The organism is Paraburkholderia sp. D15 (genome assembly GCF_029910215.1).
In the GTDB taxonomy this organism is placed as follows: domain Bacteria; phylum Pseudomonadota; class Gammaproteobacteria; order Burkholderiales; family Burkholderiaceae; genus Paraburkholderia.
On the sequence record NZ_CP110396.1, the window covers coordinates 2,404,639 to 2,461,589 of the forward strand.

Genomic DNA, 56,951 nt, shown 5'->3' on the forward strand with positions numbered 1-56,951 from the left:
TGTGCTCCTTTTTGAAGAGTGCATGTTTGGCGCCGCGTCGATCATTTCTTCTGGAAACCGAATCATCGCGACGGCTTTGACTTCTTTGCGTCCAGTCTGGCGTGTCGCCTTATTGCCCTTCGGCCACGCGCGTCACGTCGCCGTTATGGCCTTCCTGCAACGCGATACGCGCGGCTTGGGTCTGACCGATCAGGCCTTTGTTCGGATACGTGGTGCGATTCAGCGAAGGCAACGAACCGTCGCGATACGCGGCGACCAGTTCAGCCTGCACTTCGGCGCGCGTCTTGCCCGTGGTGGGCGTCGTGGCCGTAGCCTGGGCTTGGTATGTGCCCGCGTGGCCGATGCCGCCACCGCCTTGCGCGAACGCCGGGGCGCCGAGAGCGCCGGCAAGCAGCGAAAGAGCCAGACCTGCTAACAGATTGCGTTTCATGATTCACTCCTGTCGATTCGTTGGCAGCGCACCGGGCGCCGCGACAGGGTGAAATGTAGACGTCGGGAGAGTGCGGATAAATCGCGCTTTCACGAAATGAATTGTCGCGATTCCGGAACAATCGTCGTGAAGCCCGTGTGAACAGCAGGAGAGGAGGGAGATCAAGAAGAGACAACCGCGGCATTAGCGCCGCGGTTGGAATTCACTGTTTCAAAACCTGTACTTCAACAGAACTTCGACAAATAACCCCTAAATTAAGCGGGTTTTCTCGCGTCGGCGGTTGTCGTCGTTTCCGAGCTCATGCAACCCATTCGGTGATGACGGGCGTGTCGAGTTCAGGTGCGGACTCGCGTTCTTCGAACGTGCGCTTCGTGCACGTTGCGTCGAGACGGCCGCGTCCGCTGAGCAACGGACAACGGTCGAACACCTCCGCGATCCAGTCTACGAAAACGCGGACTTTAGGCGACAGATGACGACTGTGCGGATAGACTGCGGAAATCGGCATCGGCAGTGGTTTAAGTTCCGGCAACACCTCCACCAACTGTCCCGAGCGCAGATGCGGCAACACCATGAAGAGCGCTGGCTGAATCAGACCGAAGCCTTCGAGTCCGCAAGTCACGTACGCGTCGGCGTCGTTCACCGAAACAATGCTCTTCATTTTCACTTCGACTTCTTTGCCATCCACCATGAAGGCCCAATCGAGCGTGCGACCCGTGCGGCTCGAAAAGTAATTGACCGCTTTGTGATTGTCCAGGTCTTCGAGCGAAGACGGCATGCCAAACCGCTCGATGTATTCCGGCGCCGCGCAGGTGACCCCTTCGAACAGGCCGATTCGTCGCGCCACCAGCGAGGAATCCTGTAGCGCGCCTACCCGCACCACGCAATCCACGCCTTCCTGCAGCAGGTCGACCGGACGATCCGTCAGACCCAGTTGCAGGTCGATATCCGGATAGCGCGTGTGGAATTCACACAGCGAAGGAATCACCAGCAGACGCCCGATCGAGCCGGGCATGTCGATGCGCAGTTTGCCGTGCGGCTTTTTATTGCCGCTCTGGAAACTCGCCTCGGTTTCCTCGACATCCGCGAGGATGCGCACGCAACGTTCGTAATACGCCGCGCCGTCCGGCGTGAGCGACAGACGCCGCGTGGTCCGGTGCATCAAGCGCGTGCCGAGGAACGCCTCGAGATTCTGGATGATGGTAGTGACCGATGCGCGCGGCAGGTCGAGCGTTTCCGCTGCGCGGGTAAAGCTGTTGGTGTCGACGACACGCGTGAACACTTGCATGGCCTGAAGCCGGTCCATTGCAAACCTCCGGAAGGGGCGGGCGCACTGAGCGGAAACCGAATCCGCAGACAATCGCAGTGGATTGTTCAAGGGCGCCGAATTGTGTTGCCGGATTATAGGCATTTATTTACGAGTCTGCCGAACCCACAATTCGCACCATTGAAGTTCTATGCGCATTGCGCGGCTCGACATGGATGCATTTAAACCGCCGTACTCCTTCGTGCCCACCGGTAGCGGTGTGGCAGAGGCCGACAGCACGGCACTCGAGGTCACTGACGTACAGATCGAAGGGTACGCCCAGGACATTACGTTGCGTTTGTACCGGCAAGGCCGGAAAACCGCACTGCCGGTACTGCTTTATTTCCACGGCGGCGGCTTCACGAAGGGCTCGATCGAATGCGCGGACTACGCCGCGCGCTATTTCGCCGAACACTTACCTGCGCTGGTGGTGTCGGTCGGTTACTCGCTGGCGCCGCAGTTTCCTTTTCCGGCGGCGCCGGAGGACGCGCATCGCGCGGCGCTGTGGGTGCAGACACGGGCCCGCGCATTCGGCGGCAACAGCAGGAAGGTCGGCGTGGCCGGCCACGATGCGGGCGGCCAATTGGCCAACTGCCTCGCGTTTATCGCACGCGATCGCGGCGACGTGCAGATTGCCGCGCAAGCGTTGTTCGGGCCGATGCTCGATCCGAGCCTCACGCGGCTCGGCGATGAAAAGCGGCTCGGCTCGGATATCACGGCAAAAGAATGCGCGGCGTGCTACCGCGCGTATCTGCCGCAAGCGTCGCAACGCATGCATCCGTATGCCGCGCCGCTCGAATCGTCGCGGCTCGCGGGCCTGCCGGCCACGCTGATCGCGACGGCGCAAAACGACGTGCTGCACGTGGAGGCGGAGAAATACGCCAGCAGCCTGATCGACGCGGGTGTGCTGACCCAGGTGGTCCGCTATCCGAGCGTGTCGCATGCGGCACTGGCCGATCATCCGCCCGCGTTGCAGGAGGCGGTGCGATTTTTTCAGTGGCGCTTCGACGCACGCGCTCACCGATGAACAGAAATAACCAGACAGTCAATCAACGATACCGGGAGCTACTTATGACCATCCTTCCTCTTTCCCGTCGCCGTGTGGCGATCGCAGCGCTTGCCGTTCTCGTCGTGGCCGGGCTGGGCACGTTCGGCGCGATCCGCGTCGATGCGAGCTCGCCGGCCGCACCGACCATCGTGCCGGAAGTCGACGTCGCCACCGTGGTGCAGAAGACGATCACCGACTGGCAGAGCTATTCGGGCCGTCTCGAAGCCGTCGAAAAAGTCGATGTGCGTTCGCAGGTGCCGGGCACCATCGTGTCCGTCAATTTCAAGGACGGCGCGCTCGTGAAGAAAGGCGACACGCTGTTCGTGATCGATCCGCGTCCGTACGCAGCGGAAGTGGATCGCGCCGAAGCGCAACTCGCGGCCGCGCAGGCGCGCACGGGTTACACGCAAAGCGATTGGGAGCGTGCGCAACGCCTGATCGTCGACAACGCGATCGCCAAGCGCGACTACGACGACCGCCAGAACGCCGCGCGCGAAGCGAGCGCCAACCTGAAGGCCGCGCAGGCCGCGCTCGAAACCGCACGCATCAACCTCGGCTATACGAAGATCGTCGCGCCGGTATCGGGTCGCGTGTCGCGCGCGGAAATCACGGTGGGCAACGTGGTGGCCGCGGGCGCGAGCGCGACGCCGCTGACCACGCTGGTGTCGGTGTCGCCGATCTACGCATCGTTCGACGCGGACGAACAAACGTACCTGCAGTACCTGAGCCGCGCGAAAGACGGCAGCAAGGTGCCGGTGGAACTCGGCCTCGCCGACGAAACCGGCTATTCGCGCAGCGGCACGATCGAGTCGGTGGACAACCGTCTGGATACGTCGTCCGGCACGATCCGTGTGCGCGCGCGCTTCGATAACCAGGACGGGTCGCTGATTCCCGGCTTGTACGCACGCGTGAAGGTCGGCGGTAGCGCGCCGCATCCGGCGCTGCTGATCGACGACGCCGCCGTCGGCACCGACCAGGACAAGAAGTTCGTGCTGGTGGTCGATCAGAACAACAAGGTCGCGTATCGCGAGATTTCGGTGGGCAGCATGCAGGGCAATCTGCGCGTGGTGAAGGGCGGCTTGCAGGCGACCGACCGTATCGTCGTGAATGGCGTGCAGCGTGTGCGTCCGGGCGATCAGATCCGCGCCCACATGGTGCCGATGGATGCCGATGTGGATCCGAACAGCGCGCCGCTTGCGCAATCGCCCGCGCAAGCGACGAAGCCAGCACAGACGCAGTCGCAGACGCAGGCACAAGCGCAGCCGCGCACCAAGTCGGACAAGAATTCGTGAGTTGAGTGCGCCGCGAGCCGAACCCGGCGGCGCATCCTCCAACGTTAAGAGCTTTCCATGAACATATCCAAATTCTTTATCGATCGGCCGATCTTTGCCGGCGTGTTGTCGGTACTGATTCTGCTGGCGGGCATCATTTCGCTCTTCAAGCTGCCGATCTCGGAGTACCCGGAAGTCGTGCCGCCGTCCGTGGTGGTGCACGCGCAGTATCCGGGCGCGAATCCGAAGGTGATCGCCGAGGCGGTCGCCTCGCCGCTCGAAGAGCAGATCAATGGCGTCGAGAACATGCTGTACATGCAGTCGCAAGCGAACAGCGACGGCAATCTCACGCTGACGGTGACCTTCAAGCTCGGCACCAATCCGGACCTCGCGACGCAACTGGTGCAGAACCGCGTGAACCAGGCGCTGCCGCGTTTGCCGGAAGACGTGCAGCGGCTCGGCGTGACGACCATCAAGAGCTCGCCGACGCTGACCATGGTGGTCCACCTGATCTCGCCGAACAATCGTTACGACATGACGTATCTGCGCAACTACGCGCTGCTGAACGTCAAGGATCGTCTCGCGCGGATTCAGGGCGTGGGTGAAGTGCAACTGTGGGGCTCGGGCGACTACGCGATGCGCGTGTGGCTCGATCCGCAGAAAGTCGCGCAGCGCGGTTTGACGGCGACCGAAGTGGTCAACGCGATTCGCGAGCAGAACATCCAGGTGGCGGCCGGTGTGATCGGCGCATCGCCTTCGGTGCCGGGCACGCAGTTGCAGCTGTCGGTGAATGCGCGCGGCCGCTTGCGCACTGAAGGCGAATTCGGCGACATCATCGTCAAGACCACGCCGGACGGTGGCGTGACCTATCTGCGCGACGTCGCGCGGATCGAACTCGCGGCTTCGGAATACGGGCTGCGTTCGTTGCTCGACAACAAGCCGGCGGTCGCGCTCGCGATCAACCAGGCACCGGGCGCGAACTCGCTGGCGATTTCCGATCAGGTGCGCTCGGCGATGAAGGAACTCTCCGAAGACATGCCGGCGGGCGTCGAATACAAGATCGTCTATGACCCGACGCAGTTCGTGCGTTCGAGTATCGAGGCGGTCGTGCATACGCTGCTCGAAGCGATCGCGCTGGTGGTGATCGTGGTGATCGTGTTCCTGCAGACGTGGCGCGCGTCGATCATTCCGTTGATCGCGGTGCCGGTGTCGATCGTGGGGACGTTTTCGCTGCTGCTCGCGTTCGGCTTCTCGATCAATGCGCTGTCGCTGTTCGGCATGGTGCTCGCGATCGGGATCGTGGTGGACGATGCGATCGTGGTGGTGGAGAACGTCGAGCGGAACATCGAGAACGGGCTGAGTGCGCGCGATGCGACGTACAAGGCGATGCAGGAGGTGAGCGGGCCGATCATCGCGATCGCGCTGACGCTGGTCGCCGTGTTCGTGCCGCTCGCGTTCATGACGGGCCTGACGGGTCAGTTCTACAAGCAGTTCGCGATGACCATCGCGATCTCGACGGTGATCTCGGCGTTCAACTCGCTGACGCTGTCGCCGGCCTTGTCCGCGATGCTGTTGCGCAGCCATGGTGCGAAGGAAGACTTCCTGACGCGCGTGATGAATCGTCTGCTCGGCGGTTTCTTCAAGCGCTTCAACAAGGTGTTCCATCGCGGCTCGACCGAATATGGCCGCGGCGTGACCGGCGTGCTGCGTCGTAAGGGCGCGATGCTGGTGGTGTACGCGATCCTGCTGGGCGCGACCGTGCTGATCTCGCGCGTGGTGCCGGGCGGCTTCGTGCCGGCGCAGGACAAGGAGTATCTGATTGCATTCGCGCAGTTGCCGAATGGCGCGTCGCTCGACCGCACGGAAAAAGTGATTCGCGACATGAGCGCGATCGCGTTGAAGCAGCCGGGCGTGGAAAGCGCGGTGGCGTTCCCGGGTCTGTCGGTGAACGGCTTCACGAATAGTTCGAGCGCGGGCATCGTGTTCGTCACGCTCAAGCCGTTCAAGGAGCGCGGCAGCAAGACGCTCTCGGCCGGTGCGATTGCCGGTGCGTTGAACCAGCAATACGGGGCCATCAAGGACTCGTTCGTCGCGGTGTTCCCGCCGCCGCCGGTGCTCGGTCTCGGCACGCTTGGCGGCTTCAAGATGCAGCTGGAGGATCACGGCGCGCTCGGTTACGCGGAATTGAACAAGGCGGCGGAAGCGTTCGTGAAGAAAGCGGCGCAAACGCCGGAACTCGGCCCGACCTTCTCGAGCTATCAGATCAACGTGCCGCAGTTGAACGTGGACCTGGATCGCGTGAAGGCCAAGCAGCTCGGCGTGCCGGTGACCGACGTGTTCAACACGATGCAGATCTATCTGGGCTCGTTGTACGTGAACGACTTCAACCGCTTCGGCCGCGTGTATCAGGTGCGGGTGCAAGCCGATGCGCCGTTCCGTCAACGCGCCGACGACATCCTGCAACTGAAGACGCGTAACGCGGCGGGCGACATGGTGCCGTTGTCGTCGCTGGTGACGGTGACGCCGACCTATGGTCCGGAAATGGTGGTGCGCTACAACGGCTACACCGCCGCCGACATCAACGGCGGCCCGGCGCCGGGCTACTCGTCGGGTCAGGCGCAGGCCGCGGCCGAACGCGTGGCGGCCGAAGTGTTGCCGCATGGCGTGAAGCTGGAATGGACCGACCTGACGTACCAGCAGATTCTGGCCGGCAATGCAGGCATGTGGGTGTTCCCGATCAGCGTGCTGCTCGTGTTCCTCGTGCTCGCCGCGCTGTACGAAAGTTTGACGCTGCCGCTCGCGGTGATCCTGATCGTGCCGATGAGCGTGCTGTCCGCGCTGACCGGCGTATGGCTCACGGGTGGCGACAACAACATCTTCACGCAGATCGGTTTGATGGTGCTGGTGGGTCTGTCCGCGAAAAACGCGATTCTGATCGTCGAGTTCGCTCGCGAACTGGAGCATGACGGGCACTCGCCGCTGTCGGCGGCAATCGAGGCGAGCCGCCTGCGTCTGCGGCCGATTCTGATGACGTCGATCGCTTTCATCATGGGTGTGGTGCCGCTGGTGCTGTCGAGCGGAGCCGGTTCGGAGATGCGTCACGCGATGGGTATCGCGGTGTTCTTCGGCATGCTCGGCGTGACGCTGTTCGGTCTGATGCTGACCCCTGTGTTCTATGTGGTGCTGCGTACGTTGGCGGGCGGGACGATTCACGTCGCGCAGAAGGACGCGCCGCACTATGGGGCGCCGGCAACGGAAGCCTGAGGAGAAAACAATAATGCAACGCTATGAATCTTTGAGCGGTTGGGGCCGCGCGGCTGCCAGCGCCTTGCTGGTCGCGCTGCTCGCCGCCTGCTCGGTGGAACCGACGTACAAGCGGCCGGACGTGGATACGCCGACGGCCTTCAAGGAAACGCCGGCGGCGTCTTCCGCCGCGGCGGGAGCCGGCGCAACGTCGCCGCGGGAAAACGGTACGTGGAAGACGGCGCAGCCTGCCGACGACGCGCATCGTGGGCAATGGTGGACGATTTTCGGCGACCCGCAACTGAACGCGCTCGAAGAGCAGGCGGCTGCCGCCAATCAGGATCTGAAGGCAGCGGCGGCGCGTGTGCAGCAGTCTCGGGCGTTGACGCAGGCGGCGAAGTCGGACTGGTTCCCGAAACTCGACGCGGGCTTCGGTCCGACGCGCGAGCGTGCATCGGCGGCATCGCAGTTTCTGCCGGACAGCGCGGGCGGTACGACGGGCACGATCTGGCGCGCGCAGACCAGCGCGTCGTACGAAACGGATCTGTTCGGACGGGTCGGTTCGAACGTGAACGCGTCGCGTGCGGACGAACAGCAAAGCGAAGCGCTGTTCCGTTCGGTGCAGTTGTCGTTGCAGGCCGACGTCGCGCAGAACTATTTCCAGTTACGTGAGCTCGATTCGGAACAGGATCTGTACCGTCGTACCGTGACGTTGCGGGAAGACACGTTGAAGCTGGTCGAGCGGCGTTTCAAGGAAGGCGATATCGGCGAGCTGGACGTTTCGCGTTCCCGCAACGAGCTCGCGAGCGCGCGTGCCGATGCGGTGGGCGTCGCGCGTCAGCGCGCCACGGCCGAGCACAGTCTCGCGATTCTGCTGGGCAAGCCGCCGGCGGATTTCTCGTTCGCGGAAGCGCCGCTCGCGCCGGTGACGGTGCGTGTGCCGCCGGGTTTGCCGTCGGCGCTGCTGGAACGGCGGCCGGATATTTCGGCGGCGGAGCGGGCCATGGCGGCGGCGAATGCGCGCGTGGGTCTGGCGAAGTCGGCGTTTTTCCCGAAGCTGGATATCACCGGCGCGTTCGGCTTCGAGTCGGCGACACTCGGCGATCTGTTCCTGTGGTCGAGCCGCGCGTTCGTTCTCGGGCCGCTCGCGGGTGGCGCCTTGACGCTGCCGTTATTCGACGGCGGACGACGCAAGGCGAACCTCGCGCAAGCTCGCTCGAAGTACGACGAGGATGTCGCGCAGTATCGCCAGCAGGTGCTGGTGGCGTTCCGCGAAGTCGAGGACAACCTGTCCGATCTGCGTCTGCTCGACGATCAGATGCGTGAGCAGAACGACGCGGTGCAAGCGTCGCAACGGGCGGCGAAGCTGTCGCGCACGCAGTACACGGAGGGCGCGGTCAGCTATCTGGATGTGATCGACGGTGAACGGCAGGTGCTGAGCTCGCAGCTGCAGGCGAGCCATCTGCAGGGTACGCAGGCGGTGGCCACGGTGAATCTGATCCGCGCGCTGGGTGGCGGTTGGGGCGATGCGGCTGCGCCGGATGCGACGGTGGGGGCAGTGGCGCCGGCGTCTGCGTCGGGAGCGGTGGGGGTGACGAGTGCCGCGCCTGTGGCTACGCAGCAGGTTGCGAAGCAGTAGGTGTGTTCGACGTGATGGGTAGTTGAAGAGGGGCCGTGGTGACGCGGCCCCTTTTTCGTTGGCGTTTTCGTTGGCGTGGATACCTTGCTAACCGCTAGAAATATTCGTTTCGAATAATTCGTTTGTTTCGTTTATTGCGTTTACGTGGACGGCTGCCTATACTGACGACTCATCTGGAGCCAACCATGACCACCGCCGCCCCCGACCGAATCGTGCTGTCGGACGACGACACTACCGTGCTTTCCGCCGTAAGCCGCCTGATGAGCGCTGCGCTGGACCATTCGCGCGCAAACAGTGTCGCGCTGGTGGAGGAAGGCGCGGACGGTGACATCGCCCGTATCGAAGTGCCGCCGGCCACGCTGCGCGTGTTGTCGCGGGTGCTCGCCATGATGGCGAGTCAGCAGGTGTTTCTGCTGTATCCCGCCGACACCGAGTTGACGACCAGGCAGGCCGCCGATCTGCTCGGCGTATCGCGTCCGTTCCTGATCGCGCGCCTCGAGGCTGGCGATCTGCCGTTTCGCAAGATCGGGCGTCATCGCCGCATGCGCATGGACGACGTGGTGCGCTACAAGGAAAGCATGCGCGCGACGAGAACGAGCGCGCTGAACGATATGGTGGCCGACAGCGAAGCGATCGAGGGATACGATCTTTAATGCTGTCTTTCGGTCATTTCACTGTCGTGCTGGACGCGTGTGCACTTTTTCCCATGGTGGTGCGCGACGCGCTGCTGACTCTTGTGCGAATCACGAGTTCTACTCGCCGCGATGGTCGGCGCGCATTCATGACGAGTGGACCCGCAACCTCACCGCGCGCTTTGCTGACAAAAGCGCGGCGAACGACGCGATCCCGAAGATCATCTCCATCCGGCGCGCCATGGACCGGGCTTTTCCCGACGCGCTTGTCGAGGAGATCCCGCCGGAGAGCCATGAAGTGATGCCCGTCGACGAAAAAGATCGCCATGTCGTGATGACGGCAGTGGCGGCCCGCGCGGATGCAATCGTCACGTTCAATATGAAGGACTTCGCGGCGGAACACCTGGCGTCCAGTCTGTCGATCGACGTCAGGCATCCGGATGTCTTTATTGTCGATCTCATCGACCTGAACGAGAAACGCGCGCTTGCCGCGTTCAAGGAATTGCGGGAACGCAAGCGCCGGCCGCCATGGTCGGTGAACGAAATGCTGGATCACTTGATTCGTGCCGGTCTGGTTCAAACCGCCGCGTGGTTATCCAGTGCGGATGTGATGCCGCTGCTGTAGTTCGTTGCACCTTGCCTATCGTCTTCATCGGCACCCCCGCCAAATCATTTTTCCCGCTTTCCTTACAAAAATCCGTTCGTAGACCGCGCGTTTTCCGCCCTCTATGATGATTCGCACCTCATCTGAAGAGAGGCGATGACCTGTCCGACCTTCCGCTGTCCGCGCTGATCGATTCGCGCGTTCCGTCGCCGCCGCGCGACGGCTAAACCGTACGTCACCCATTTCCGTAGCCCGATACTGTCCGGCATGACCGAGCGTCGCTCAGTCCATGCCGTGGGATCGGCTCGTCCTGAATCAACCTCACGCCACATACTCAGCGAGCTCATCATGCGCATTTCCTTTTCGAACGTACGGCGCCTGTTCAACGCGTCGCCTTCCGCGCTGATCGGCGCACTTGCTGTCGGTGCCGCGCTGGCGTTGTCGGGCGCGTCCGCGCAGGCCGCCGACAACGCGACGCTGAAAATCGGCACCGCTACCAGCCCGCAGATCGAAGCGCTCAAAGTGGCCGCGCGCGAAGCGAAAGAGCAGGGACTCGACGTGAAGATCATCGAGTTCACCGACTGGAACACGCCGAATGCCGCGCTCGCCAATAAGGACATCGACGTCAATTATTTCCAGCACATTCCGTTTCTGGAGAACGCCAAAAAGCAGGGCGGCTATAACTTCGTGGCGATTGCACCGGGCACGATCATGAAGATCGGTTTGTACTCGAAGAAGATCAAAAGCTTCGGCGAATTGAAGAACGGCGCGACGGTCGCGATTGCGAACGATCCGGTCAACGGCGGACGCGGCCTGTTGCTGCTGCAACGCGCCGGTCTCATCAAGCTGACGCCGGGCGTCGACTACCGTGCGACGACGCTCGACATCATCGACAACCCGAAGCATCTGAAGATCGTTCAGCTCGAAGCATCGCAGTTGGCCCGCTCGCTCGACGACGTGGACCTCGCGCAAGGCTATCCGAGCTTCATCAAGCTCGCGGGCACGACGGACCCGAATAGCGCGTTGCTGTTCGACGGTCTGGAAAACAAGAACTACGCGATTCAATGGGTCGTGCGTCCGGAAAGCGTGAACGATCCGCGGATTCGCAAGTTCATCTCGATCTATCAACATTCGCCGGCCGTGCGTGCCGCGCTCGATAAAGCGTTCGGCAACCTCTACGCGGTGGCGTGGTAATTGGCCGCAGACGCGCGAACCTGATTGGAGCAACGCAATGGCTAATCTTTTCGACGTTCCGCAATTCATCGAGCGCGCGCCTGCCGTCGACCGGCATCGCGATGCGGCGGCGAGCACGGATCGCACCGTCGTCATCTTCGACGATGTAGGCAAGCAGTTCGTCGACGCGCGCGGCGTGCCGACCACGGCGTTGGCGAACGTCACGCTGAAGGTGGCGCGTGGCGAAGTGTTCGGCATTATCGGTCGCAGCGGCGCGGGTAAATCGACGCTGTTGCGTCTCGTCAATGGTCTGGAAAAAGCGAGTGCCGGCGCGGTGCGAGTGAACGGCGTGAGCGTCGGCGAACTCGACGAGCGCGAACTCGTGGCATTGCGGCGGCGCATCGGCATGGTGTTTCAGCACTTCAATCTGCTCTCCGCGAAAACCGTGCGCGAGAACATTGCGTTGCCGCTGAAAATCGCGGGCGTGCCGAAGGCGGCGATCAACGACAAGGTCGATGCGTTACTCGAACTGGTGGGCTTGTCCGCGAAGCGTGACGCGTATCCGGCAAGCTTGTCGGGTGGCCAGAAACAACGCGTCGGCATTGCCCGCGCGCTGGTGACCGATCCCGACATTCTGCTGTGCGACGAGGCCACCTCCGCGCTCGATCCGGAAACGACGCAGGCCATTCTCGCGTTGCTGCGCGATATCAATCGGCGGCTCGGTTTAACCATCGTGCTGATCACGCACGAAATGCAGGTGATCCGCGAGGTCTGCGATACGGTTGCGGTGATCGAGCGCGGCGCGGTGGTGGAAACCGGCCCGGTGTGGCGCGTGTTCGGCGATCCGCGGCACGATGCGACGCATGCGCTGTTGCGCACGCTGGTTCACGATCTGCCCGCGGACCTGGCGGAGCGGGTCAAGCCTGTGCGGGAGCTGGAATTGCAACTGCAACTGGAACCGGGACGTAACGACGCGCGCATTCTGCTCGACGTCCGCTTTACCGGCGAGGACACGCACGAGCCGGATATCGGTGCGTTGACGACGGCGCTGAGCATCGAAGGTGGCGGTGTGAGTTTCGTGCACGGCGGCATCGACCGTATTCAAGGACATGCGCAAGGACGGTTAGTGGTTTCGTCGCAGATACGGGCGAATGCGCGGACGACCGTGCCCGAACAGATTGCGACACTGCTCGAACGCGCGCGCCGCCATGCCAACCACGTCGAGGTACTGGGCTATGTCTGAACTGTGGCTCTCCGAACTGGCCGATGCCATTCGCGACACGATCGTGATGGTCGGCGTGTCCGCATTCGTCGCGGCGCTGGTCGGCATTCCGCTGGCCCTGGTGCTGGTCACCACGACGCGCGGCGGCATCTTCGAGAAGCGCGCGGTGAACGGCGCGCTCGGCGCACTCGTCAACGCGTTCCGTTCGACGCCGTTCATCATTCTGCTGGTCGCGCTGCTGCCGTTGACGCGTCTGCTGATCGGCACCACGATCGGCGTGTCGGCGGCTATCGTGCCGCTGAGCATTGCCGCGATTCCGTTCTTTGCGCGTGTCGCCGAAGTCAGTTTGCGGGAAGTGGACCGCGGCCTGATCGAAGCCGCGCAGGCGATGGGGGCGCAGCGCCGGCATATCATCTGGCATGTGCTGCTGCCCGAGGCACTGCCTGGCATACTCGGCGGCTTTACGATCACGGTGGTGGCGATGATCGGTTCGTCGGCGATGGCGGGCGCGGTCGGCGCCGGTGGCCTCGGCGATCTCGCGATCCGCTACGGCTACCAACGCTTCGACACGACGGTGATGGTCACGGTGATCGTCCTGCTGATCGCCATCGTGACGGCCGTGCAGTTTGTCGGCGACCGCTTCGTCAGGCGGTTCGCGCAGCGCACCTGATTGCGGGCGATCTGACTTTCCTGACTACGGACTTTGCATGAACGAACCTCGCCATGCGGCAACGCATTCCGTGCGTGATGTTTCCAGTGCGGCCGATGTATCGGCCGCTTTCGCTGCTTCAAGCACTTCCGGCGTAACGGATCTCTCCAGTCTGCTCGACGCGCTGCGCGCGAGCGCGCCGCAGCGCGACCGCGACGGCGGCCATGCCGGGCAGGAGAAGCAATGGATCGCCGACGCCGGCCTGCTCACGCTCGCGGTGCCGCGCGAATTCGGCGGTCCTGGTGCACGCTGGCCCGACATCTACGACACGATCCGGCGGATCGCGCGCGTCGATAGCGCGCTCGCGCATTTGCTGGGCTTCACCTGCCTGCAGATCGTGAGCGTCGACGTTTGGGGCAATCCTGAACAACGTGCCCGCTATTTGAGCGGCACGGTCGAGGGTCGCTGGTGGTGGGGCAATGCGGTCAATCCGCTCGATACGCGTCTGGTTGCAAGCGCAACCAGTGACGGCGGCTATGTGCTGGACGGACAGAAAGGTTTCTGTTCGGGCACACGCGGCTCGCACATGATGACGATTTCCGCGCACGATCCCGCCGCCGGCAAACCTGTGTTCGCCGTGGTGCCGACTGCACGCGAAGGCATCGTCGTGCGGGACGACTGGGACCCGATCGGTCAACGGCAGACGGACAGCGGCAGCGTTTCATTCACGCGTGTCAGGGTCGAGCCGCACGAAGTGTTGCAACGAGCCGACACACCGTATGCGAGTCTGCGCACGCTGATTTCGCAGCAGGTGCTGACCAATCTGTTCGTCGGCATCGCGCAGGGTGCGCTCGAGGAAGCGCGCGCCTACGCGACGCAGCACGGCCGGCCATGGGTCAACTCCGGCGTCGACCGGGCTACCGACGATCCTTATCTGATCCAGCGTTTCGGCGAGATGCGCGTGCAGACAGTCAGCGCCGAAGCGCTGGCCACGCGCGCCGCGTATGCACTCGAGGATGCGTGGCGCCAGGGTCCGTCGCTCGCGGCCGAAGCGCGTGCTCATGTCGCGCTGGCGACCTCGGAAGCGAAAATCGTCGCGCACCGCGCAGCGCTCGATGTCAGCGAAAAACTCTTCGACGCGTGTGGTGCGCGCGCGACACACGCACCGCTCGCACTCGACCGTTTCTGGCGCAATGCGCGCGTCCATACCTTGCACGACCCGCTGGACTACCGGATTCGCGATGTCGGCCGCTACGCGTTGAGCGGCACGCTGCCGGACGTTTCTTTGTACACTTGAGACGGCTCGCGGCGCCCCGGCATGAGGGCGCCGCGTTTTTTCGTTCTCGAGAGATTCCCGTCTTGCCGTTCAAACTACCCACTACCGCAACGGCGCCGTTCTGCCCATCCGAAGTACAGGGCTCGGTCGCCGTCACGCAAGGCGCGTCGTTCTGGAAAAAAATCCTGCAGTTCGCGGGGCCAGGTCTGCTGATTTCGATCGGCTACATGGACCCAGGCAACTGGGCGACCGACATCGAAGCCGGATCGCGCTACGGCTACAGCCTGTTGTTCGTGGTGTTGCTGTCGAGCCTCGCGGCCATGGCGTTGCAATGTTTGAGCATGCGTCTGGGCATCGCGACCGGGCGCGACCTCGCGCAGTTGTCCAGCGCGCGCTATTCGCCGGCCGCCGCGCGCTTTCAATGGGTGCTCGCCGAACTGTCGATCGTGGCGTGCGATCTCGCCGAAGTGCTCGGCGGCGCGCTCGCCTTCCATCTGCTCTTCAAATGTTCGCTGACCACCGGCGTGCTGTTGACCGCATTCGACACGCTGATCGTGCTCGGTCTGAAAGGCAAGAATTTCCGCGATCTCGAAGCGATCATGCTCGGCCTCATCGCGACGATCGGCGTGGGCTACATCATTGAACTGGCGCTGGTCGGGCCGCACTGGCCGTCGGTCGCGCAAGGGCTGGTGCCGTCCTGGCAGGCGCTCAGTTCGCGCGAGCCGCTGTATCTCGCGATCGGCATTCTCGGCGCGACGGTCATGCCGCATAACCTGTATCTGCATTCGTCGATCGTGCAGACGCGAGCGGTGAAGCGCGATCCGGCCAGCATCCGCTCGGCGATCGGCATGTCGCGGCTCGATACCATCGTGTCGCTGGCCATTGCGCTGCTGATCAACATGGCGATCCTGATTCTGGCCGCCGCCGCGTTTCACGCGACCGGCCACAAGCAGGTCACCGAAATCGAAGACGCTTACAAATTGCTCGCGCCGATCGTCGGCACCGGTTTCGCGGCGGTGCTGTTCGCGATCACGCTGCTGGCATCCGGACAGAGTTCGACCTTCACGGGCACGGTGGCGGGGCAGGTCATCATGGAAGGCTTTCTGAAACTGAAAATTCCATGCTGGCAGCGCCGCTTCATCACGCGCGCGCTGGCCTTGATTCCGGCGCTGATCGGCGTGCAGATGATGGGTAACGGCGCGGTCGGCAAATTGCTGGTGGCGAGCCAGGTCGTGCTGAGCCTGCAGTTGCCGTTTGCGCTCTATCCGCTGATCCGCATGACCAGCGACCGGGCGTTGATGGGCGAATTCGCCAACACGCTGCTGACGCGACTCGTCGCGTGGACGCTGTTCGTCGTGATCAGCGCGGCGAATTTGTGGCTGGTGGTGCAGACGGTGGGGCTTGTCGACTGACTCGGCGTCCGGTGTTGGGTGCGGAAACGCGCCACGTGCGGGATGCCGCAACGCTTGTGTTGGCGACGTAAAAAAAAGTCCGCTCGATGGCGGACTTTTTATAAGCTTCGGTTCGAGTCGGGCCGGACCAGCCCTTCCCGGGTACTTCCGGACTCAGGCGGCTTGCGCGACCTGCGCTGCTTCGAGCGCTTCCTGGCGGGCGGCTGCGGCCTTCTTCGTCTTGCCGGCGCGCGATGGCGGCTGGCATGCGCCGCACACGACGTTGTGTTGCAGGTCGTGCTTATGGGCGACGAACTTGCCGGTGCAGCGGCAGCATTTGGTCAGTTGCAGAATGTCGGCGTCGAAGAAACGCACCAGCGTCCATGCGCGCGTCAGATCCAGCACCGGTTCGGTTTCGCTGTGCTGGCAATGTTCCAGATACAGGCGATAACCCTTGGTCAGCGCGTCGAGATGCGAGCAACGCGCTTCGTTCTTGAGGAACAGGTACGTGTTGTAGAACAACGACGCGTGGATGTTCGCCAGCCACGTCATATACCAGTCCGCCGAGAACGGCAGCATGCCCTTGGGCGGCGATACGCCCTTGACTTCACGATACAGGCGGATCATGCGGTCGCGCGAAAGCGTCAACTCGCTTTCGAGCACCTGCATACGGGCGCCCAGTTCGATCAGTGCGATCGCACGGAATACTTCTTGTGCGTCTTCCGTCAGGCTACGCTTGAGCATCGCAGTCACCTCGATTAAGCAAACTGCTCGGCAGGCTGGCCTGCGAGCAGGATCGCCGCGTGAGTCGGTGCAACTGCGGCGTGCTTCGTCGTTTGCGTCAACGCCGACAACATCGCGTGGTCGTTGAAGCGGAAGAAGCACAAAAGTTGGTCGGAAGCGGCCAGCTTGACGATCTGCGCGAGCGACAGCCCCGCGAGCAAATCAGCCAGTTCCGACGACAAGCCGAGACGGAACATGCCGACCGGTTTGTCCTCACGCAACATACGTTGCGCAAGCATGATGTAAGACAAGTTAATCTCGCGGATAGAATCCAGCGTCTCGCTGCTACGGTCCATTTTCTCTGTTTCCGAAGCCCCGAATTACTATGTCGGCATTTTTTGCCGTTATGTCTTTTCTGCCTCGCCGGAAACGATGACCTCCGGCTACATGTCACCCAAGCTGATACAGAAGGCGACCTTTTGATACATCGCGTTACATTTCGTAACAGCTTGGGACGAATTGTATGAACAGCAAAACAAGAAATCAATCCCCTCTCGAAAAAATATCTCAAAAAGATACATCAAATTTCGGTAACTCTTTCACGGTGCTGTAATACTCAATGCCTAGCGAATTTTTTGCTGTCGAGAGTTTTCGTCTGATCCATGGAAACCCTTGTATAGCGGGGGTTCGAGCTATTCGTACGATCAATGTGGGTAAGGTGGTCGCAGTGCGGTAATTTGCGCTGGAGCAAGAAAGGAAACAGAAAGCGAGCGGAATATTGAGTAATATATACCGCTATTTTTGACCGCCAAAGGGTCGAATCGAAGGTGTAACGAGTTGGTGCGGCCCCAGTTACAAACTCGGGTGTATTTGTAACGTCGTATGTAACTTCTGGCAGGAGGCAGGTGGACGACGCACTGCCAGACGCAAACGTTAGCCAGGGGCAAGCGGCGCGTATGTTACAGCAAATGCGCACGAAGTCTTGCGGCGTTGCGCCGGCGACACGGCCTGAGCGGATTCGCGTCGGCGCAACGCGCGATGTTACAAGTTGCGACAGGTAGTCGCGATCGGCGATCCAGCATGAATGACCGCGACAGAAACCCGTTACAGAAAGCGCACCATTAAATCGGCGTCGTGAAAAACGCCTCCTACATTTAGCGCACCGACTTCGCAGCCGTATTTATTGAATCCCGCCGATTCATAGAGTTTGCGGGCCGCTTCATTGTGGCTGGCTACGACGAGCTGGATTTGCCGCAATCCGTCGATCCGCATAGCCCGCCGCATTAACTCATCAAGCAGCGCACGTCCGACCCCGCGCCCTGCAGCCTCGGGCGCAACATACATGCCGATCACGGATGCCTTGTGCCGTTCCTTGTCGCGCTGGTTGCGCGATAAACCCACCACGCCAAGCAGCGGCGTATCCGTCGAAGCGAACGCACCGAGCAAAAACTCGCCCTCGGCCGCGAGCAAGCCTTGCAGGCGTGCGTCGTGTTGCTCTGGGCCTCGCGCAAGCGCTTCTTCATAGCTCTGGCCGAACGATTCCGGATGTGCCTTCAACCCGCGCAAGCGAAGCTGGAAATACGCGTCGCGGTCCGCGGGGCGCAGTTGGCGGATGAGGACGGGGTGGGTGTCGGTCAATGTGGCCTCCGTGTTTGCGTGTGGGGTACTAATGCACGGCACCGATGCACGGCACTAATGCGCAGTACAAATGCGCAGTACAAATGCGCAGTACAAATGCGCAGTGAGAACACACGGTACAACTGTGCACAGCTGAATCCTCGACCTTGCCCGACTGCTTGGTATCGAGCAATGCCTAGGACGCGGCTTCCTCTCGCTGCCTGTCGGCGAAATCGCGTAGCGCCGCCGCGGTTTGCTGGTCGGCGGGAAAGAACGCTTCGATCGCGAGTTCCGACAGCGTGACATCGACCGGCGTGCCGAATACGGTCGTGGTGCTGAAAAACGACAGCACGCCGATCGGTGTGCGCAACCGCAGCGGCACCGCGATCTGGTTGACCGCTGAATCGTGATCGGCGGCTTCGGCGTTTGGCGGCGCCGGATACGCGGCCAGTTCGTCTCGCAACGCGGCTAGCGTTTCGTCGCCGCTTACGTCGACCTGCCGCTGCAGACGCGCAAGTATGTGTTCACGCCACGCATGCCAATTAACGATGGACGCGGCGATCCCCTCGGGATGCAAACTCAGCCGTAGCGCATTGACCGGCGGCTCCAGCAACGCTGGACTTGCACCGGCCAACAGAGGCGCAAGCGCGTTGTTCGTGGCGACAATGGTCCAGTGCCGGTCGATTGCGAGCGCGGGGTAGGGTTCGTGTCCTTTCAGCACCAGTTCGACGGCCTCACGCGCGGCGGCCAGTTGCGGATCTGACAGCGGTCGTTCGCGGAATAACGGCGCATAACCCGCCGCGACCAGCAAGGCGTTGCGGGCACGGAGCGGGACGTCGAGTCGCTCGGCAAGATGCATGACCATTTCCCGGCTCGGCAGCGCGCGACCCGATTCGACGAAGCTCAAATGCCGCGTCGAGATATCGGCTTCGGTGGCGAGCAGCAGTTGACTCATTCTTCGACGTTGGCGCCATTCGCGCAGCAAGTCGCCGACGGTGCGGCTAGCGGAAGGCGAAGATGACGGGACGGTTTGCGCAAAAGAGAGTGTGTTCATGCCGACGATGATAGCCAAAGCACGTTGTCAATCCATTACCCTGGAGGTAATGAAATACCCGGAAAGCGCCTACGAATACCCGTGACCAGACTGCGTGCAAGCGTTGAAGTGCGAATATCAGCCGGGCTGAGCGCCAGCGTTCGCCGCCGAACTCCGATACAAACACGACGGCATGCCCGACTCAGGCCGCCGCCATGCCTGCGGGCACGGCGGTCAGCTTGACGCCCAGCGCGCGCAGCAGCCGTAACACCGTGTCCATGCGCGGCTTGGAGCCGGGCGAGAGGGTTTTGTACAGGCTTTCGCGGCCGAGGCCGGCCTCCGCCGCAACCTTGGCGATGCCACGCGCCTTGGCAATGTCGGCGATTGCGGCGAGGAGTGCGTCGGAATCGTCTTCCTCGAGTGCTGCGTTGAGGTATTCGGCGATCATGGCCTCGCTATCGAGGTAGTGCGCTGCGTCGAATCGTGCGGTTTTGATTTTGCTCATGACAGTGCCTTTTTGAGTTTTTCCCACATTGTTTTGGCATGCTTGATATCGGCCTGCTGCGTTGACTTGTCGCCACCGCAGAGCAGCAGATACATCATGCTCCCCTCGCGCGCCAGGTAGACCCGATAACCCGGCCCCCAGTCGATGCGCATTTCGGATATACCGTCTCCCAGCAGTTTCACGTTGCCGAAATGGCCACGCTCCGCGCGCCGGATTCTCACGAGAATCTTCGCTCTCGCCCTCAAGTCAGCGAGCCTGGTGAGCCACGTGTCGAATTCTTCGGTTGACCGTGTACACCGGAGGTGACGCGATCTGTTGAGGATTGTATCTACTGAGATACGAATTTACAAGACTTTGTTCCATATCAAAAAGTGCCTCGCACGCGGGTTCGTTCAATTCGTCGTATGCCGCGTGGCGATGTCGCGCGGCTCCGATTCGCGACACGAGATTAGCGATTATTCGTGATCCTGACGACTCGGCCGAATGGCTAATGGCGCCGTTCGTATCTCGTTGAACTGCGCCCTCCGACAAGGATCCGCAGGACCTGCAGCGATCGCCTCCCACAGCAGTGAGGCGGGATGCTTACCTCCCACGTAATCGACCTGCGTCGGTGCAACCGTCAATCTTCACTCCGAGCCCGCCGCAGACAACCCGTCCGCCGTGCGTCGCGCTCAATCGATATCAACCAGGAGTCTGAGATGAATGCGAACACCGACCTGATCGACCGCTACTTCGATGCATGGAACGAGACCGATGGCGCGCGCCGCCGCGAGTTGATCGCCGCGACGTGGAGCGCTGACGCCGACTATCGCGACCCGCTGCTGGCCGGCACGGGCCACGACGGCATCGACGCGATGATCCGCGCGGTGCACGAGCGCTTTCCGTATCACACGTTCCGCCGCACGTCGGACGTGGATGGCTTCGCGAACCGGCTGCGTTTCACGTGGGAACTGACCACCCCGGCGGGGGAAGCGATCGTGAAGGGATCCGATTTCGGCGAGGTCGATCCGCATGGCCGTCTGCGGGCCGTGACGGGGTTTCTCGACTACGTGCCGCCGGGTGCCTGAAGCGGCCTGGAATGGATTGTCAGCAGCGATTTTCACACGGAGAACATCATGCACGAGCCCGTTGCCGTCAGATTTACCGACAACTTCGCCACGTTCGCGCGCTGGTCCGGCATCGTCGATACGTTTTGCGGCGCGGTCGCTGGTTTTGCGCTGCTTGCGGGTCCGCGACCGTTCGCGTTCACCGCACTGCTTGCGTGGCGCGAACCGGTGCTGGGCGGCATGGGCCTCGTGTTGCTGGCCGCGCTCGGCTGGCTGCGCTGGCAATTCGACACGCTAGCGAACTCCGCAGAGAATGCAGAAGCCAACCCGGCAACAAACCCCGCAGCAAACCCCGAATCGAACCCGGCATTCAACCCGGCATTCAACCCGGTAACGCCGCGTGTTGCTTGCTACAATCGATCGCTGGAAAGCGAGTCGGCGGGCGAGTCGGCGGTACACGTAGCCGTCGCTGTAACGCAGCACGTGCGAACACGCTGCCCAACCGTCAGCGCGGATCCGTCCGCGCGATGCCCGCCCTGCGTCACCCGGACCACGCGTCCACCCCCGGTGTTAAACCGCCAATCGAATTTCAAGGAGAGATCGTGCTGAAGAATCTGGACCCGCTGCTGAACGCCGACATACTGCACGCACTACGCTCGATGGGCCATGGCGACGAACTCGTGATTTGCGACGCCAATTTCCCGGGCGACTCGGTCGCACGCGAATCGGTCTTGGGTAAAGTGCTGCGCCTCGACGGCGTGAACGCGCCGCGGGCGATTCGCGCGGTGTTGTCGGTGATGCCGCTGGACACGTTCATCGATCATCCCGCGTCGCGCATGGAAGTGGTCGGCGAGCCGGATACCATTCCGGCCGTGCAACGCGAGGCGCAGAGCGAAATTAATCAGGCGGAAGGTCGCGATGTGCCGTTCGTATCGATTGAACGGTTTGCTTTTTACGAGCGCGCGCGCAAGGCTTATTGCGTGATCGCGACTGGTGAAGAACGCGGCTATGGCTGCTTCGTGTTCACCAAGGGCGTGCTGCTGGCGCCGGACGCACCGCAGTCGTAAACGCTGCAGACGGCGCTTGGCCTGGCCCGGGTGCATCCAGACGCGCAGCCGGGCCGCGCGTCATCCAACGCCAACGCCAACGCCAACGCCAACGCCAACGCCAACGCCAACGCCAACGCCAACGCCAACGCCAACGCCAACGCCAACGCCAACGCCAACGCCAACGCCAACGCCAACGCCACCTCGCTTCACTTCACTTCGCAAGGACGACCATCATGAGCTTCTCGATAGACACGCTCGACCATCTCGTTCTGAACGTTGCCGACGTCGAGGCGAGCGCCGCGTGGTACGCGCGCATGCTCGGCATGCAGCGCACCGAGTTCGAGTCGCGCACCGGCACGCGTGTGGCCATGACCTACGGCACGCAGAAGATCAATCTGCGTCCGGCCACGGCGGACACCGTCGCGTGGTTCACCGGGCGCGAACCGGTGCCCGGCAGCGCCGATCTCTGTTTCATCACTACCGCGAGCCCAGCCGACGTCAAGGCGCACTGGCTCGCCGAGGGCGTCGCGATCGAGGCGGGCCCGGTGGAGCGCGACGGCGCGCGCGGCAAGATGACCTCGGTGTATTGCCGCGATCCGGACGGCAATTTGATCGAAGTCGCGAGCTATCCACGAACCTGAGCGAGGCTCGCGTTCAGCAAGCCCCACACCAGCCCCACACCAGCCCCACACCACCCTGGTTCAAACCTGATCCGAAGCCTGTTCGTCACACGCAGGCTTGGAAATTGCAGCCGATCCACCTATTCTCGGGACACGACGGGGAACTGCGGCCCGTCGAGCGGGTCTGCTGCTTATTCATTTACTGGAGCCCCTCATGACGCGTCCCGTCGATTCCGGCGTTATCCTCATTGCGCGTATTGCGCTCGCCGTGCTGTTTCTGTGGGGCGGCGTGATGAAACTGATGGGCTATGCGGGCTTTGTCGGCTACCTGCATTCGAAGGGCGTGCCGTTCGTGCAGATCGCCGCGCCGATCGCCACCGCGGTCGAAGCACTCGGCGGTCTGCTGCTGATCGTCGGCTTCAAGATACGTCCGCTGGCGCTCATCATGGCCGTGTACACCGTGGCGACCGCCGTGCTGGGCCACGACTTCTGGAATGTCACGGACGCCGCCTTGCAGCGCGACATGGTGATTCATTTCTGGAAGAACATCGGCATCGCGGGCGGCTTCCTGCTGCTGTTCGTGACGGGCGCGGGGCGCATCAGTATCGACGGTGCGCGCGCGCCGCGCGGCGGCTTGGGTCGTTGATCGCAAAGCTGCGGTAGTCTGTAGCGAGTGCCTGTGATTCTGGCTGTATTCAAGGGAGCAAAAAAATGATTCAAAGTTTCGAGCAAACCATTGGCGGCACGGTCACGCAGTTGTGCGCGAGTCTCGGCGAAGGGCCGACCCCGCATCGCGTGATCATCAGCCTCGCGGATTCGGCCAAGACGCTGGTCGTTCTCGATGCGTCCGGTTTCCTCAGTGCGATCAAGGCCGAAATCGAGGAGCCCGAGAAGCTGATCGCGGATGCGATCGCCAAAGCGCGCGATGAAGGTCTGATCGAACGTGCGATCGATACGGGCACGATTCAGGAGGCGTCGCTGTAAATCGAAGGCTTGGCGCCGCAGCATCACGCTGCTGTCAGCCGTGTCAACCGCAAACCCCCGCATTGCGCAAGCAATCAGCGGGGGTTATTTTTTGCATCGCCGCTGCAACGCATCAACGCGGCCGCGATTCCCCAACCCGCGCGCCACCGGCACTGCGCGACGCCGAGCCCGGCGCGTGCGGCTGCGGGTCCACGAAACAGCTCAGCACGCCGCCCAGCGCGAGCAGCCCCACGGAGATCGCCGTCGCGGCTTGCATCCCCGCGACGATCTGCGTAGCCGCCGCGCCGCTCGCGAGCGCACCGAATGCCGCCACGCCCACCGCGCCGCCGGCCTGACGCGCGGTGTTCAACACGGCCGATGCGGTCCCCGCGCGTTTGGCCTCGGACGAAGCCAGCACGGCGGTGGTCATCGCGGGAACGGCGAGGCCCATGCCCGACGGAATCAGCAGGAACGGCAACAGCAAACCGATCAGCGGCGTGTTGGCGCCGACCAGGTGCAGCAACCCATAACCGAGCCCCGCCGTGATCGCGCCGGCGATCATCGGCACGCGCACGCCGAAGTGTCCGACGACCCAACCGCTTGCGACGTTCGAGATCAGGAAGCCGCCCGTCAACGGCAGAAACGCGAGGCCGGCCTGCAACGGCGTATAGCCGCGTACGCGCTGCAGGTAAAGGCTCAGCACGAACACCATGCCGTAGTACGTCAGGTTCACGCAGATGCCGAACAGCACCGCGATGCTGAAGCTGCGCTTGCCGAACAGCGAGAGCGGCAGCATCGGCGACGCGACGCGCGATTCCACCGCGATGAAGGCGCTCGCCGCGGCGAGCGCGAGCACGAAACCGCCGGCCACGAGCGGATGACTCAGCCCCAACGGACGCCACTCGATCACCGCGGCGACGAACGCGGTCAACGCGACGATCGCGAGGCACTGGCCGCTCAGATCGAGACCGCGCGGCGTGACGGCATCGGTGCCGTTGCTGCCGGTTGCGCCGGCCACGCCGCCGGCGCGTTGCGGATCGCGTTGCGCATCACGCCGCGCATCACGCCGCGCCTCGCCGGAACGCGGCACCCACAGCAGGGTCGCGAGCAGCCCAGCCGCGCAGATCGGCAGATTGACGAGGAAGATGCTGCGCCAGCCGAACGCCGCGATCAGCAGTCCGCCGACCACCGGGCCGGCCGCGATCGAAATCGCGCCCGCGGCGGTCCACAGTCCGACCGCGCGAGCGCGCAGCTTCGGATCGTGCCCATACGAACGGTTCAGCAACGCGAGCGAATTCGGCAGCATGGCCGCCGCGCCGATGCCCTGCAACGCTCGCGCGCCGACCAGCATCGCGGCATCGAGCGCGAGGCCGCAAGCGAGCGAGGCGAGCGCGAACAGCACGATGCCCGCCGCGTACATGCGTCGCGCGCCGAGCCGGTCCCCGAGTGCGCCGCCCGACAGCATCAGCACCGCGAAAGCCAGCGTGTAAGCATCGACGACCCATTGCAGACCCGCGACATTCGCGTGCAGGTCCGCGCCGATTTTCGGCAGCGCGATGTTGACGATCGTCACGTCCAGCTGCGTGACGACGAAGCCGACGCTGACGGTGGCGAGCACCCGCCCGAGAGCGGGAGAAGCAGAGGAGGTTGCAGCGGAAGACGATTGGGATGAGGTCATGAGTAACGTGGCGACGACGCGTCGACGTTCACCGGAAAGTTGTGTATGCGAACGATTATGGGACATCGCCGGCCGGGACATTTCCATCCGTCGTGAAGTTTGGAATGCAAGCGCGGAATACGGTCCGGACGAAAGTCTCTCAGCCTGGCAAGCGCGTTTTATTACATCAGAAAGCTTTCGTTATAAATATGAAGGTAATAACCACGAAAGGAATGTTTCCCGATATCGCCATATGGCGATGCTTCAATGCCGTTGCTTCTGGCCCCCGGCTTGAAGTGAGCTTGCAATACCACCTACAAAAACCCAGCAACTCCACGCGTAATGGTCTTGGAGCGCTGAACAGCGAATCTGGAGCCCCCGAATGTTTCACCGTAAAGCGATACTTCCCACTGCAATCGCAGTGGCGTCGCTGCTGACAATCGCCGCATGCGGCAGCAGCCACAACAATCCCTCGAGCAGCACGTCGACGACCAGCGCCGTGTCCGCTCAGGACTCGCTGCAAACCGCCACGCCGATCAAGCACGTCGTCGTCATCTTCGGTGAGAACGTGTCCTTCGATCACTACTTCGCGACCTACCCGAGCGCGAAGAACGTTGCAGGCGAACCGGCGTTCTCCGCCGCCGCCGGCACGCAAACGGATATCCAGACGCTGGCTGCAGCCGGCCTGACTGGCTCGGCCAACCCGAACGCGCAAGCGACCTCGCCGAACATCGTGTCGACGACCGTCAACGGTCAAACGACCACGCCGCCGACGCTGGGCGGCGCGCTGACGACGACCACCGCGCAGCCGTTCCGCCTCGACCGCTCGCAGGCGAACACGAAGAGCCAGAACCACAGCTACTCGCCGGAACAGCTCGCCGACGACAACCTGAAGATGGACGCTTTCCCGCTGTTCACGTCGGCTAGCGGCATCATCGCCGGCAGCACGGGTCAGTTCGGTTCGTCGGCTCAGGTGCTCGGCTACTTCGACGGCAACACCGTCACCGGCATGTGGAACCTCGCGCAGAACTTCGCGATGAGCGACAACGCATGGACCGACACGTTCGGCCCGTCGACGCCTGGCGCGATCGAAGTAGTCTCCGGCCAGAACCAGGGCGTGACGGTCACGCCGAACATCAAGTCCGGCACGGCCACCAGCGGCAACGCGATTCCCGACGGCCAGGGCGCCTTCACGATGATCGGCGACCTCGACCCGACCACCGACGCCTGCTCGATCGCCGCGGAAAACAGCGGTTCGAACACCAGCCCGACCGGCATGATGAACGGCAAGAACATCGGCGACCTGCTGAATGCGTCGAACATCACGTGGGGCGGCTTCATGGGCGGCTTCAACCTGCAGACGGTCAACGCCAACGGCACGACGGGCTGCCTGCGCTCGACGTGGTCGGACGTGCTCGGCACCGCACCGGCCGACTACGTGCAGCATCACGCATGGTTCCAGTACTACCCGACGACGGCGAACCCGACGCACCAACGTCCGACGTCGACGGCGATGATCGGCTCCACGGAACCGACGCTGGACAACACCGCGACGCCGGTTCACCACCAGTACGACACCGACGACTTCTTCGCTGCCGTTCAGTCGGGCAACTTCCCGTCGGTCAGCTTCCTGAAGGCGCCGGCGATCAGCGACGGCCACCCGGGCAACTCGGACCCGCTCGACGAACAGGCTTTCGTGACGAAGGTGACGAACTTCCTGCAGCAACAGCCTGACTGGAAGAACACGCTCGTGATCGTCGCGTACGACGACTCGGACGGCTGGTACGACCACGTGCAACCGACCATCAAGAACTCGTCGTTCGACACGACGCTGGTCACGAAGGTCGGTACGGCAACCTTCACGGGTGCTGACCAGCTGACCGCTCAAGGCCAGTGCACGGGCACGGGCGCGACGCAGCCGCTGGGCATCAACGGCGGCGCCGTCAACGGCCGCTGCGGTCCGGGCACGCGTACGCCGTTCATCGTGATCTCGCCGTGGGCGAAGGCGAACTACGTCGACCACACGCAGATCACGCAGGCGTCGGTCGTCAAGTTCATCGAAGACAACTGGCTGGGCGGCAAGCGTCTGGGTCAAGGTTCGTTCGATGCAACCGCCGGCGACATCCGCAGCATGCTGAACCTGGCCGGCACGGGCAACACCCCGACCGTGTTCCTCGACCCGAACACCGGCACGAAGCTCGCTGCCGCGCCGACGTCCAACTGAGGCAGTTCGATACCTGAGTGAACTACGCGTCCCGTTCCGCCTGTCGCGCCGCATCGGCTCACGCCGTGGGCGGCGTGCGCGGCGGCGGGACGCCATCCGAATCGTAGTGGTCGAGCCGGCGCGGCAACGTGCTGGCTCGACGTCTTTGTGGGTTTTATCTCCGTCACTATCGCCATGAGCTCTCCGAACTCTGCCTTGCCGCCGTCGCTGCCCGCCGGTGCGCCCCGCGCCAACGCCAAACGTCAACTGTTGCGCGTGCTCGGCTGGACCGTCGCCGTCATCACGGCCGGTCTCGCGGCCTTCATCGCCTACGCGGCCATTTATCCGGAGCGGATGCCTCTGGCGATCGGCACCATCGTCGAAAACGTGACGGGCGCGAATCCGCAGCCGGTCGTGCTGCATGTGCCGCCCACCCAGCCGCTGAGCGCGGTTGCCTTGCTCGGCAAGCAAATTTTCTTCGACCCGTCGCTGTCGGCGTCGGGCAAGCAGTCGTGCGCGTCGTGCCATAGCCCCGATCACGCGTACGGCCCGGCCAACGATCTCGCGGTGCAGCTCGGCGGCCCGCACATGACGGACGCCGGCTACCGGCCGCCGCCGTCGCTCGCGTACCTGTATCGCCAGGCACCGTTCTCGATCGGCCCGGACGCGAACGACACCGACGCCGCGCCGGTCACGCTCGACCAGCTCGCGAGCGCCGCGAGCGGCACGCAGCGCGCGGTGAAGACCGCCGGCGTCGCGCCCGCCGCCCCCGCACTGGTGCCGCAGGGCGGCCTGTTCTGGGACGGCCGCGCGAGCACGTTGCAGGACCAGGCGATCGGACCGTTGATGAACCCGGTCGAAATGGCCAACACGACGTCCGACCAGGTCGTGCACAAGCTGATGGCGACCCAATACCTCGACCAGTTCAAGCAACTGTTCGGCGACCGCATCGTCAAGCAGCCCGATCTGCTGGTCGACGAGGCCATGTTCGCGGTGGGGCGCTTCGAATTCGAGGACCCGTCGTTCCATCGCTTCACCAGCAAGTACGACTACTGGCTGCAGGGCAAGGCACGTCTGTCGCAGGCGGAATTGCACGGGCTGCGTCTGTTCAACGATCCGGACAAGGCGAACTGCGCGGGCTGCCATTTGAGCAAGCCGACCGCCGACCATCTGCCGCCGCTCTTCACGGACACCCAGTACGAAGCGCTCGGCGTGCCGCGTAATCGCGACCTCGCGATCAACAAGGACCCGAAGTTCTTCGACATGGGCGTCTGCGGCCCCTTCCGTACCGACGCGGCCTCGCTGACGCAGTACTGCGGGATGTTCCTCACGCCGACGCTGCGTAACGTCGCGACGCGTCACGTGTTCTTCCACAACGGCGTGTATCACGACCTGCAGCACGTGATGGACTTCTACAACCTGCGCAACACGAGCCCGGAAAAGATCTATCCGCTCGACGCCGCCGGCAAGCCGCAAAAGTACGACGACATGCCGCAGAAGTACCAGGCGAACATCGACGTCGCCGATGCGCCGTTCGACCGCAAGCTGGGCGACAAACCGGCGATGACGGATGCGGAGATCAAGGACATCATCGCGTTCATGAACACGCTGAACGACGGCTACAAGCCGTAACACAGGCGCATGAAGCGCGGCGGGCTCGACGTCGCCGCGCCATCGACAATCTAACGCTGCAAAAACGAAAACGGCGCGCCCCTGGTTGGGGCGCGCCGTTTTACCTTGGCACGTTCAGCGGATGCTTCAGTGCGGTATTCAGCGTTGCGATATTCAGCGGCTTTGCGGCGCGTCCTTGATGAACAGCGTCGTCAACGCGCCGAGCACGCAGATTGCGCCGACATACATCGGCGCGGCCATCGGATTCGACTTCATCATCAACGACACGGCGATCGGCGTGAGGCCGCCGAACACCGCATACGCGACGTTGTACGAAAACGAAATGCCCGAGAAGCGCACCACCGGCGGGAACGCCTTGACCATCACGAACGGAATCGCGCCGATCACGCCGACGAACAGGCCCGCGAGGCCATACAGCGGCACCAGTGCGGAGGTATCGGCGGCGAGCTGCTGGAACATCGCGTAGTAGGTCACGGCCAACGCCAGACCGCCGACGAAAATCGTGCGGCCCGCGCCGATGCGCCCGGCAATCGAGCCCGCCAGCACGCAGCCGACGGTCAGCGTCAGCGTCGCCACGCAGTTCGCCAGCAGGGCGGTGGCCGGCGCAATGTGAAATTGCTTTTGCAGCAGCGTCGGCGTCATCAGGATCACGACGACGATGGCGGCCGACAGCATCCACGTGAGCAGCATCGACACGATCACCGCGCGGCCGTGGTCGCGCAGCACGGCCTTGAGCGGCACCTCGGCGGCAATCGCCCTGCGCTGCTTGAGCTCGGCGAACACCGGCGTTTCGTGCAGCCAGCGGCGCAGATAGACCGAGAACATGCCGAACACGCCGCCGACCAGGAACGGAATGCGCCACGCGTACGCGGCGATTTCCGCCGGCGCGAAGCTGCGATTGACCGCCGACGCGATCAGCGAGCCGAGCAGGATGCCGGCCGTGAGACCGGCCGTCAGCGTGCCGCACGCATAGCCGATGTGGCGCTGCGGCACGTGCTCGGAAACGAACACCCACGCGCCCGGCACTTCGCCGCCCACGGCCGCGCCCTGCATCACGCGGAACGCCAGCAGCAGCACCGGCGCGAATACGCCGATGGCGGCATAGGTGGGCAGCAGACCCATCAGCAGCGTCGGCACCGACATCAGCAGCACGCTCAGCGTGAACATGCGCTTGCGGCCGAACAGGTCGCCGAAGTGCGCCATGATGATGCCGCCGAGCGGACGCGCCAGATAACCGGCGGCGAAGATCCCGAAGGTCTGCACCTGACGCAGCCAGTCCGGCATGTCGGGCGGGAAAAACAGCTGGCCGATCGCCGGGGCGAAAAACACGAAGATGATGAAGTCGTAGAACTCCAGCGCCCCGCCGAGGGCCGCGAGGCCGAGCGTTTTGTAGTCGCTGCGCCCAAGCGGGCGGGGGGTGACAGCCTGCGCTCCACCCAGATTTGTCGCTTGCATTGCTATGTCGTTGTCTTTGAATTGGAAACCACGTGTAGCGCGTGGAAAAACGGCGGTCGTCGGGCGAGAAGTGTGGCAAGCGCGGGGGTGGAGCGCGAACACGGGCGCACCGGCCCGGATAGGGCGGCGCGATGACGACGGAAGCCAGCCGCGCATTTTACAGGACGAAAGCTGCCGACTTCGGGAAGTGCTTAATTCGATTGGAAAAAGTTCCCTCGGTTGGCATCTTTAAGTAGTCGGCGGCAGCGCCTGGGACGAAGCAGGTGGGGCGCGTGTAGGAATCGACGAAGCGTCTGTCGGCGAGAGTCGATTGACATGTAAATTAGGATTGCTCCTATGGGAGGACTCGGGTGCCGCTCTGAGAATTCGCGTCCGTGCTAACCCGTGAAGAGTCATCCATGCGCATCGCCATCCTTCAGCGTGACCCGCTTATGCGTCAATCGATCGAGAAGATTCTGATCGGCGCCGGCCATACCCTTGTGTCCTACGACGACGGCCTGACCATGTCGAAGTCGCTTGCGCGCTCCACCGTGGATCTGCTGGTGCTCGACTGGCAGGGCACGCGCCTCGGCGGCGCCGAGGTGTTGCGCTCGGTGCGCGCGGTCGGCGGCGAGCGGTTGCCGGTCGTGTTCGCGTCGCGCGATGCGTCGGAGGAGAGCATGGTGCGCGCGTTCGCCGGCGGGGCGGACGACTACGTCGCATTGCCGCTGCGGCCCGCGGAGTTCCGCGAGCGGATCGGCGCGTTGCTGCGGCGCGTATATCCCGAACGCTTCGGCGGCGAGCATTTCGCCGTGGGGCCGTACCGTTTCAACGCGCATCACCAGGTGGTCACGCTGCGCGACCGGGTGGTGCAGTTGTCGGGCACGCAGTACCGGTTGGCGTCGCTGTTCTTTTCCAACATTGGCCGCGTGATGTCGCGCGACCATATCTTCGCGATGGTGTGGGGCCGCGAGTTTCGCGAGTTCACGCGCACCATCGACAGCCATGTGTCGCGTTTGCGGCTGCTGCTGGAGATCGACGAACCGAACGGTTTCCGTCTGCAGCCGGTGTACAAGAGCGGCTACCGGCTGCTGCATCTGCGGCATGGCGAAGTGGCCGATCCGCGCAAGGAAGCAACCCGGCGTGGCCGCGTTCCGGCTGATGGGTTGATGCCTGAAGCTGACGGCGCGGTGTGAACCCGCGCCGCTTCGCTTAACCCGCGCCGCTCGAACCTGCCGCAAGCGCCGCCACCGCCGCCACCGCCGCCTAAACCTGCGGCAGCGCCGGACGCGTTTCCAGCGACTTGCGAATCAACGCCTCCACCGCGTCGCGTTCGTCGCCCGCCAGCGGCAGACGCGGCGGCCGCACCGGCTCCGTCCCCAGCCCGACCATCGTCTCGGCCAGCTTGATGTTCTGCACGAGCTTGGCTGATACGTCGAGCGCGAGCAGCGGTGCGAACCAGCGGTAAATCGCGCGGGCTTCCTCCAGGCGTCCCGCCTTCAGCAGGCGGTAGATCGCCACGGTCTCGCGCGGAAACGCGCAGACCAGCCCGGCGACCCAGCCGTGCGCGCCCATCAATATCGCCTCCATCGCCAGATTGTCGACGCCGCACAGAATCGCGAAACGGTCGCCGACCGCGTTGATCAGATCGGTCACGCGCCGCACGTCGCCGCAGGATTCCTTGATCGCGACGATCTTCGCTTCGTCCGCGATCTCGGCGAACATGTCGGGCGTCATGTCCACGCCGTAGGCAAGCGGGTTGTTGTAGATCATCAGCGGTAGCGCGCTCGCGGCGGCTACGCTGCGGAAATGGTGCAGCGTTTCGCGCCGGTCGGACAGGTAGCGCAGGCCCGGCAGCACCATGTAGCCCGCGGCACCGTGGCGGCTGCCGGCTTCGGCCTGGCGGCAGGCGTCGAGCGTGCTGTTTTCGGCGATGGTCAGCAGGACCGGGACGCGGCCGTGAGCGGCCTCGACGGCGATGTCGAGCACCTGAAGCTTCTCGTCCAGCGATAGCGTGGACGCCTCGCCGAGCGATCCGCACACGATGATGCCGTCCACGCCCGCGTCGATCTGCGCGTCGATATTCTTGCCGGTCCATGCGCGGTCTATGCTGAAATCCGCGTGAAACTTGGTGGTGACCGCAGGCCATACGCCTTCCCAGATATGCGCCACGACTGCTCTCCTGATGTGATGGGTTACAGCGCAGTGTAAGCAGGGAAAATCGCGCCGTCTTGCGTGAATCGCGCGCGGTGAATGACGATTTCGGCACAGCCAGGGTCGCGTTTAAACGCGTTCGGGTTATGCCGAAATCGTCACAATCCACGCTTAGTCTCACCAAGACTTGCACGCCCGCGATTTCTACCATGGGCGGCATGAAAACCATCGACATCATCGACTCGCACACCGGCGGCGAACCGACCCGCCTCGTGATCGCGGGGGGCCCCGATCTGGGCAACGGCACGCTGGCGCAGCGGCTCGACGTGTTCCGCACGCAGTTCGACGACTGGCGCGTGGGCATCGTCACCGAACCGCGCGGTTCGGACGTGGTGGTCGGCGCGCTGCTGTGCGAGCCGCACGACCCGACCTGCGCGGCCGGCGTGATCTTCTTCAACAACGTCGGCTATCTCGGCATGTGCGGCCACGGCACCATCGGGCTTGTCGTTTCGCTCGCGCATACGGGACGCCTCGGACCCGGACGTCACCGGATCGAGACGCCGGTCGGCGTGGTCGAGGCGACGCTGAACGACGACGGCAGTGTCGGTGTGCGCAACGTGCCCGCGTATCGCTATCGCGAGGCGGTGGCGGTGGACGTGCCCGGCTACGACGGCGTGTTGCGCGGCGATATTGGCTGGGGCGGCAACTGGTTTTTTCTGGTCGCCGATCACGGTCATGCGCTGGAGGCGTCGCGCATCGGCGAGTTGACCGCCTTCAGCGCGGCGATTCGCGACGCGTTGATCGCGCAGCGCATCACCGGCGCGGACGGCGCGCTGATCGACCATATCGAACTGTTCGGGCCGGGTTCGCGCGATGGCATCGACAGCCGCAGCTTCGTGCTGTGTCCGGGCAACGCGTACGACCGCTCGCCGTGCGGCACCGGCACCAGCGCCAAGGTGGCCTGCCTCGCCGCCGACGGCAAACTCGCCGAGGGCGCGGTGTGGCGCCAGGAGAGCATTATCGGCAGCGTGTTCGAAGCGAGCTATCGCCGCGCGGACGACGGCGTCGCGATCGTGCCGACTATCACCGGTCACGCGCACATCATGGCGCAGGGTCAGTTGTGCTTCGACGAGCGCGATCCGTTCGCGTGGGGCATACGCACGGCATGAGAGCGGATGCGCTGATCGTCGGGGCCGGGATTGTCGGCGCGGCGTGCGCGGCGGAACTGGCCGCGCTCGGCATGCGCGTCGAGGTGCTGGACGCGCACGGCATCGGCGTGGGCGCGACGGCGGCCGGCATGGGCCACATCGTCGTGATGAACGACTCGCCGGCCGAATTCGCGCTGAGCCGCTACGCGCGCGATCTGTGGCTGGACCTCGCGCCGCGGCTGCGCAAGCGCGATGCGTTCGCGCGTTGCGGCACGCTGTGGGTCGCCGCCGACGACGAGGAATGGCAGGCCGCCCGCGCGATGCACACGGCTTTCGACGCACAGGGCGTCGCCGCGCAGTTGCTCGACACGTCGGCGCTGAGGACTTGCGAGCCGGCGTTGTCGGAGTCGCTGGTCGGTGGCTTGCGGATCGAGCACGACAGCATCGTGTATGCGCCGGCCGTCGCCGAATGGTTGCTGACGCAATCGCCGGGCGCCGCGAATATTCGGGTGCGACTGGGCACGCCGGTCGTGTCGGTGGATGCGCGTGGGGTCACGCTGGCGAGCGGCGAATCGCTCGACGCGGGTTGCGTGGTGGTGGCCAATGGACTGGGCGCGCGCGATCTGTTGCCGTCACTGCCGTTGCAGCCGAAGAAGGGCCACTTGCTGATCACGGATCGCTATCCGGATCTGATTCGCCATCAGTTGCTCGAACTCGGCTACATCAAGAGCGCGCATCACGCCGCGGGCACGTCGGTCGCGTTCAATGCGCAGCCGCGGCCCACCGGGCAATTGCTGATCGGCTCGTCGCGGCAGTTCGACACGATCGACTCCACCGTCGAGATGCCGGTTCTCGCGCGCATGCTGCAACGCGCCGCGCGTTATCTGCCGATGCTGCCGACGCTCAACGGTATTCGCGCGTGGACGGGTTTTCGCGCGGCGTCGCCGGATGGGCTGCCGTTGATCGGACCGGCGGGCGACGATGCGCGTGGCGTCTGGCTGGCGGTTGGGCATGAGGGGTTGGGCGTGACGACGTCGCTCGCTACCGCGAAGCTGCTTGCGGCGCAGATTGTTGGTGCGGGCGATGCGGCGGGTTTGGGTTCTTCGTTGCCGATTTCGTTCGAGCCTTATTTGCCGGGGCGTTTTGCGCGGCGGGTGAGTTATGGGTAGCGCGGGCATGGGTGGGAAGGACGGTGCGGATATGGGCGTGGATGCGGGCGCAAACACGGGCGCAAACACGGGCGCAAACACGGGCGCAAACACGAGCGCAAACACGGGCTCAGCGCGTGTGCTGTTGACGGTTAATGGCTGCGCCGTCGAGGTGGACGTTGGGACGACCGTTGCTGCGGCGCTTGTCATCGCTGGCGTGAATGGGACGCGTGTGTCGGTCGGCGGCGAGCTCCGTACGCCGTTGTGTGGGATGGGCGTGTGCCAGGAGTGTCGCGTAACGATCGATGGTTGCGCACATGTGCTGGCATGCCAGACGCTGTGTAGCGATGGGCAGGTGGTGTGTGCCGGTGAGGGAGGGGCGCGGTGACCACAGCTTATTTTCATGGCGTGTCGCCGGCCCTCTCACGAAACGTCGCGCGCACTGATGCAATGACGACAATGGCAACGACGACGGCTACCGTTGCTGCGCTTGCACCCACCCTGAGGGCTGCGCGATGAACCGGCACTTCGACATCGTCATCGTCGGTGCTGGACCCGCCGGTCTGAACGCCGCTTGCGTGGCGGCGCGCGCGGGCGTCGCCGTCGCGTTGCTCGACGACAACCCCCGCGCCGGTGGCCAGATCTGGCGACAAGGCCCCGCGCATCCGCCGCAAGCGCCGCTCGACGATTTGCTCGCACGCTTGAACGGACTGGAAAACTTCACCTACTGGCCTTCGACACGTGTGGTCGCACCGCTGAGCCCGCGCGGTCTCCTGCTTGAATCGACGCGACACGGCGGCGTATCGCTCACTTACGAGCGGCTGATTCTGGCAACCGGCGCACGCGAACTCCTCCTGCCGTTCGAAGGATGGACCTTGCCCAGCGTCACCGGCGCGGGCGCATTGCAGGCGCTGATCAAAGGTGGCATGCCGGTACGCGGCGAACGGATCGTGATCGCGGGGAGCGGGCCGTTGCTGATCGCGGCGCTGGCGACGGCACGCGAGGCCGGCGCGCGCGTCGTCGCGGTGGTCGAGCAGGCGTCGGCGCTGGATGTCGCGCGTTTCGGCGTGTCGTTGCTGGCGGCGCCGTCGAAGTTGCGGCAAGCGGTCGGCATGACGCGCGGGTTTAATGGCACGCATTATTGGACCGGCGGCATGGTCCAGGCGGCGCGGGGTAAAGGACGCGTCGAACAGGCCGTCGTTCGACGCGGCAAACATACGGTGACGCTGGATTGCGATCGCATCGCTTGCGGTTATGGGCTTTTGCCTAACGTGACGCTCGCGCAGGCGCTCGGTTGCGTGATCGACGACGCGGGGGCGATCGTCGTCGACGATGGGCAACGTACGTCGGTCGACGGTGTATTCGCGGCGGGGGAGTGCACGGGCGTCGGCGGCGCGGAGCTGGCGGTGGTGGAGGGAAGAATCGCCGGGTTGTGTGCGGTTGCGGGAATGCAGGACCATCGCCGTCACGCGCACGAGGTGGCGAGTAGCGCAATGGGCCTTGGCGCGACCGTCGTTGCAAACGCCAGCGCAAAACGCAGCGCAACCGACACCGCAACCGACACCGCAACCGACACCGCAACCGACACCGCAACCGACACCGCAAACGACACCGCAAACGACACCGCAAACGACACCGCAAACGACACCGCAAACGACACCGCATTGCGCGCACAACGCGCACGCTGGCGCCGCTTCGGTAAACGCGTTGCGACGGCATTCGCGTTGCGGGACGCCGCCCGTACGCCTCCCGCCGATGCCACGTTGCTGTGTCGCTGCGAAGACGTCAGCCTCGGCGAGGTCCGCGCGTTCGACGGTTGGCGCGACGCGAAACTGCAGACCCGCTGCGGAATGGGGGCGTGCCAAGGCCGCATCTGCGGCGCTGCCGCGAACCTGTACTTCGGCTGGGCGGCCGCGGCGCCTCGACCGCCGTTCAGTCCCGCGCGTATCGCCACGCTGATGGCGGCGGACGTAGTCGTCAGCGCATGCGAACCGGACAGTGCAGGTACAACGGCTACCACACCGCCAAGCGCCGTATCGCCAGGTACAACGTCGCCATGTGCCGCAACGCCCGGCACCCCAACGCCCGGCACCACAACGCCACCCACCCCATCCCCCTGACCCCGCCCCGCGCATACCCCGGATATTGTCGTCCGCCGCGCGGTTCTATAATCGACCGCACCCGAGCGCGGCACGACGCCACGGGCGAACGCTCCCACGCACCGCGCAACACGAACCCACCGGACCCGCACGATGAACACGCTGGCTGATGCGCTCGAACCGAACGACTCCACCCTGGCCGGCATGCTGTCGCACTTTCGCCTGCTGGAACCGGTGTTCGATGCGATGCCGGACATCGTCTTCTTCGTCAAGGACGCCGAGGCCCGCTACGCGCTGGTCAACCGCACGCTGGCATCGCGCTGCGGTTTCAAGGAAAAGTCCGCGCTACTCGGCCGCACCGCCGAGGACGTCTTCCCGCGCCGCTTCGGACGCATCTACACCGCGCAGGACAAGGCGGTCATCGACGTCGGCAACCAGATGATCGACCAGCTCGAATTGCATCTGTATCCCGGCCGTCAACCCGGCTGGTGCCTGACCTGCAAGCAGCCGCTGCGGGACGAGTCCGGCAAGGTGGTCGGACTTGCAGGTATTTCGCGCGATCTGAAGGCGGACGAAAGCAGTCATCCCGCGTACAGCCGGCTCGCGGCGGTGGTCCAGTCGATTCAGGAGAATTACGTGCAGCCGCTCAACCTGAAACAGTTGGCGGCCATGGCGGATATGTCGGTCGCGCAGCTGGAGCGCTATTTTCATAAGGTGTTTCATCTGACGCCGCGTCAGGTGCTGCTGAAAACGCGGCTGGATGCGGCCACCGCGCTGCTGGTGTCGCACGACAAAGTCACCGACGTCGCCGCGCTCTGCGGCTATACCGACCACAGCGCGTTCACGCGGCAGTTCAAGGCGACCGTCGGCATTACGCCGACCGAGTACCGGATGCTGCTGCATGGAACCGCGCGGAGCTAAGCCACGCTGCCTATGGTCCGTCGCAAGCATCACTATTACGTGTACGTCGTCGCGCTCGACGACAAGGTCTGGAACGAGGCACGCTTTCGCCGCGCGAATCCCGATTACCGGTTCGACAAACCTTGCGTGTATGTAGGCATGACGGGTCTGGACCCCGACCTGCGCTTCGACCGGCACAAGGCCGGCATTCAGGCGAACCGCTACGTGCGCGATTACGGGCTGCGGCTCGTACCCGAGCTATACGAAGTGTTCAATCCGATGCCGTATCGCGGCGCGCAGGACATGGAAGTGGAGTTGGCGATCGGCCTGCGCGAAGCGGGTTACGGCGTGTGGCAGGCTTAAGACAGTGACTTGAATGCTGCGCCTGAAGCGCTGAATGGGCTCAGGCAACCCGGGCGGTCATGGCCATGCCCGATGGGCTCATACCGCGACGCCCGGTGGCGTGCGTTGCCACGCCAGGCGCCTCGAATTCGATTCCTTACTTCTTACTTGATACCGAGCCCGCGCAGCACGGCATTGCCTTCCGGCGTCAGACGGATATGCGCGTCGCCCGCGTCGCCGGCGACCGTCTCGATCAGCCCGGCTTCGTGAAGCTGCGGAATCTCGGGTTTCGCGGACGCGTCGATCGGCGCGTGCAGCAACAGCAGCAGCGTCGCGAGTTCGTGGTGGCTGAGCAAACGGCGCAGCATGGTGGGCCGCTTGGCCGGCGCCGGTGTTTCGTTCATGTTTTGATTGGGCTGGTTCATGGTGCACACCCCTGTGCTGAATAATCTGTCGTCTGCGGGGCATGATGCGGACGAAGTCTTAAACGATTCTTAAGACTCATTGTCCTGTAACACCGTGACACGAAGATTGCACAAGATCAAATTAGCGCATCCATCGCACTACTTTTTCCTGTCTTTTCCTTGCCCTTTCTTACCACGCGCGAATGTCGCGCAAACCCGCGCAAGCGCTCAAGGCGCGCAGGTTTTGCCGGCCTGCTCGATCCACAGATTGCTCACGTGCCGCTTACCCGCATAAAAGCGGTAAGTGGTCGCTCCATTGTCGGCGCGAACCTTGATGACGTTCGAATCGCCGAAGTCGAGCATCTGGCCCTGCGGGATCGACGTCGATTTGAACGATGCGTTGTGATTGGTCGCGACCTGGGTCAGGCAGGCGATCACGTCGTTGACAGAGCGCTGCGTGGTGGTATCGGTGACGGGCTCGCCGGCATCCGGGTTCTTCTGGAACCATGCGCAAGCGCTGAGAAAGAGGGGCACTGACAGGACTACGGCTAGCTTCTTCATATCTCTCCTGGCGTTCGATTCGTCCGTTGGCATCCGGCGGGACGTGCGGCCCCGCGAGCCGGACACGGCGGCGCGGCAGTGCGCGCGCGGGCAAAGGCGCCATTATATCGACGCGCTGCCGCAACTTGACGCAGTGCCGCACGTAGCATGCCCGGGCGATGCGCCGGCGGCCGCCTACTTCCGTCGCTGCGCCTGCGCGGCCAGCCGCACGGCCGCGTTCCCCGCGCCGTAACCGTCATACCCGCCACGCCGCTCGACGATCTCCAGGAAAAACCGCCGGTCCAGCAGTTCGGTATAAGCGTGGAAAAACTCGCCGCCCTTGTCGTCGCGGTCGTAGAGGATGTTATGCGTTTGCAATGCGTCGAGCACATCGTCCGCCAGTGCGTAACGGGCGGCGAGGTCGTCGTAGTAATTGCGCGGAATGCGCAGCACCGGCAAACCATCGGCGACGAACTCGCGGATCGCGCCGACGATATCCACCGTGCTGAACGCCACGTGATTCAGGCCGGAGCCGTGATACGTGTGCAGCGCCTCGGCCACCGCCGTATGACGATCCACCGACGCATTCAGCACGATCCGCACCGAACCGTCGCCACTGCGCAGCGCCCGGCTGCGGACCAGCCCGTACGGATCGGGCACCAGCACGCCGGGTTCCGCCTGGAAACCGAGCGCGGTGCGCAGAAACAGCACCCACGTGTCCAGCGACTCCGCCGGCACCGACAGACACACGTGATCGATGCGTGCGAGCGGACCCACTTCGGCCGGACCGTTGATGTCCGTGAGGACGAAATCGGCTTCGAATAGCGTCGGCTGATCCGGCGATTCGTCGACGAAATAATTCAGGCTGCCGTCCGGCGCCTGCACGGCCGGCAGCACGCGCTCGTTGGGGCCGATCTGGCCGGAGAACGGCGCGTAGCCGAAGCCGGCGGCGCGCTCGAACGCCTGCGCGGCGTCGTCGACGCGCAACGCCGACGCGCACAGCGACAAACCATGCTGCTGAAAGAACGCGTTGGCGAACGAGTCCGGCTCGGCGTTCAGCACGATCGACGCCGCGCCGTGCTGGAACAGCGTCACGTCTTTCGAACGATGCCGGCCCGCCTCGCGAAAGCGCAGCTTGCCGAGCCAGTCGACGAGTTGCGCGCGGGTGGCGTGATCGACCGCGAATTCGAGGAACTGGTAGCCGACGTGAGCGGGCGCGGCGGGGGAGCGATAGAGGTCGACGAAACGAGGCGGTTCCGGGCGTTCGGCTTCAGTTTGAGTTTCAGCTGCGCTGGCAAGCCCTGTCTGAGCGTGATCGCGAGCAAGATCAGCCACCTTGGCCCTCTCAGCCGCTTCAACCGCCAGCACCGCGCGCATCTGCTCCTCCAGAAACAGCAGCGAACGATGCCCGTCCGCCGCCGTGATCGTCGTGGGCGCGGCGCGGAAACCGTCGTTGAAAATCTCCAGCGACAGCGGCCCCGAATAGCCGGTCTTGACGATCTGCGCGGTGAAGCCGGCCAGATCGAAATCGCCCTGACCCGGAAAGCAGCGGTAATGCCGGCTCCATTCGAGCACGTCCATCGCGAGTTTCGGCGCGTCGGCGATCTGCACGAAGGCGATCCGCTCGCCCGGAATGCCGGCGATCGCGTCGACGGTATCGCTCAGCGACAGCGTATGAAAACTGTCGAGCACCAGCCCCAGATTCGGATGATTCACCGCGTTCACAAGCTTCCACGCGTGCCGGTAAGTCTTCACGTGCTTGCCCCACGCGAGCGCCTCGTAACCGGCGATCACGCCGGCCGCCCCGGCTGCGAGCGCAAGCGCGCCGAGCTGGTCGGTCATCAGCGCGTCGTCGCCGAGGGTGTCGGGCGACACGTTGCTGCAAACCAGGATGCGATCGGTGCCGAGTTCGTGCATCACGTCGAACTTGCGTTTCGCGCGTTCGAGATTGCGTGCGAGGCGCTCAGGGCCGACCCCGTCGAAATCGCGGAACGGCTGGAACAGCATGATCTTCAGCCCGAGATCGGCGGCGATGCGCCGCACGTCGGCGGGCGGGCCGTCGAAGCACAGCAGGTCGTTCTCGAAGATCTCGACGCCTTCGAAACCGGCCGCCTGGATCGCGGTCAGCTTCTCGACAAGCGTGCCGCTGATCGACACGGTGGCAATCGAACGTTGCATGAACGGCTCCTGCAAAAACTGGCAAACGGACAAATGGCGACAGGGAAACGTTCCCTCCCGATGCACCGCGTGGGCCGGCAAAGCGTGCCCCGCGGTCCATGCTGCAATGCGAAAAGTGGACCAGTTGGTTACTTGCTCACAAAACCACAGCGTGGAAAAAATAGCGCATTGAGCGGAATTGTCGACAGTGTATAAAAACTAACTAGATAGTACAAATTCGTGAAAACCCCAGATGACGATTCCGGCGGACGCGCGCACACTCCGTTTTACGTTGTGGAGCCGCCGCGATCGCGCGGCGCGCTTCAGGCTGTATCAGGTCTTACTTTGCAGGAGTGGTTGCCATGAGTTTTGCCTCCGTCCTGGTCCTCAACGGACCGAATCTCAACCTGCTCGGCACACGCGAGCCCGCCATCTACGGCGCGGAAACGCTCGACGACGTCGCGAAGCTGTGCCGCGACGCGGGCGAACGGCTGAATCTGTTGGTGGACTTCTGTCAGTCGAACGCCGAGCATCAGCTGATCGACTGGCTGCATGCGGCGCGGACCAAGGTCGACGGCATCGTGATCAATCCGGCGGCGTACACGCATACGTCGGTGGCGATCGCCGACGCGCTCAGCGCGATCGAAAAGCCGGTGATCGAAGTGCATATTTCAAACGTGCATCGGCGCGAGGCGTTCCGGCACCACTCGTATGTGTCGGCGGTGGCGGACGGGATCATCGTCGGCTGCGGCACGCAAGGCTATGTGCTTGCGCTCGAACGGATGGCGAGCCTGCTCGCGAACAGGACCGCACGATGAACGCAATCGACACTATCGCAACCGGCATGACCGCGCCGTCTCCCGCCGAAGCGCCGGCGCAACCCCGCGTGGACGCGCTCGCTCATTCGCAGGCCAGCGCCAGTTCGTATCTGGTCGGTCTGATCGGCTCGGGAATCGGCGGTTCGTTGAGCCCGGCGATGCATGAAGAAGAGGGCAGCCAACTCGGTCTGCACTACGTGTACCGCCGCATCGACCTCGAAGCGCTGCGGCTCGATCTCGCCGCGCTGCCGGACCTGCTGAGCGCCGCCGAACGAATGGGCTACAACGGCCTGAACATCACCTATCCGTGCAAACAGGCGGTGATTCCGCTGCTCGACGAACTTTCCGACGACGCCCGCGCGCTCGGCGCGGTCAACACGGTGCTGTTCAAGGACGGCAAACGCATCGGCCACAACACCGACTGGTCCGGCTTCGCCCGTGCGTTCCAGCGCGGCCTGCCGGACGTGCCGCTCGCGCGCGTCGTTCAACTGGGTGCGGGCGGCGCCGGCGCGGCGGTCGCGCACGCCGCGCTGAGCATGGGTGCACAGACGCTCACGCTGTTCGACGTGGACGCCTCGCGCGCCGCGGCGCTGGCCGGCGAATTGCAGCAGCGCTTCCCGGCCGCCAGCGTCAGCGCCGGCAGCTCGCTCGCGCACGCGCTTGCCGAAGCGAACGGCCTGATTCACGCGACGCCGACCGGCATGGCGAAACTGCCCGGCTTGCCGTTGCCGGTCGAATTGCTGCATCGCGATTTGTGGGTCGCGGACATCGTCTACTTCCCGATCCGCACCGCGCTGTTGCAGGCGGCCGACGCGCTCGGCTGCCGCACGTTGAGCGGCGGCGGCATGGCGGTTTATCAGGCGGTGGACGCGATGCGCATTTTCACCGGACTCGAGCCGGACGCCGAGCGCGTGTACCGCCATTTCCAATCGCTGCTGCAGCAGCCAGAGGCCTGACCGGCGGCGCAGCCTCGCCGCACGAACAGGCCCGCACCGCCCACGATCAGACCGAGGAGACACACACACCATGCCCCAACCGACTCCACATAGTCCCGCCGCGGCGCAGGAGGCCCCTTTGGGAGACGTCACGGCCAAGGCCGTGCGCCGCTCGAAAGCCCGCTATCAGATTCTCGGGCTGCTCGCGGTCGGCACGATGATCAACTACCTGGATCGCACGGTGCTCGGCATCGCCGCGCCGCAACTGACGAAGGAACTCGGCATCAACGCGGCGCTGATGGGTCTGCTGTTCTCGGTGTTCTCGTGGAGCTATGTGGCCTCGCAGATTCCCGGCGGCCTGTTTCTCGACCGCTTCGGCAGCAAGCTCACGTATTTTCTGTCGATGACCTTCTGGTCGCTCTTTACGCTCGCGCAAGGCCTTGTGCATGGCATCGGCGCGCTGTTCGTGTTTCGCCTCGGGCTCGGCGTGTCGGAAGCGCCGTGCTTTCCGACCAACAGCCGCGTGGTGGCGACATGGTTTCCGCAGAACGAACGCGCGATGGCGACCGGCACCTATACGGTCGGCGAATACATCGGCCTGGCGTTCTTCAGCCCGTTTCTGTTCATGCTGATGGGCGCGTTCGGCTGGCGTTCGCTGTTCTTCGTGGTGGGCGGCGTGGGGCTGGTGTTCGGGTTGATCTGGTGGACGTTTTATCGCGAGCCGCGCGATCATCCGTCGGCGAATCAGGCGGAACTCGACTATATCGAAGCGGGCGGTGGACTCACGCATCGGAAGAAAGATGCCGGGGCGGCGAATGCGGCGAATGCGGCGAATACGGCTACAAAGGCGGGCTCGAAGAGCGGCTTCGAATGGCGCACGATCGGGCGTCTGCTCAAACATCGCCAGTTGACGGGCATCTGCCTTGGCCAGTTCGCCGGCAACTCGACGCTGGTGTTCTTCCTCACGTGGTTCCCCACCTACCTCGCGACCGAACGTCATATGGCGTGGCTGAAGATCGGCTTCTTCGCGATCATGCCGTTCATTGCCGCGTCGATCGGCGTGATGTTCGGCGGCATCTTTTCCGACTGGCTGTTGCGGCGCGGCAAGTCGCCGAATGTCGCGCGCAAGCTGCCGATCATCGCCGGCCTTCTGCTCGCGTCGACGATCGTGCTCGCGAACTATGTCGACAGCAACGTGGTGGTGATCGCGATTCTTTCCGTGGCGTTTTTCGCGCAGGGCATGGCCGCGCTCGGCTGGACGCTGGTGTCCGATATCGCGCCGGAAGGGCTGCTTGGCGTGACCGGCGGCATCTTCAACTTCGCGGCCAATCTGGCCGGGATCGTCACGCCGCTGGTGGTGGGGTTTATCGTCGCGGTGACCGGCTCGTTCGTCGGCGCGCTGGTGTTCATCGGCGGGATCGCGATGGTCGGCGCGCTGTCGTATATCTTTGTGGTCGGCGATATCAAGCGGATCGTGCTGGAGGATTAGGACGACGCGCGAAAAACGCGCGCCGCGTCAATCTTCCTTGCGCACGAAGCGCAGCACCGCGTCGACGATCATCGCGCGATGCCGCGCGCGCAGGCGCGGATGCGACGGATCGCGCCCGAACGCCGTGCCGAACGTGTGGCGATTGCCGATGCGATGAAAGCACAGCGAACTGATCATCAGATGCAGATCGATCGCGTCGATGTCGCCGCGGAACTGCCCGGCGGCGATGCCGCGCGCGAGCAGGTCCTCGATCGTATGAATCACGGTGACGTTGCGCCCTTTGAAGGACTTCACCTGCTCGACGTACTTCGCGCCGTGAATGTTCTCGATGGTCACCAGACGCACGAAATCGCGCTGCCGGTCGTGATAGTCGAAGGTGAATTCGACCAGCGCGCGCATACCCTCGACCGGGTCGAGTTCGCTCACGTGCAGATCCTGTTCGAGCGCGCGAATGTCGCCGTAGACCTTTTCCAGCACCGCCTGGTACAACCCTTCCTTGCTGCCGAAGTAGTAGTACAGCATGCGCTTGGTGGTGTGGGTGCGCTCCGCGATCGCGTCGACGCGGGCGCCGGTCAGGCCCATGGCGGAGAACTCCTGGGTCGCGACTTCCAGGATGTTGCGCTTCGTCTCTTCAGGGTCGTACTTGCGACGGGTGTCGGCGCGCGACGCGTCCGGCGCGATGCCGTTGGTATCAGGCTCGGCGGCCTTGCTTCCCTTTTTCATTGTGTATTCGAGCGGCAGTGACGGCGCATTCTAGCATGGCGAAAATGGCGTCCGGCGCGGCTCTCCGGGCGGGTCGGCGACGGTTCGGCGGGCGCTTTTCAACCACTGCGCGATGCAGTCGCCGCGCGTCGGCGGCGTGCGAACGGCGCATCGCCACCGCATCGCCACCGCATCGCCACCGCATCACGAACTGGCGCGAGCGGGCCGGCGCCGTTCGGCCAGCGCGTCGCGGGTCTGCATCGCCGTGTAGGTCAGTTGAGCCGCCGCGAGACCGAGCGCGCCATAGGCAGGCGTCAGGCCGAATGTGGCGAACGCGTCAGGCACCGGCCGCTCGCCGGAAATGGCGGCCGCCAGCAATTCGCCGGATACCGTGGTGGGCGCCATTCCGTGTCCGCCGAAACCGACCGCGTACCACACGCCGTCCGTGCTGCGGCCGATCTGCGGCATCTTGTGACGCGCGTAGCTCATCAGGCCGCCCCACGCGTAGTCGATCCGCACGTCGCGCAGTTGCGGATAGACCTTCAGCAGATCGCGCCGCAACAGCCTGGCGATCGCGGCCGGCGCGCGGTCGCGCACGGAAATGCGGCCGCCCCACAGAATGCGGGTGTCCGGCAACGGGCGGTAATAGTCGAACGCGAAACGGGTGTCGTAGATCGCGGCGCGCGTGTCGATCGCGTCGGCGAGGCGCGCACCGAGCGGTTCGGTCGCCATCACGTAGGTGGCGATCGGCAGCACCGCGCGTTCGACCTTCGCGTAGACGTTGCGCGCATAACCGCCGCCCGCCATCACGACATGCTGCGCGTCGAGCGTGCCGTTCGGCGTGTGCACGACGAAGCCTGCTCCTTCCTTTCGCAGACGGATCACCGGCGACTGCTCGTGAATCCGCACGCCGGCGCGCGCCGCCGCGGCGGCAATGCCGAGCACGTACTTCAGCGGATGAAAATGGAAGGCGTTGCGCTCGAACAGCCCGCCGTGATAGCGGTGGGTTTTCAATTGCCCGGCGAGTTGCGCGGCCGGCACCGGCTCCCAGTCGACGCCGAATGCATCGCGCATCAGACGCCGTTGCGCGTCGAGGCGGGCGGGTTCGTCGAACCAGTTGGCGAGGATCACGCCGGCGTCGGTCACGTCGCAATCGATCGCATGGCGCTGGATGCGCTCGCGCATCAGATCGACGGCGTCGGTGGTCAGCGTGTAGAGTTCGCGGGCGCGTGCCGGGCCGAGCGCCTTCAACAGATCGGCGCAATCCAGGCTGTAGCCGCCGAACACGAAGCCACCGTTGCGCCCGGACGCCCCAAAGCCCACCTGACGCGCTTCGAGCACCGCGATGTCCGTCACGCCGCGCCCGGCCAGCCCCAACGCGGTGGACAATCCCGCCAGCCCCCCGCCGATGATGCACACGCCAAGGCTGCGCCGGCCATCGAGCGGCGCGTAGGTGGAGGAACGGGTGACGGTGGCTTCGTAGAAACTTTGCATGCGGCTAGGGTAGCGGCAACGGTCAGCCGGCGTCCAGCCGTCAAGCGGTCTGGACGCCCAGGCCGGAACAGCGATCGGCGCTCGACGCGCGACGATCGGTGTCCGGCTGTCACGACACCGGCAGCAGCTTCCCGCTGAACACCACCGGCCCGCTCGGCGCATTCGGATTCGGCGAACCGCCCGGCGCTTCGATCGACACGGCCAGCGCCGCGTAGCTTTGCGGCTTCTGCTGACCCGCCGGCACCTTGCCGCTCGCACTGTCGGGCAGCATGCCGAGCGCGACCGGATGACCGCTCGCCGGAATGCCCCACAACTCCATCGCGCGGCCGGCCGGCAGACCGACCTTGCCGAGCGGATGCAACGTCATCGTCGAATGGGCTTCGTCCCATGCGACCAGCATGACCGGATGCGCGTCCTTGTCGTTCAGCACGGCGACGTGCGACACGGCCGCTTCCGGTTGCTGCGCGACGACCGGCGCATTGGGTGTCGTTGCGGACGGCCACAGCGACCGCAACGCGACCACCACGGCCACCGCCGCGACGCCGGTGACGCCGAGTGCCCAGCCGCGCCAGAACGCGAGGTTCTCGAACAGACTGCGGGTCGGCCGTGCAGGCGTTTCGACCACGGTGCGCGGACGCGTCGTTTCACGCGCGGCGCTCAAACCGAGCCGCCGCTCGATAGCCTCCCAGACGGCCGCCGGCGGCATGCGCGGCTCGGCGAGTTCGCTCATCGGCGAGATGCGCCGCTGCCATTCGTCGACCGCCTTGCGAACCGTGGCGTCGTGCTCGGCGTACAACTGGAAGCGGCGCCGGGCGCCGCCGCGCAACGTGCCGAGCACGTATTCGGCGGCCAGCAGATCGACGAGCTGAGGATAGCGATGCAGATTCATCATTCGCCTCCCAGGCAGGTCTTCAGCTTGGCGAGGCCGCGTCTGATCCATGACTTGATCGTGCCGAGCGGGACGGTCAGTACTTCGGCGATCTCGCTATGGCTTTGATCGCGCAGATAAGCGAGCGCCACCGCCTGGCGTTGTGCCGGTTCCAGCTGCTGCATGCAGCCGGCCAGCAAGCGCGCCTGCAGACTGACCGCGGTCAGTGCTTCGGGATCCGGATCACCGGTTGCCACGAGGTCGTCCAACGCATCGCTCCATTCCGTTTCCTGCGGATTGACTCGCCGCAGATGATCGAGAGCACGGTTGCGGACGATTGCCGACATCCACGTCATCGGCGCGGACAACGCGCGGCGATAGTCGCCGGCGAAGCGCCAGATATTGACGAAGCTGTCCTGCAAAACCTCTTCGGCCCACTCGTGTCTGCTCAATATACGGAGCGCGAGGCCAAACAGTTTCGGGGCGGCGAGATCATATAGCTCGCGTAATGCCGCCGCGTCTTCTTTGGCGACACGTTCGAGCAGCGCGGCAAGGGTTTCCGGCGTGAGTTCTCGAGGATTGGCTGTCATGGAAAGGGAGAGGGTGGGCTTGCGGACGTATGGTACTCAATTCGCCGCGGGCTTGAAGGTGGTTTTTTTACAGTTGCCTGCATCCAATCCCACGCAACGCGCGTACCCGGCCCACGCCGCAAAAGCAGAAAACCGCCGGTAAGCGGCGGTTTTCGTGAGGGGCGAAAGACCTTCAATATCGCATGCCTGAAGGCGCTCGTCACCTGCCGCGAAGGCTGTTGTAGCGGCGACACTGTCGGGTAAATCCGTACCGATCGCGCGCTCGGGTTCCGCGCTACACTGATTTGAAGGTGCGCCAGACATTAAGAGCATGGCGCCGGCTCGGGGAGAGCAACCATGAATCGGCCTCTGGTTCGGTTACCGTTTCGCGCGGCAGGCACGGCGCCTGTGCGGAGATGGTTCAAATGGGCGCTGGTCGCGACGATCCTGCTCGCGCTGGCCTTGCTGGTGCGTTTCTGCCAGCTCGAAATCCAGACCTCCCGAATGCAGGCGCACTACCTCTCCGAATTGACGCGCGACGTCGGCTTCACGGTCGCCGACGGTCCCAGTCACTCCATCCGTTTTCCTCCTCCGGACAAAGGCCCGTACGACAGCCGGCTCGGCTACGCGTTGCTGCCAGCCATCCAGCAGCGATTGCTGCAACGCGGATTCGAAATCAGCTCGCAGGCGCGCGATTCCGAACGCATGCTGTGGCTCTCGGATAACGGGTTGTTCCTGCCGTACGCCGAGAAAGATCAGGCGGGTCTGCAACTCGTCGACGGTACCGGCGCGCCGCTTTTCGATGCCCGTTTCCCCGGCCGCGCTTATGACAATTTCGACGCGATCCCGCCGCTGGTCGTGAACTCGCTGCTGTTCATCGAAGACCGCTATCTGCTCGATGCGGATCAGCCGAACCGCAATCCGGCGATCGACTGGGGGCGCTTCAGCCGCGCGCTCGCCGATCAGGGCGTGCGGGTGTTCAACCATCATCAATCGCAGCCGGGCGGCAGCACGCTGGCCACCCAGATCGAGAAGTTCCGGCATTCGGCGGGCGGACGCACGGCGACGCCGCCGGAGAAGCTTCGGCAGATCGCATCGGCTTCGGTGCGTGCGTATCTGGGCGGTCCGCAAACCTTGCCCGCGCGCCGGCAGATCGTCGTGCATTACCTGAACTCGGTGCCGCTGGCGGCGCAGCCGGGCATCGGCGAAATCAACGGAATCGGCGATGGGCTCGCCGCCTGGTACGGCCGCGATTTCGACGACGTGAACCGCATTCTGAAAGCGCCGTCCACGCCGGACAATCTGCCGGCGCAAGGCGTGGCGTTCCGCCAGGTGTTGTCGCTGATGATCGCGCAGCGCGCGCCGTCGTATTTTCTGCGGCATGGGTACGGCGAGCTCGAACGTCTGACCGATAGCTATCTGCGGCTGCTGGCGAGCGGCGGCGTGGTGTCGGCGTCGCTGCGCGATGCCGCGCTGTCCGCGCAGGTCGAACTGCATCGCATGCCGCACGGCGCGCCGAACGCGGATTCGTTCGTCTCGCGCAAGGCGGTCACGTCGATGCGCTCGCATCTGTTGGCCGCGCTTGGCGTGCCGAGTTTCTACGAACTCGACCGTCTCGACGTGCAGGCCACCGGCACGCTGAATAACGCGCTGCAGCAGGCGGTCAGCGAACGGCTCGCCGCCGCCGGCACGAAAGACGGCGCGAAGGCCGCGGGTCTCGTCGGCTTCGAAATGCTGCGGCCCACGGACGACCCGTCGCGAATCACGTACAGCTTCACGCTGTTCGAACGAAGCGGCGGCGCGAATCTCGTGCGGGTGCAAACCGACAGCGTGAATCAGCCGTTCGACATCAATTCCGGCGCGCGTCTGAATCTCGGATCGACGGCGAAACTGCGTACCGTGGTCACGTATCTGCAGATCGTGACCGACCTGCACACGCGTTACGCGCCGCTCCCGGCGGCGGAGCTGAAGGCGGTCAAGCCCGACCCGAGCGACCAACTCACGCGCTGGGCGCTCGACTATCTGATGCACACGTCCGACCGCTCGCTGCAGGCGATGCTCGACGCGGCGGTGGAACGCAAATACTCGGCGAACCCGGGCGAAACGTTCTACACGGGCGGCGGCGCGCAAACCTTCAACAACTTCGAGTCCGACGACAACAGCCGCATCCTGACCGTGCACCGCGCGTTCCAGCATTCGGTGAACCTGGTGTTCGTGCGCTTGATGCGCGACATCGTTCACTATGAAATGGTGCGGACCACCGGCCCCTCGTCGCAATGGCTCGACGATCCGGCGATCCGCAAGCAGTATCTGACGCAGTTCGCCGATCAGGAAAGCCGCGTGTATCTCGGCCGTTTCTACACGAAGTATCACGACAAGTCGCCCGATCAGGCGCTCGCGCTGCTGTTGCTCGGCGTGCGCAAGTCGCCGCCGAAACTGGCGACGGTGCTGCGCAGCGTCGCGCCGGACCAATCGAACGCGTGGTTCAACGCGCAGATGCGCGCGGCGCTGAAGAATACGCCGGCCGCCTCGGCGCTCGACGACGAGGACCTCGCGAACCTCTACGCGAAATACGCCGAGGACCGATTCAACCTAAACGATCGCGGCTACATCGCCGGCGTGCATCCGCTCGAACTGTGGACGCTCAACTATCTGCGGCGACATCCGGACGCGACACTCGCGCAGATGCAGAGCGCGAGCCGCGACGTGCGGTTGTCGACCTATTCGTGGCTCTTCAAGACCCGCTATCACGCGACCCAGGACCGGCGCATCAAGCGCATGGTCGAGCTGCGCGCCTACGACGCGATCGGCAAGTCGTGGCAGGCGCTCGGCTATCCGTTCGCCAATCTCACGCCGTCGTATGCGGCCGCGATCGGCGCATCGGGCGACCGGCCCGCGGCGCTCGCGCAATTGATCGGCGTGATCGCCGCCGACGGCAACAAGCTGCCGACCGAAAGCCTCACGCGTATCGACTTCGCGAAAGACACGCCGTACGAAACGCACTTCCAGCGCGCGGCCGTGGCGCCGCAGCAGCAGGTCTCGCCAGAAATCGCGAGCGTGGTGCGGGTCTTGTTGCGCGACGTCGTGCTGGGCGGCACCGCGAAACGTCTCGCGCAAGGCATGACGTTCCCCGATGGCCAGACCCTCGCGGTCTACGGCAAGACCGGCACGGGCGACCAGCGGTTCAACGTGTTCGCCAAGGGCGCGCGGCTGATCGAGTCGCGCAAGGTGAATCGCAGCGCGACCTTCGTGTTCGTGATGGGCGATCGTTTCTACGGCACGCTGACGGCATACGTGCATGAACCGTACGCGGCACGTTACGAATTCACGAGCGCGTTGTCGGTGCAATTGCTGAAGTCGCTGGCGCCGGCGTTGCAGCCGTTGCTGGACAAAGCGCCGGTGAAGACGGTTGCGGCTGCAACCAGCGTGGCGGCGCAGTAACTCGCGGTATCGACATGCGACGAACCGGCGGGACGCGGAGCCGGGTCAATCGGCTTAATAACCCGTGTCCGCCGCCGGTTTGAGAAACAGTTCGTGCACCGGCGCGAAGTGCGCGTAGAGCGGCAGAATCGCGCCGCCCATCGCCCGCGCATCCGAGCCGATCGCGCCTTCCAGCAGTTGCGGCCGCACCATCCCCTCCCATTCGAATCGGTCGAGCACGCGCTCGGTGCGGCGGATGATTTCGCGCACCAGTTGCCGGTCGAATTCGCCGTCGATCACCACGGCTTCGAGATCGAGCAACGCCGCCGCATTCGTCAACGCATTGGCGATCGCGGGGCATGCGCTGTCGAGCCATTGCTCGGTATAGCGCCACAATTCCGGCGACAACGCGCGATGATCGTGCGCGGCGGCAGCCGGCAGACCCGCGTCGCTCAACAGTTTTTCCAGCACGAAGCCCGAGGCTGCATGCAGCAGTTGCCGCGCCGGTTTGCGTGCAGTGCCGCTTGCGCCGCTCAACGGAATCGAGCCGACCGCGCCCGCGTTGTCGTGCGGACCGCCGTGCAGACGTCCGTCGATCACGAGACCGCCGCCGATGAACGTGCCGACGAACAGGTACAGAAAGTTATGGATGCCGCGCCCCTGGCCCATCACCAGTTCGGCGGCGCAGGCGGCGGTGGTGTCCTTGGCGAATTCGACGGGCAGTCCCGTCATCGCGGCGACGCGGGCACGCAGATCGATCTCGTGCCACGCGTCGAGCGCGTCCGGCGGCGCGCCGAGAAAATCGCGCCAGCCGCCGAGCCACAACGGCGCGGCCACGCCCACGCCGACCACCTTGTTGGCCTTTGCGCCGAGCGTGTGATTCACGCGCGCCAGTTTGCTTTCGAGCGCGGGAAACAGCGCGCGCGGGTCGGGATACGCGTAGTCGACCACGTCGCGGCAGACCACGTGACCGGCGAAATCCAGCGCCAGGACGTCGAGGCTGCGGCGGCCGACCTTGATGCCGATGGTGTACGCGCCATCCGGGCGCAGCGCGATCGGCACGGACGGCTGGCCGATCCGGCCGCGCACGCGCGCGTGCTTTTCGAGCAGGCCGTCGTCGATCAGCCGGTCGACGATCATCGACACGGTCTGCATCGACAGACGCGTGAGACGGCCCACGTCGGCCTTCGGCAGCGGTCCGTGCAAGCGGATCGCCTGCAGCACGATCCGCTCGTTGAACTGCCGCATGCCGACCTGGTTCGAGCCGACCGTGCGTTTGAGCGGCGCGCGGGCGCCGGTGGTGTCCATGATGGGAGGCCTGCCGTTCAAAGGTAGACCGGCATCACGCGATCGCCTTGACGTCGGCTTCCTTGGCGCCGGTCATGATCGCGACCGCCTCGGACATATGCACGTCTTTCGTGTTGACCAGCGCCGCGCGCCGGCCGAGCCGCTGGATATGGATACGATCCGCCACCTCGAACACGTGCGGCATGTTGTGGCTGATCAGGATCACCGGCAGGCCGCGTTCGCGCACGCGCCGGATCAGTTCGAGCACCATGTTGCCTTCCTTCACGCCGAGCGCGGCGGTGGGCTCGTCGAGAATCACCACGTGCCGCGCGAAGGCCGCGCTGCGTGCCACCGCGACGCCCTGGCGCTGACCGCCCGACAGCGTTTCGACCGCCTGACGCATCGAACGGATACCGATCTGCAGGTCTTTCATATGCGCGGTCGCTTCGTCGAGCATGCGGCGCTTGTCGATCATTTTGAAGATCGAGCCGCGCCAGCCCGGCTTCAGCAATTCGCGCGCGAGGAACAGGTTTTCGGCGATGCTCATGGCCGGCGCCACCGCGAGTTCCTGATAGACCGTTTCGATGCCCTGCGCGCGCGCATCCAGCGGACTGCGGAACTTGACCGGCTTGCCGTCGAGCAGGATCTCGCCTTCGTCCGGCACGGTCGCGCCGGATAGCGCCTTGATCAACGACGATTTGCCCGCGCCGTTGTCGCCGATCACCGCGAGGATTTCGCCGGGCAGCACTTCGAAATCGCAGCCGTCGAGCGCGGTCACGTTGCCGTAGCGTTTGATCAGGCCGCGTGCCTGCAGGACGGGTTGCGCGGCGGAAGCTGAAGTAGGGGTCGACATGACGAATGCTCCTGTGTGCTCAACCGCGACGATGCGAGAGTTTGTCGGCGGCCACCGCGAGAATCACCAGCATGCCGGTGATCAACACCTGGTAGACCGAGGACACGCCGATCAGCGTCAGCCCATTGCGGAACACGCCGACGATCAACGCGCCGAGCAGCGTGCCGACGATCGAGCCGCGCCCGCCGAACAGACTGGTGCCTCCGAGCACGACCGCCGTGATGCTGTCGAGGTTCTCGGTCTGTCCCGCCTGCGGATCGCCGACGCCGGTGCGCGACACCGACAGCAGCGCGGCGATGCCGTAGATCGCGCCCGCCAGCGAATACACGGTGAGCAGGATCTTCTGCGACGACAGGCCCATCAGCCGCGCGGCCTCGGCGTTGTTGCCGAGCGCGTACAGATGGCGGCCGGGCACCGTGTCGCGCAGCACGAACCAGGTGGCGAGATACATCAGCAGCGTGAGCACGGTGCCGTACGTGACGTCGGCGGGACCGAGCTTGAAGGTGTTGCCGAAGAACATGATGGCGTCCGGCAGATTCGACACGCTCTCCGCGTTCGAATAGATCTGCGTGAGCGCGAAGGCGATATTCAGCGTGCCCAGCGTGACGATGAACGCGGGCAGCTTGATGCGCGTGATCAGCACGCCGTTCAGCGCGCCGAACAGCGTGCTCGCGGCGATGCCGCACAGGATCGCGAGAACCGGCGGCACGCCGAGCGTGACCGCGAACTTGGTCATGATGATCGAGCCGAACGCCATCACCATCCCGCACGACAGGTCGATGCCGCCGGTCAGCACGATCAGCGTCTGGCCGATCGCGATCACCGCGACCACCATGGTCTGCTGCAGGATCAGCGAGAGGTTCTGGAACGACAGGAAGCGGCTGCTCTGCGAGATGAAGAACCCGCAGGCAAGCACCAGCGCGATCAGCGGACCGACCTCGGCGAGCGACGGCAGACGGTCGGTGAAACTGCGCGAATGGCCGGCAGGCGCGGAAGGAGTCGACATGATGGAGATCCTCGATGGCATGAGCGCGGCGAATCGATGCCGGCCGCGCGGCGGATGCGGTGGCGGCCCGCATCGACGGGCCGCCGGTCGTGACGCGTTACTTGTTGCCCCAGCAGTTGTCGAGGCCGAACTTCGTGTCCTTGCTGTCGATGCCGGACATCGGCTTGTCGGTGATCAGCGTGACACCGGTGTCCTGATAGCCCGAGACCTTCTTGCCGGTCTTCGCGTAGTCGACGCCGGCGGTCACGCCGAGCGCGGCCATCTTCAGCGGATACTGCTGCGAGGTCGCCGCGATGGCGCCGGCCTTCACGTTGCGCACGCCTTCGCAACCGCCGTCGATCGAGACGATCATCACGCCCTTGTCCTTGCCCGCGGCCTTCAACGCGCGGTACGCGCCGGCCGCGGCCGGTTCGTTGATCGTGTAGACCACGTTGATGTCGGGCGACTTCTGCAGGCAGTTTTCCATCGCCGTCTGGCCCTTCGCCTGATCGCCGCGCGTGTCCTGGCTGCAGACGATCGACGGGTCGCCTTCCTTCACGCCGAAGCCTTCGAGAAAGCCGTTATGCCGCAGCACGCCGACCGACACGCCGGGCGCGAGGTCGAGCGTGGCGATTTTCGCGGGCTTGCCGTTCAACGCGGCCTTCGCGTATTTGCCGATCAGCACGCCGGCCTTGAAGTTGTCGGTGGCGAAGAGAGCGTCGGTGGCGTCCTGCGGATCGGTCGGCGTGTCGAGCGCGACCACCATCACGCCGGCGGCGCGCGCTTTCTTGATGCTCGGCACGATCGCCTTGGTGTCGCTCGGCGTGATCAGGATCGCTTTCGCGCCCGCCGTCATCATGTTTTCGATCGCGGTGACCTGGCTCGCGTTGTCGCCGTCGAACTTGCCGGCGGCCGTGATCAGTTTCGCGCCGTCTTTCGAGGCGGCGGCCTCGGCGCCCTGTTTCATCTTCACGAAGAACGGATTGGTGTCGGTCTTCGTGATCAGGCCGACCACAGGCTGATCGGCCGCCTGGCTCGCGCCTGCACACCATACCGCCGATGCCGCCACGCACATCGACACGAGTTTGCGGGCGACAGGATGCCTGCGGGAATGCTGATTCATGGGACGCTCTCCTCCGGTTGTTGGCAACGACGTGATGGACGACGAACGGCACAGGCCGCCTAAATCACTTTGTGTGATTTAGTACAGCAGGCGCGACGACACGCGTCAAGGAAGGAATCGGAGCGGGGCGTGATGCAAGCGCTGACGTGCCAACGCCGCGAGCCAGACGGAATAAGGCGCGCGGCGCGTGGTGCGCTGCGGGATGACGAGCCGGGACTTCGGGAAAGTCCTGGCCTGGGTGAAAGCGGATTGAAGGCGGCGCGAGCGTTTATTCGCGCTTACTGGCGTCGCGGCGCGAGGGTTTGCCGCTTCGTTTCGAGTTGCGTGACGACGCGTTGCAGGGTCCGCTCGGCGGTCCCGGGCATTTGCACGAACTTGCAGCCGATCACATAACGGCGGTCGCCCTTCGGCGTGGTCAGGCGGCGCGGCGCGACGATTTCCAGATCGAGGCGCAGCGAGCCGAACGCGCCGAGTTGCAGCGTGACGTCGCGCAGCACGGTGCCGGTGCCGAGCGAGCCGAAACGGTCGTCGGCGGTATTCAGCGCGATGCCGCCGAGCGACAGGTCCTGCAATTCCAGCCGGAACGAGCCGCCGTTTTCGTACGCGCCGCTCGCGATGTACGGATCGAGCACCGGCGTCTGCACGCGGAAGAACTCGCGGCGTTGCACGTAGTAGAGCAGGGTCGGGAAGGACACCTCGAAGGCGGGCAAGCCGTCGAATACGGTGAGCGTCGCGTTGAGCGTCGTGAACTCGGTGCGGATGCCGCCGGGCAGGCTGCGGAATGTCAGTTGACGCGCGGTGGGCAGCGCGCGGTTGTCGTCGGCGATATTGCCGGCGTCGAACGTGAAGCGCGCGTTGCGCGAGTCCACGTCGAGCAGTTGCGTGACGATCTGCCGTGCGTTGTTGCGCGTGTCGATGAATTCCACCGTGACGAAGTCCTGATTCGCCACGAGGTGGCGCAGGCAGACGGCGATCTGCAACGGATGGCGTTGCGCGAAGGGTTCGTCCGCGCGTTGGCCCGGGGTCGATTCGGCAACGGCGGCGTCCGGCTGGAGTTCGGCGATCATTGGAGTACCCATGCGTGTGGTCGTGTGGTGGCCCTGGCCTGGCCGGTTGGGGAGCGGGCCGACATGACGTCATGCCGGCGCTCGGC

At 64.4% G+C, this 56,951-nt stretch carries 53 protein-coding genes and 1 pseudogene; 31 read left to right on the forward strand and 23 right to left on the reverse strand.

The window, feature by feature from the left end:
• Positions 1–109: 109 nt before the first annotated feature.
• Positions 110–430, reverse strand: coding sequence for a DUF4148 domain-containing protein (locus LFL96_RS30515; RefSeq protein WP_281001614.1), 321 nt, complete (start codon positions 428–430; stop codon positions 110–112).
• A gap of 298 nt (positions 431–728) precedes the next feature.
• On the reverse strand, positions 729–1,733 hold the full coding sequence (locus LFL96_RS30520; protein WP_281001615.1) for a LysR family transcriptional regulator: 1,005 nt from the start codon (positions 1,731–1,733) through the stop codon (positions 729–731).
• 172 nt (positions 1,734–1,905) lie between these two features.
• Between LFL96_RS30520 and LFL96_RS30525 the strand changes: the two genes are divergently transcribed.
• The 11 genes from LFL96_RS30525 to LFL96_RS30575 all read left to right on the forward strand — a co-directional run bounded on the left by LFL96_RS30525 (position 1,906) and on the right by LFL96_RS30575 (position 15,902).
• Positions 1,906–2,760, forward strand: a complete 855-nt coding sequence (locus LFL96_RS30525) for an alpha/beta hydrolase (protein WP_281001616.1) — start codon at positions 1,906–1,908, stop codon at positions 2,758–2,760.
• Positions 2,761–2,804: 44 nt separating this feature from the next.
• On the forward strand, positions 2,805–4,073 hold the full coding sequence (locus tag LFL96_RS30530; protein WP_281001617.1) for an efflux RND transporter periplasmic adaptor subunit: 1,269 nt from the start codon (positions 2,805–2,807) through the stop codon (positions 4,071–4,073).
• Between the two features lie 57 nt (positions 4,074–4,130).
• Positions 4,131–7,316, forward strand: coding sequence for an efflux RND transporter permease subunit (locus LFL96_RS30535; protein ID WP_281001618.1), 3,186 nt, complete (start codon positions 4,131–4,133; stop codon positions 7,314–7,316).
• A 13-nt stretch (positions 7,317–7,329) separates the two neighbouring features.
• A complete protein-coding gene (locus tag LFL96_RS30540; RefSeq protein WP_281001619.1) occupies positions 7,330–8,934 on the forward strand; it encodes an efflux transporter outer membrane subunit in 1,605 nt (534 codons plus the stop codon).
• A gap of 185 nt (positions 8,935–9,119) precedes the next feature.
• Positions 9,120–9,587, forward strand: coding sequence for a helix-turn-helix domain-containing protein (locus LFL96_RS30545; protein WP_281001620.1), 468 nt, complete (start codon positions 9,120–9,122; stop codon positions 9,585–9,587).
• 37 nt (positions 9,588–9,624) lie between these two features.
• Entirely contained in the window at positions 9,625–10,191 is a 567-nt protein-coding gene (locus tag LFL96_RS30550; protein ID WP_281001621.1) for a PIN domain-containing protein, read from the forward strand.
• A 327-nt stretch (positions 10,192–10,518) separates the two neighbouring features.
• Positions 10,519–11,364 (forward strand): MetQ/NlpA family ABC transporter substrate-binding protein, encoded by an 846-nt coding sequence (locus LFL96_RS30555; protein ID WP_281001622.1) that lies wholly within the window; start codon positions 10,519–10,521, stop codon positions 11,362–11,364.
• 37 nt (positions 11,365–11,401) lie between these two features.
• Positions 11,402–12,586, forward strand: coding sequence for an ATP-binding cassette domain-containing protein (locus LFL96_RS30560; protein ID WP_281001623.1), 1,185 nt, complete (start codon positions 11,402–11,404; stop codon positions 12,584–12,586).
• A complete protein-coding gene (locus LFL96_RS30565; protein WP_281001624.1) occupies positions 12,579–13,235 on the forward strand; it encodes a methionine ABC transporter permease in 657 nt (218 codons plus the stop codon). Before LFL96_RS30560 ends, LFL96_RS30565 begins: the two co-directional genes overlap by 8 nt.
• Positions 13,236–13,272: 37 nt before the next feature.
• A complete protein-coding gene (locus LFL96_RS30570; RefSeq protein WP_281001625.1) occupies positions 13,273–14,511 on the forward strand; it encodes an acyl-CoA dehydrogenase family protein in 1,239 nt (412 codons plus the stop codon).
• 62 nt (positions 14,512–14,573) lie between these two features.
• A complete protein-coding gene (locus LFL96_RS30575; RefSeq protein ID WP_281001626.1) occupies positions 14,574–15,902 on the forward strand; it encodes an Nramp family divalent metal transporter in 1,329 nt (442 codons plus the stop codon).
• Positions 15,903–16,055: 153 nt separating this feature from the next.
• Here the strand turns inward: LFL96_RS30575 and flhC are convergent, their stop codons facing one another.
• From flhC to LFL96_RS30605, 6 genes are all read right to left on the reverse strand, one after another.
• A complete protein-coding gene (flhC, locus tag LFL96_RS30580; protein WP_281001627.1) occupies positions 16,056–16,625 on the reverse strand; it encodes a flagellar transcriptional regulator FlhC in 570 nt (189 codons plus the stop codon).
• 14 nt (positions 16,626–16,639) lie between these two features.
• Positions 16,640–16,960 (reverse strand): flagellar transcriptional regulator FlhD, encoded by a 321-nt coding sequence (flhD, locus tag LFL96_RS30585; RefSeq protein ID WP_035558891.1) that lies wholly within the window; start codon positions 16,958–16,960, stop codon positions 16,640–16,642.
• A 748-nt stretch (positions 16,961–17,708) separates the two neighbouring features.
• Complete coding sequence (locus LFL96_RS30590; protein WP_281001629.1) at positions 17,709–18,242, reverse strand: GNAT family protein; 534 nt, start codon at positions 18,240–18,242, stop codon at positions 17,709–17,711.
• Positions 18,243–18,417: 175 nt separating this feature from the next.
• On the reverse strand, positions 18,418–19,176 hold the full coding sequence (locus LFL96_RS30595) for a helix-turn-helix transcriptional regulator (RefSeq protein WP_281001630.1): 759 nt from the start codon (positions 19,174–19,176) through the stop codon (positions 18,418–18,420).
• Between the two features lie 280 nt (positions 19,177–19,456).
• A complete protein-coding gene (locus LFL96_RS30600) occupies positions 19,457–19,759 on the reverse strand; it encodes an addiction module antidote protein (RefSeq protein WP_281001631.1) in 303 nt (100 codons plus the stop codon).
• Entirely contained in the window at positions 19,756–20,004 is a 249-nt protein-coding gene (locus LFL96_RS30605) for a type II toxin-antitoxin system RelE/ParE family toxin (protein ID WP_281001632.1), read from the reverse strand. Before LFL96_RS30605 ends, LFL96_RS30600 begins: the two co-directional genes overlap by 4 nt.
• Before the next feature lie 453 nt (positions 20,005–20,457).
• On the opposite strand from LFL96_RS30605, the gene LFL96_RS30610 reads away from it, so the two are divergent.
• From LFL96_RS30610 to LFL96_RS30640, 7 genes are all read left to right on the forward strand, one after another.
• A complete protein-coding gene (locus tag LFL96_RS30610) occupies positions 20,458–20,826 on the forward strand; it encodes a nuclear transport factor 2 family protein (RefSeq protein WP_281001633.1) in 369 nt (122 codons plus the stop codon).
• Positions 20,827–20,874: 48 nt separating this feature from the next.
• Complete coding sequence (locus tag LFL96_RS30615) at positions 20,875–21,414, forward strand: hypothetical protein (protein ID WP_281001634.1); 540 nt, start codon at positions 20,875–20,877, stop codon at positions 21,412–21,414.
• Positions 21,408–21,872 (forward strand): RbsD/FucU family protein, encoded by a 465-nt coding sequence (locus tag LFL96_RS30620; protein ID WP_281001635.1) that lies wholly within the window; start codon positions 21,408–21,410, stop codon positions 21,870–21,872. Before LFL96_RS30615 ends, LFL96_RS30620 begins: the two co-directional genes overlap by 7 nt.
• 30 nt (positions 21,873–21,902) lie before the next feature.
• Positions 21,903–22,091, forward strand: coding sequence for a hypothetical protein (locus LFL96_RS30625; protein WP_281001636.1), 189 nt, complete (start codon positions 21,903–21,905; stop codon positions 22,089–22,091).
• A complete protein-coding gene (locus LFL96_RS30630; protein ID WP_281001637.1) occupies positions 22,088–22,495 on the forward strand; it encodes a VOC family protein in 408 nt (135 codons plus the stop codon). The genes LFL96_RS30625 and LFL96_RS30630 overlap by 4 nt, the downstream gene beginning before the upstream one ends.
• A 193-nt stretch (positions 22,496–22,688) precedes the next feature.
• Positions 22,689–23,120, forward strand: a complete 432-nt coding sequence (locus tag LFL96_RS30635) for a DoxX family protein (RefSeq protein ID WP_281001638.1) — start codon at positions 22,689–22,691, stop codon at positions 23,118–23,120.
• Between the two features lie 65 nt (positions 23,121–23,185).
• On the forward strand, positions 23,186–23,458 hold the full coding sequence (locus tag LFL96_RS30640) for a hypothetical protein (RefSeq protein ID WP_281001639.1): 273 nt from the start codon (positions 23,186–23,188) through the stop codon (positions 23,456–23,458).
• A 112-nt stretch (positions 23,459–23,570) separates the two neighbouring features.
• Here the strand turns inward: LFL96_RS30640 and LFL96_RS30645 are convergent, their stop codons facing one another.
• The gene (locus tag LFL96_RS30645) at positions 23,571–25,115 is read right to left on the reverse strand and encodes an MFS transporter (RefSeq protein ID WP_281001640.1); all 1,545 of its coding nucleotides are present in this window, start codon (positions 25,113–25,115) and stop codon (positions 23,571–23,573) included.
• A 361-nt stretch (positions 25,116–25,476) separates the two neighbouring features.
• On the opposite strand from LFL96_RS30645, the gene LFL96_RS30650 reads away from it, so the two are divergent.
• Together LFL96_RS30650 and LFL96_RS30655 are read left to right on the forward strand one after the other, a co-directional pair.
• Positions 25,477–27,318, forward strand: a complete 1,842-nt coding sequence (locus LFL96_RS30650) for an alkaline phosphatase family protein (RefSeq protein WP_281001641.1) — start codon at positions 25,477–25,479, stop codon at positions 27,316–27,318.
• 174 nt (positions 27,319–27,492) lie between these two features.
• On the forward strand, positions 27,493–28,929 hold the full coding sequence (locus tag LFL96_RS30655) for a cytochrome c peroxidase (RefSeq protein ID WP_281001642.1): 1,437 nt from the start codon (positions 27,493–27,495) through the stop codon (positions 28,927–28,929).
• Positions 28,930–29,082: 153 nt separating this feature from the next.
• Here LFL96_RS30655 and LFL96_RS30660 read toward each other — a convergent pair whose 3' ends face one another.
• Entirely contained in the window at positions 29,083–30,384 is a 1,302-nt protein-coding gene (locus LFL96_RS30660) for an MFS transporter (protein ID WP_281001643.1), read from the reverse strand.
• Between the two features lie 398 nt (positions 30,385–30,782).
• Between LFL96_RS30660 and LFL96_RS30665 the strand changes: the two genes are divergently transcribed.
• The gene (locus LFL96_RS30665) at positions 30,783–31,559 is read left to right on the forward strand and encodes a response regulator transcription factor (protein ID WP_281001644.1); all 777 of its coding nucleotides are present in this window, start codon (positions 30,783–30,785) and stop codon (positions 31,557–31,559) included.
• Between the two features lie 70 nt (positions 31,560–31,629).
• On the opposite strand, the gene LFL96_RS30670 is transcribed toward LFL96_RS30665, so the two are convergent.
• On the reverse strand, positions 31,630–32,535 hold the full coding sequence (locus LFL96_RS30670; RefSeq protein WP_281001645.1) for a dihydrodipicolinate synthase family protein: 906 nt from the start codon (positions 32,533–32,535) through the stop codon (positions 31,630–31,632).
• Between the two features lie 191 nt (positions 32,536–32,726).
• Here LFL96_RS30670 and LFL96_RS30675 point away from each other — a divergent pair, with 191 nt between their 5' ends.
• The 6 genes and pseudogenes from LFL96_RS30675 (at position 32,727) to LFL96_RS30700 (ending at position 38,175) form a co-directional block, all read left to right on the forward strand.
• Positions 32,727–33,686, forward strand: coding sequence for a 4-hydroxyproline epimerase (locus LFL96_RS30675; protein WP_281001646.1), 960 nt, complete (start codon positions 32,727–32,729; stop codon positions 33,684–33,686).
• Complete coding sequence (locus tag LFL96_RS30680) at positions 33,683–34,834, forward strand: FAD-dependent oxidoreductase (protein WP_281001647.1); 1,152 nt, start codon at positions 33,683–33,685, stop codon at positions 34,832–34,834. The genes LFL96_RS30675 and LFL96_RS30680 overlap by 4 nt, the downstream gene beginning before the upstream one ends.
• Positions 34,835–34,952: 118 nt before the next feature.
• Complete coding sequence (locus tag LFL96_RS30685) at positions 34,953–35,201, forward strand: 2Fe-2S iron-sulfur cluster-binding protein (RefSeq protein ID WP_281003906.1); 249 nt, start codon at positions 34,953–34,955, stop codon at positions 35,199–35,201.
• Between the two features lie 127 nt (positions 35,202–35,328).
• Positions 35,329–36,792 (forward strand): annotated as a pseudogene (locus LFL96_RS30690) (FAD-dependent oxidoreductase); the annotation flags it as partial.
• Positions 36,793–37,065: 273 nt separating this feature from the next.
• Positions 37,066–37,833, forward strand: a complete 768-nt coding sequence (locus LFL96_RS30695; protein ID WP_281001648.1) for an AraC family transcriptional regulator — start codon at positions 37,066–37,068, stop codon at positions 37,831–37,833.
• 12 nt (positions 37,834–37,845) lie between these two features.
• Positions 37,846–38,175, forward strand: a complete 330-nt coding sequence (locus LFL96_RS30700) for a hypothetical protein (RefSeq protein WP_201075957.1) — start codon at positions 37,846–37,848, stop codon at positions 38,173–38,175.
• Between the two features lie 143 nt (positions 38,176–38,318).
• Here the strand turns inward: LFL96_RS30700 and LFL96_RS30705 are convergent, their stop codons facing one another.
• From LFL96_RS30705 to LFL96_RS30715, 3 genes are all read right to left on the reverse strand, one after another.
• A complete protein-coding gene (locus LFL96_RS30705; protein ID WP_281001649.1) occupies positions 38,319–38,579 on the reverse strand; it encodes a hypothetical protein in 261 nt (86 codons plus the stop codon).
• Positions 38,580–38,786: 207 nt separating this feature from the next.
• On the reverse strand, positions 38,787–39,119 hold the full coding sequence (locus LFL96_RS30710) for a hypothetical protein (RefSeq protein ID WP_281001650.1): 333 nt from the start codon (positions 39,117–39,119) through the stop codon (positions 38,787–38,789).
• 174 nt (positions 39,120–39,293) lie between these two features.
• Entirely contained in the window at positions 39,294–41,276 is a 1,983-nt protein-coding gene (locus LFL96_RS30715) for a sugar phosphate isomerase/epimerase and 4-hydroxyphenylpyruvate domain-containing protein (RefSeq protein ID WP_281001651.1), read from the reverse strand.
• 341 nt (positions 41,277–41,617) lie between these two features.
• On the opposite strand from LFL96_RS30715, the gene aroQ reads away from it, so the two are divergent.
• The 3 genes from aroQ (at position 41,618) to LFL96_RS30730 (ending at position 44,497) form a co-directional block, all read left to right on the forward strand.
• Entirely contained in the window at positions 41,618–42,073 is a 456-nt protein-coding gene (gene aroQ, locus LFL96_RS30720) for a type II 3-dehydroquinate dehydratase (RefSeq protein WP_281001652.1), read from the forward strand.
• Between the two features lie 26 nt (positions 42,074–42,099).
• A complete protein-coding gene (locus LFL96_RS30725) occupies positions 42,100–43,029 on the forward strand; it encodes a shikimate dehydrogenase (protein ID WP_281003907.1) in 930 nt (309 codons plus the stop codon).
• 70 nt (positions 43,030–43,099) lie between these two features.
• Positions 43,100–44,497 (forward strand): MFS transporter, encoded by a 1,398-nt coding sequence (locus tag LFL96_RS30730; RefSeq protein ID WP_281001653.1) that lies wholly within the window; start codon positions 43,100–43,102, stop codon positions 44,495–44,497.
• 27 nt (positions 44,498–44,524) lie between these two features.
• Here the strand turns inward: LFL96_RS30730 and LFL96_RS30735 are convergent, their stop codons facing one another.
• The 4 genes from LFL96_RS30735 to LFL96_RS30750 all read right to left on the reverse strand — a co-directional run bounded on the left by LFL96_RS30735 (position 44,525) and on the right by LFL96_RS30750 (position 48,151).
• Positions 44,525–45,220: a TetR family transcriptional regulator gene (locus LFL96_RS30735; protein ID WP_281001654.1), complete on the reverse strand. Its 696-nt coding sequence runs from the start codon at positions 45,218–45,220 to the stop codon at positions 44,525–44,527.
• Between the two features lie 183 nt (positions 45,221–45,403).
• Positions 45,404–46,693, reverse strand: a complete 1,290-nt coding sequence (locus LFL96_RS30740; RefSeq protein WP_281001655.1) for an FAD-binding oxidoreductase — start codon at positions 46,691–46,693, stop codon at positions 45,404–45,406.
• Positions 46,694–46,802: 109 nt separating this feature from the next.
• Positions 46,803–47,585 carry an anti-sigma factor gene (locus LFL96_RS30745; protein ID WP_281001656.1) on the reverse strand — a complete coding sequence of 261 codons (783 nt, stop codon included), beginning with the start codon at positions 47,583–47,585 and terminating at the stop codon, positions 46,803–46,805.
• Positions 47,582–48,151 (reverse strand): sigma-70 family RNA polymerase sigma factor, encoded by a 570-nt coding sequence (locus LFL96_RS30750; protein ID WP_281001657.1) that lies wholly within the window; start codon positions 48,149–48,151, stop codon positions 47,582–47,584. The genes LFL96_RS30745 and LFL96_RS30750 overlap by 4 nt, the downstream gene beginning before the upstream one ends.
• A gap of 336 nt (positions 48,152–48,487) precedes the next feature.
• Here LFL96_RS30750 and LFL96_RS30755 point away from each other — a divergent pair, with 336 nt between their 5' ends.
• Complete coding sequence (locus LFL96_RS30755) at positions 48,488–51,571, forward strand: transglycosylase domain-containing protein (RefSeq protein WP_281001658.1); 3,084 nt, start codon at positions 48,488–48,490, stop codon at positions 51,569–51,571.
• Between the two features lie 54 nt (positions 51,572–51,625).
• Here LFL96_RS30755 and LFL96_RS30760 read toward each other — a convergent pair whose 3' ends face one another.
• The 5 genes from LFL96_RS30760 to LFL96_RS30780 all read right to left on the reverse strand — a co-directional run bounded on the left by LFL96_RS30760 (position 51,626) and on the right by LFL96_RS30780 (position 56,877).
• The gene (locus tag LFL96_RS30760; RefSeq protein WP_281001659.1) at positions 51,626–52,858 is read right to left on the reverse strand and encodes an ROK family transcriptional regulator; all 1,233 of its coding nucleotides are present in this window, start codon (positions 52,856–52,858) and stop codon (positions 51,626–51,628) included.
• A 34-nt stretch (positions 52,859–52,892) separates the two neighbouring features.
• Complete coding sequence (locus tag LFL96_RS30765; protein WP_281001660.1) at positions 52,893–53,690, reverse strand: ATP-binding cassette domain-containing protein; 798 nt, start codon at positions 53,688–53,690, stop codon at positions 52,893–52,895.
• A 19-nt stretch (positions 53,691–53,709) separates the two neighbouring features.
• Positions 53,710–54,696 (reverse strand): ABC transporter permease, encoded by a 987-nt coding sequence (locus LFL96_RS30770; RefSeq protein WP_281001661.1) that lies wholly within the window; start codon positions 54,694–54,696, stop codon positions 53,710–53,712.
• 97 nt (positions 54,697–54,793) lie between these two features.
• Entirely contained in the window at positions 54,794–55,798 is a 1,005-nt protein-coding gene (locus LFL96_RS30775; protein WP_281001662.1) for a sugar ABC transporter substrate-binding protein, read from the reverse strand.
• A 278-nt stretch (positions 55,799–56,076) separates the two neighbouring features.
• Positions 56,077–56,877: a flagellar brake protein gene (locus tag LFL96_RS30780; protein ID WP_281001663.1), complete on the reverse strand. Its 801-nt coding sequence runs from the start codon at positions 56,875–56,877 to the stop codon at positions 56,077–56,079.
• Between the last annotated feature and the right edge of the window lie 74 nt (positions 56,878–56,951).

Excerpts from the sequence above, each read along its gene's own strand:
- LFL96_RS30705 (WP_281001649.1), bottom strand. The coding sequence starts at position 38,579 with ATGAACCAGCCCAATCAAAACATGAACGAAACACCGGCGCCGGCCAAG.
- LFL96_RS30600 (WP_281001631.1), bottom strand. The coding sequence starts at position 19,759 with ATGAGCAAAATCAAAACCGCACGATTCGACGCAGCGCACTACCTCGAT.
- LFL96_RS30675 (WP_281001646.1), top strand. The coding sequence starts at position 32,727 with ATGGGCGGCATGAAAACCATCGACATCATCGACTCGCACACCGGCGGC.
- LFL96_RS30775 (WP_281001662.1), bottom strand. The coding sequence starts at position 55,798 with ATGAATCAGCATTCCCGCAGGCATCCTGTCGCCCGCAAACTCGTGTCG.
- LFL96_RS30665 (WP_281001644.1), top strand. The coding sequence starts at position 30,783 with ATGCGCATCGCCATCCTTCAGCGTGACCCGCTTATGCGTCAATCGATC.
- LFL96_RS30770 (WP_281001661.1), bottom strand. The coding sequence starts at position 54,696 with ATGTCGACTCCTTCCGCGCCTGCCGGCCATTCGCGCAGTTTCACCGAC.
- LFL96_RS30695 (WP_281001648.1), top strand. The coding sequence starts at position 37,066 with ATGAACACGCTGGCTGATGCGCTCGAACCGAACGACTCCACCCTGGCC.
- LFL96_RS30595 (WP_281001630.1), bottom strand. The coding sequence starts at position 19,176 with ATGAGTCAACTGCTGCTCGCCACCGAAGCCGATATCTCGACGCGGCAT.
- LFL96_RS30560 (WP_281001623.1), top strand. The coding sequence starts at position 11,402 with ATGGCTAATCTTTTCGACGTTCCGCAATTCATCGAGCGCGCGCCTGCC.
- LFL96_RS30645 (WP_281001640.1), bottom strand. The coding sequence starts at position 25,115 with ATGACCTCATCCCAATCGTCTTCCGCTGCAACCTCCTCTGCTTCTCCC.
- LFL96_RS30730 (WP_281001653.1), top strand. The coding sequence starts at position 43,100 with ATGCCCCAACCGACTCCACATAGTCCCGCCGCGGCGCAGGAGGCCCCT.
- LFL96_RS30700 (WP_201075957.1), top strand. The coding sequence starts at position 37,846 with ATGGTCCGTCGCAAGCATCACTATTACGTGTACGTCGTCGCGCTCGAC.
- LFL96_RS30765 (WP_281001660.1), bottom strand. The coding sequence starts at position 53,690 with ATGTCGACCCCTACTTCAGCTTCCGCCGCGCAACCCGTCCTGCAGGCA.
- LFL96_RS30570 (WP_281001625.1), top strand. The coding sequence starts at position 13,273 with ATGAACGAACCTCGCCATGCGGCAACGCATTCCGTGCGTGATGTTTCC.
- flhC (WP_281001627.1), bottom strand. The coding sequence starts at position 16,625 with ATGCTCAAGCGTAGCCTGACGGAAGACGCACAAGAAGTATTCCGTGCG.
- LFL96_RS30750 (WP_281001657.1), bottom strand. The coding sequence starts at position 48,151 with ATGACAGCCAATCCTCGAGAACTCACGCCGGAAACCCTTGCCGCGCTG.
- LFL96_RS30680 (WP_281001647.1), top strand. The coding sequence starts at position 33,683 with ATGAGAGCGGATGCGCTGATCGTCGGGGCCGGGATTGTCGGCGCGGCG.
- LFL96_RS30745 (WP_281001656.1), bottom strand. The coding sequence starts at position 47,585 with ATGATGAATCTGCATCGCTATCCTCAGCTCGTCGATCTGCTGGCCGCC.
- LFL96_RS30610 (WP_281001633.1), top strand. The coding sequence starts at position 20,458 with ATGAATGCGAACACCGACCTGATCGACCGCTACTTCGATGCATGGAAC.
- LFL96_RS30565 (WP_281001624.1), top strand. The coding sequence starts at position 12,579 with ATGTCTGAACTGTGGCTCTCCGAACTGGCCGATGCCATTCGCGACACG.
- LFL96_RS30530 (WP_281001617.1), top strand. The coding sequence starts at position 2,805 with ATGACCATCCTTCCTCTTTCCCGTCGCCGTGTGGCGATCGCAGCGCTT.
- LFL96_RS30760 (WP_281001659.1), bottom strand. The coding sequence starts at position 52,858 with ATGGACACCACCGGCGCCCGCGCGCCGCTCAAACGCACGGTCGGCTCG.
- LFL96_RS30660 (WP_281001643.1), bottom strand. The coding sequence starts at position 30,384 with ATGCAAGCGACAAATCTGGGTGGAGCGCAGGCTGTCACCCCCCGCCCG.
- LFL96_RS30555 (WP_281001622.1), top strand. The coding sequence starts at position 10,519 with ATGCGCATTTCCTTTTCGAACGTACGGCGCCTGTTCAACGCGTCGCCT.
- LFL96_RS30780 (WP_281001663.1), bottom strand. The coding sequence starts at position 56,877 with ATGGGTACTCCAATGATCGCCGAACTCCAGCCGGACGCCGCCGTTGCC.
- LFL96_RS30715 (WP_281001651.1), bottom strand. The coding sequence starts at position 41,276 with ATGCAACGTTCGATTGCCACCGTGTCGATCAGCGGCACGCTTGTCGAG.
- LFL96_RS30615 (WP_281001634.1), top strand. The coding sequence starts at position 20,875 with ATGCACGAGCCCGTTGCCGTCAGATTTACCGACAACTTCGCCACGTTC.
- LFL96_RS30535 (WP_281001618.1), top strand. The coding sequence starts at position 4,131 with ATGAACATATCCAAATTCTTTATCGATCGGCCGATCTTTGCCGGCGTG.
- LFL96_RS30515 (WP_281001614.1), bottom strand. The coding sequence starts at position 430 with ATGAAACGCAATCTGTTAGCAGGTCTGGCTCTTTCGCTGCTTGCCGGC.
- LFL96_RS30545 (WP_281001620.1), top strand. The coding sequence starts at position 9,120 with ATGACCACCGCCGCCCCCGACCGAATCGTGCTGTCGGACGACGACACT.
- LFL96_RS30735 (WP_281001654.1), bottom strand. The coding sequence starts at position 45,220 with ATGAAAAAGGGAAGCAAGGCCGCCGAGCCTGATACCAACGGCATCGCG.
- LFL96_RS30655 (WP_281001642.1), top strand. The coding sequence starts at position 27,493 with ATGAGCTCTCCGAACTCTGCCTTGCCGCCGTCGCTGCCCGCCGGTGCG.
- LFL96_RS30640 (WP_281001639.1), top strand. The coding sequence starts at position 23,186 with ATGATTCAAAGTTTCGAGCAAACCATTGGCGGCACGGTCACGCAGTTG.
- LFL96_RS30650 (WP_281001641.1), top strand. The coding sequence starts at position 25,477 with ATGTTTCACCGTAAAGCGATACTTCCCACTGCAATCGCAGTGGCGTCG.
- LFL96_RS30525 (WP_281001616.1), top strand. The coding sequence starts at position 1,906 with ATGGATGCATTTAAACCGCCGTACTCCTTCGTGCCCACCGGTAGCGGT.
- LFL96_RS30755 (WP_281001658.1), top strand. The coding sequence starts at position 48,488 with ATGAATCGGCCTCTGGTTCGGTTACCGTTTCGCGCGGCAGGCACGGCG.
- LFL96_RS30725 (WP_281003907.1), top strand. The coding sequence starts at position 42,100 with ATGACCGCGCCGTCTCCCGCCGAAGCGCCGGCGCAACCCCGCGTGGAC.
- flhD (WP_035558891.1), bottom strand. The coding sequence starts at position 16,960 with ATGGACCGTAGCAGCGAGACGCTGGATTCTATCCGCGAGATTAACTTG.
- LFL96_RS30710 (WP_281001650.1), bottom strand. The coding sequence starts at position 39,119 with ATGAAGAAGCTAGCCGTAGTCCTGTCAGTGCCCCTCTTTCTCAGCGCT.
- aroQ (WP_281001652.1), top strand. The coding sequence starts at position 41,618 with ATGAGTTTTGCCTCCGTCCTGGTCCTCAACGGACCGAATCTCAACCTG.
- LFL96_RS30630 (WP_281001637.1), top strand. The coding sequence starts at position 22,088 with ATGAGCTTCTCGATAGACACGCTCGACCATCTCGTTCTGAACGTTGCC.
- LFL96_RS30540 (WP_281001619.1), top strand. The coding sequence starts at position 7,330 with ATGCAACGCTATGAATCTTTGAGCGGTTGGGGCCGCGCGGCTGCCAGC.
- LFL96_RS30635 (WP_281001638.1), top strand. The coding sequence starts at position 22,689 with ATGACGCGTCCCGTCGATTCCGGCGTTATCCTCATTGCGCGTATTGCG.
- LFL96_RS30740 (WP_281001655.1), bottom strand. The coding sequence starts at position 46,693 with ATGCAAAGTTTCTACGAAGCCACCGTCACCCGTTCCTCCACCTACGCG.
- LFL96_RS30520 (WP_281001615.1), bottom strand. The coding sequence starts at position 1,733 with ATGGACCGGCTTCAGGCCATGCAAGTGTTCACGCGTGTCGTCGACACC.